This is a genomic window from Nonomuraea sp. GTA35 (assembly GCF_041950525.1).
In the GTDB taxonomy this organism is placed as follows: Bacteria; Actinomycetota; Actinomycetes; order Streptosporangiales; family Streptosporangiaceae; genus Nonomuraea.
Genome location: NZ_JBGNUV010000006.1, coordinates 111,396 through 164,963 on the forward strand (window position 1 = coordinate 111,396; position 53,568 = coordinate 164,963).

Genomic DNA, 53,568 nt, shown 5'->3' on the forward strand with positions numbered 1-53,568 from the left:
CCCCCCGTTCGCGCCGCACCCCGCTCGCCCGCCTGTCCCTGCTCGCCCGGCTGCCCGTGCCCGCCCGGCTGCGCCGGAAGGTGTTCACCGCCGTCCTGGCCACGTCCGTGGTGGTGCCTCTGGCGGGCTCCGAGGTCCCCGCTCCCGCGCCGAACCGGCCGCCAGGGGGGCTGACCGAGGCCCGGTACGCCGCCGTCCGCCAGGGCATCCTGGCGGCCGAGCGGATGGCCGCCGGGCGCGGCCAGTCGCGCCGGGCCGCGGCGCTGCGCGCGATGGCGGAGCCGGGGCAGCGGTTCCTGTTCTTCGACGGGCGTGCCGGGGGGCGCTCCGCGGAGGTCTTCGGCGACCTGGCCGGGGCCGCGCGGGTGGCCGTGCTGGTGCCCGGCTCGGACACCGGCCTCGACACCTACGGGCGCGCTCCCGTCTGGGCCGCCCGCGGCACCCGGGACTGGATCGCGAACGTACCTCACGTGCAGCTCCGGCTGCCGTTCCTCACCCTGGGGCTCGGCCTGGACCCCGTCTCCCCGTCGTCCGGCGCGCGCGTCTTCGCGGCGGGCGACGGCGGTCACAGCGACTACCTGCGGCCCGGCTCCCTGTTCCTGCGCAACGCCGCCGCGATCGTGTCGGGGGTGGCTCCGGATGCGTGACCTGCTCGAACGCGTCGAGACGGCGACCCCGGCGGATCGCGATCGCGGGCTGGACGGGCTGCGCGCGCTGGCCATCCTCGGGGTGGTGCTCGGGCACTGGCTGGTGACGGCCCTGGTGACCGACAGCGGCACCGTGCGCGCCGCCAGCCCGCTGCGGGAGCTGCCCCAGCTCGCGCCCGTCTCCTGGCTGTTCCAGACGCTGGCGGTGTTCTTCCTGGTGGCCGGGATGGTGGCGGCCCGCGGCGGTGCCGTTCCCGGCTACCGGGTGTGGCTCGGGCGGCGGCTGGCGCGCCTGTTCCGGCCGGTGGCCGCCGTGGTGCTGGTGTGGGTGGTGATCGCGGTCGCGATGCTCGCCTGCGGTGTCGCGCTGGGGAGCGTGACCTCGCTGGCCAAGCTGGTGTGGTCGCCGCTGTGGTTCCTGCTGGTCCTCGCCGTGCTGACGGCCGCGACCCCGCTGGCCGCCAGGCTGCATCCGGCCTGGCCGCTCGCCGTCGTCACGCTGGTGGACCTCGTCCGGTACGGCCTGGACGGCCCCGCCTGGCTCGGCGGGGTGAACGTGGTGGCGGGCTGGGCGGTGCCTTACTGCCTGGGCTTGTCCTGGGGACAGGGCGGCGGCGCGCTGGGACGGGTCGGGGGCGGTCCAGGCGGCGCGCTGGGACGGGTCAAGGGCGGTACCGGCGGTCTGCCGGGGCGCGGGACCGGATGGGCGCTGCTGCTCGGCGGGACAGGCGCCACCGCCGGGCTCGTCCTGGGGGCGGGTTACCCGGCGGCCATGGTGGGCGTGCCGGGCGCGGAGATCTCCAACCTCGACCCGCCCACCCTCGCGGCCGTCACCTTCGGCCTGGCCCAGTGCGGAGCGGCCCTGCTGCTGCTCGGCCCCCTGCGCCGGATCCTGCGGCGGCCGGTGGCCTGGGCCGCCGTCGCGCCGGCGAACCTCTCCGCGATCACGATCTTCCTCTGGCACCAGACCGCCATGATCGCCGTCACCGCCCTCGGCCTGCTCGTCGGCCAGGCCCTGCCCGGCCTGCACACCGCCCCGGCCTCGGCCGGCTGGGTGGTGGCCAGGCTGGCCTGGTTGCCGGTGTTCGCCGTGGCGCTGGCGGCGTGCTGGGCGGCCTTCCGCGGCCACGAGCGCCCGCGCCGCGGCTCGCGGACCGACACGCCCCCGCCCCCCGGCTCACGGACTCACGCGCCGCCGCGCCCCGACCACTTGATCTCGTAGGGCCGCAACGTGACCTGCCGCCCGTCAACGGTGGCGGAGACCTCCTGGTCGGAGGTGTTCACCATCACGACCTGGCTGGCCTGGCCCATCGCCTTCACCTTGGGGTCGGAGGTCTGCACCTCCTGCACCTCCACCCCGGCGGGGAACCACTTGGTGAACCCGCTGAGCAGCCCCGCCATGGGCAGCTCGCCACCCACCTTGGGCCCCCAGAGGCACCCGGCGCACTCGCCCTCCCCCTTCATCTGCGGGTTCCAGTAGAGGGCGGTGGTGACCCCGCTCTTGGCGAACTCCATGAGCGCGGCCGCCTGGACGGCGGTGCGCTTGTCCTCGCTCCACTGCGAGTTCTCCGGCTCGACGTACCACTCGGCCCACCACACCGGCAGGTCGCCGCTCTCCTGCCGCAACCACGTGGTGATGGCGCTGAACTTGGCCTGGGCGGCGAAGTCGTTCGGCACGTTGCCCTTGTCGTTGGTCATCGAGGCGCCGTCCACGACGATGAAGTCGGCGCCCTTCTTGTGCTCGATCCAGTACTTGACGGCGTCCAGCGCCCGCTGGTCCACCGTGCCCCAGGGGCCGCTCAGCTCGGACGGGCCCTGGGCGCGCGCGGTGCTGCCGATCGGCACGTAGGGGCCGCCGACCTGGATCTCCTTGTTCACCTTCTTCAGCGCCGTGTAGACCTTGTTGTACAGCTCGGTGTACGCCTCGGCGTCCCACCGGTTGGTGGCCGGGTCCCAGAAGCCCTTGAACTCGTTCCACACCAGGTAGTGCTTGACCGTCGGGTACTGCTTGGCCACCCGCACCGCGAGCCTGGCGAAGTCGTCGAAGTGCTCCCTCTCGGGGGCGACCGTGTGGTTCTTGCTCCAGTCCGTACGCCCGGCCTGCCCGCCCTTCATCCAGTCGGGCGCGCAGCAGAGCGTGATCACCGGGACGCCCCGCGAGGACGAGATGAACGTCATCCGCCGGTCGAGGTCGACGAAGTTGAACTGCCCGGGGCTGGGCTCCGGGTTGCCGACGCCCCAGCCCATGATGTGCTGGTTCTGCAGCATGGGGACCCGGCCGAGCACGCCTCTGGCCTCGTCCGCGACGGCCTGCGGCTCGTTGTCGGCGCTGTACTGCGTGTGGGTGACGCCCCAGCGCGGCCAGTTCTCCAGCGGCGGAGGCTCGGAGAGCTGGGGCGCGGGCTCCGTGGGCACCTTCGTGGCCACCTCGCTGCCCTTGAACACGCTCCGCTCCTGCGTCCGCATCGCGGCGTACACCATGATGCCCGCCACCAGTACGACCGCGAGAATGCCGGCTCCAAGTGCGATCGGCCATGGCGATCGTCGGCGCGCGTGTCGGCCGTCGGTCGGAATCACTGAACGCTCCTCATCCTCGCGAGACGTTGGGGGAACCACGAACCTACAAGGTCCGCGAACGTACAAGGGCTGGACACAAGTCCAGCCCTCTTTACGCTAATCGTCCCGCTTGCAAGCCGCTTGCCGTCAATCTTCGCGTGGCGGCCGCTGCCCTCCCGCCGGGCCGGGTACGCCGGCGTAGCGGTACGGGACAGGCTGCCGGCCCGGCTGCACGATGAGGAGCGTGCCGGGAGTCTCGGCGTAGAAGGCGGATTCGACGGCGGCGGCCACGTCCTCGGCGTTGAGCAGCGGGAAGCCGGCGTTGACGAACATCTCCCGCGCCTCGGCCACCAGCGGCGTGTCGGTGAAGCCGGGGCAGACCGCGCCGATGCGTACGTTCTGCGCGGCCAGCGGCTCGGCCAGCGCCCTGACCAGGCCGACGACGGCGTGCTTGGTCATCGTGTAGATCGGGTCGCCGGAGAAGGCGGTGAGCCCGGCCAGCGACGAGGTGACGACGATCGCGCCGCCGCCGGAGCGCAGCAGCAGCGGCATGGTGGCCCGTACGCCGAAGACGACGCCGTCCATGTTCACCCCGACGACCTGGCGGTAGCGGGCGAGGTCGAAGTCGGCCAGGTCCACCCGCCCGGAGATGCCGGCGTTGAGGTGGACGAGGTCGAGCCGCCCGTACCGCTGCTCGGCCAGCGCGACGGCCTCCAGCGAGGCCTCCTCGGTGCTGACGTCGGCGGCCAGCCACGCGCCGTCCAGCTCCTTGGCCAGCCGCTCGACCCCCTCGCCGTCCATGTCGACGAGGACGCACCTGACGCCGCCCGTCGACAGGCGCCGGGCCACGGCGGCGCCGATGCCGCTCGCGGCTCCGGTGATCAGTGCAACAGTGCTCATGACGCTCCTTGCGGGGGATGGAGGGGCGAGGTGGTCAGTGCTGGTCGAGCATCCGGTGCGCGCGGGCGATCAGAGTGGGCACGGCCGCGCCGATGCGGTCGAACCCCTCTCCCACGGTCTTACCCTGCCGGAAGCGGGCGTGGATACCCTCCACGATGACGGCGAGCTTGAAGTTGCCGAAGGCCACGTAGAACCCGAGGTCCGCGATGTCGCGGCCGGACACCTTGGTGTAGTGGGCGGCGAACTCCGCGGCGTTCATGAACCCGGGCGCCACCGTCACGTCCCCCGCCACCGGGATGCTCGCCCGCTCCTCGTCGCCGCGATCGTGCCAGTACGTCAGCGTCAGCCCCAGGTCGGCCAGCGGATCGCCGAGCGTGGACATCTCCCAGTCCACCACGGCCGCGATCTCCAGGTCCCCGAGCCGCAGCAGCGTGTTGTCCAGCCGGTAGTCGCCGTGCACCAGCGTGCCCGCCGCCTCGGCGGGCAGCCGCTCCCGCAGCCGCGTCACGAGGTGGTCGTAGTCGGGCAGGTCGGCCGTCTTCGACCGCTCCCACTGCTGGCACCACCGGTCGAGCTGCCTGGCCATGTACCCCTCCGGCCGCCCGAAGTCGCCGAGCCCCACCTCGCGGTAGTCCACGGCGTGGATGCCGGCCAGCACCTCGGCCAGCCGTTCCGACAGCCGCCGCGTCTGCTCGGGCGTCCGGTCGCCGAGCTGCTCCCGGCTCCGTACGGCCTCCCCCTCGACGTGCCCCATGAGGTAGAACGGCGCGCCGATCACGTCCTCGTCGCCGCAGAACGCGACGGGCTCCGGCACCGGCACGGGAGTCGGCGCGAGCGCCGAGATGACCCGCCACTCGCGGCGCATGTCGTGGGCGGTCGGCAGCACGTGGCCCAGGGGCGGGCGGCGCAGCACCAGCCGGCGTTCCCTGGCCTCGACCAGATAGGTCAGGTTCGACCGGCCGCCGGAGATCAGCGAGACGGACAGGGGCTCGCCGGCGTCGGGCACGTTCCGGCCCATCCAGGCGACCAGCTGGGGGTGGTCGATGCCAGGTACGGTCATGGTCACACATTAGAACGTCACTCGGTCCTGAAGACATACTGGGAGTTATGTAACGTTCCGGAGCTGCGGCTATGGCATCGCGTGAGATCCTTTAATGTGGCAGTACACCCTGGCCCTCAGCTTGCCCGGAGAGTGTGCTGACAGTAGGAGCCCATGCACGTCACCCTTGCCCTACCCCGTGAGCTGGGCGAATCCGAAGTGTGCCGCTGGCGTGCCCTGCAAGAAGCGGACAACGCCTTCGACAACCCCTTCCTGTCCCCAGAATTCACCCTTACGGTGGGCGAACTCCGAGATGTCGTACGTGTCGCCGTCATCCACGACGGCCCCGAGATCGTGGGATTCTTCCCCTTCGAGCGACATCCTCTCGGCATCGGCAAGCCGGTCGCGGCCGGGCTCACGGACGCACAGGGCCTCGTGCACGTCAAGGACGTGCGGATCCACCCGCTGTGGCTGCTGAAGCAGTGCGGGCTGTCGGTGTACGAGTTCGACCACCTGGTCTCCGGGCAGCCGCTGCTGAACGCGCGCCACGAACGATTCCCGTCCCCGATCATCGATCTTCGCGACGGCTGGGACAACTACACACAGTCACTTCGCAAGCACTCCGGCAAGACGTACAAGACCACCCTGGCCAAGTCGCGCAAGCTGCAGCGCGAGGCGGGCCCGCTGCGCCACGACTACGCGACCACCGACGTGGAGCCCCTGCGCACGCTGCTGGGCTGGAAGACCGACCAGTACCGCCGCACCGGCCGCGCCGACCGGTTCGCCCACCCGTGGATCGTGGAGCTGGTCGAGCGGCTGCTGGCCACCCAGTCCGACAGCTTCGCCGGGGTGCTCGACATGGTGTACGTGGACGGCCGCCCGATGGCGGGGCATTTCGGGCTGCGTACGCGTACGACGCTGGCCGGCTGGTTCCCCGCCTACGACACCCATTTCGCGAAGTACTCCCCCGGCCTCATCCACCACCTGGCCATGGCCGAGCGCGCCTGCCAGGCCGGCATCGAGATCATCGACATGGGGCGGGGCGAGAAGGAGTACAAGGACAAGCTCAAGAACGGCGAGCTGGAGGTGGCCGAGGGCCGGGTGGCCAGGATCGGCCCGGCGGCGGGCGTGCACTGGGTGATGCGGGTGCCGGTACGCAAGACGCGTGCCACGGTCATGGCCAACCCGATACTGCTCAAAACGGCGGACAAAACCTTGAAAACGTATGGAAGACTGCGTACCGTCCTACAACGGTGAAGTACATCGCAGAGCGAACGGGCCGTCACTGCCTGTCGCTGCCGTCCAACCGTCTGGGGCTCTACCTGGCACTACGCCACTGGTGCCTGCCCGGGCAGCGGCTGCTGATGTCCCCGATCTCCGCCGACGAGATCCTCTTCCTCGTGCTGGCCGCCGGGCTGATCCCGGTGATCGCGCCGCTGTCCCCGCGTGACGGCAACATCGACGTCGCCCGGGTGGACCTCGACACCGTGGACGCGGTCCTGACCACCAACCTGTACGGCCTGCCCGACGACGCCCCCGCCTTCGCCGGGAAGATCCTCGTCGAGGACGTGGCGCACGCCATGGAGAGCGACCTCGGCGGCCGCCCGCTGGGCGCGTTCGGGCACGCCTCGGTCTTCAGCCTGTCCAAGCACCCGGGCGCGGGCTCCGGCGGGGTGCTCACCGTCGAGGCCGAGTCCGACCTGCGGGCCCTGACCCGCGCCCGCGACGAGCTGCTGACCCGCGGCTCCCTGCGCGCCGACCTGTGGAGCGTGGCCACCTCCACGGCCCGCCAGGCGGCGCTCAAGCTCGACCTCGTCCGGCCCGCGCTCAAGCTCATGCGCCGCCTCGGCATGCAGGAGCCCCGCGAGGGCTACCGCATCCCGGTGCGCGCCGAGGAGCTGGAGCTGGCGCTCAAGCAGGCCCCCTCGCTGCCGCCCTTCGACCCCTGGGTACGCGCCGACCTGCACCACTACCGCGCCCGCCGCGGCCCGCTGGTCCGCTGGTACCAGGAGCGGCGCCTGGCCCGGGTGCCCCGCGACCGGGCGCGCCGGCTGGCAGGCGTGCAACGCCTGGCCGAGCTGCCCACGGTCGCGCCCGCCGTGCTCGACGACCTGTCCCGGCCGCTGTTCCGGGTGCCGCTGCTGGTCCGCGACAGGGACGCGGCGATCGAGGAGCTGGAACGGCACGGCGTGTCCACGGGCTACCTGTACGACCCCGCCTACGACGACTACGCCCCCGGCTACACCGAGCACTCCCACGACCCCGCCCCGGCCCGCTGGTGGGCCCGGCACGTGCTGCCGGTGGATCCGATGTACACCGCCCGCTCGCTGCCTGTCCTGCGCCGCCTGCGACCGCCCACGACTGGGCCGGCTGGGCCTACGACCGGGCCTCGCGGATGAGCTCGGCGACGATCTCGCAGCCCCTGCGCACGTCGGCCAGCGAGGCGGAGCCGTACCCGATCACCAGGCCGTGCAGCCGGGTGCGCCCGTGGTGGTGGTGCTCGGTGGAGTCGAGCATGACACCGCGCTGCCCGGCCCGCTCGACCACGTCCGGAACCAGCGCCGCGGGCAGCTCGGCCAGGACGTGCAGCCCGGCCGTGTCGCCGCGCAGGCGGCAGGCTGGGCCGAGGATCTCGACGACGGCGGCGCGGCGGCGCGCGTACTCCAGGCGCATCCTGCGCAGGTGCCGGTCGATGTCGCCGCGCTCCAGGAGGGTGGCCACGGCCTGCTGGACGGGGCCGCTGGTGCGGTCGGCCACCGCCCAGCGCAGGGCGGCGATCCTGCTCACCAGCTCCGGCTCGCCCACCAGCCAGCCCACGCCCACGTCCGGGGCGAGGATCTTGGACAGCGTGCCGAGCAGCACCACCCGCGAGGGGTCGAGGCCGTAGAGCGCGGGCAGCGGGGCGACGTCGTAGCGGAACTCGGCGTCGTAGTCGTCCTCCACGATCGTCGCGCCCGTGCTCCCCGCCCAGGCCAGCAGCCGCTCCCTGCGCGGGATCGGCAGCCGGCCGCCCAGCGGGAACTGGTGGGCGGGCGTGGTGTAGAGCACGCGCAGATCCCCCGGCAGGCCGTCCACGATCACGCCGTCCTCGTCCACCGGGCAGGGCACCACCTCGGCGCCCCTGGCGGCGAACACCGTGCGCGCCACCCGGTAGCCAGGGTCCTCCACCCCGGCCCTGGCACCCGGGCCGAGCAGGGCCATCGCGCAGAGGTCGAGCCCGTTGCCGGTGCCGCGGGTGACCAGGATGTTCTCGGGGCCGACGGCCATGCCCCTGGCGCGCCTGAGGTGGTCGGCGAGCAGCTCGCGCAGGCGCGGCAGGCCGTGCATGTCGGGCGAGTCGCCGGGTGGCAGGTCGGCGGCCCTGCGCCAGGCGCGCTTCCACGCCGCCCGGTCGTAGTCGCGCACCCAGGGGGCGCCGGAGGTGAGGTTGATCAGGCCCTTCGGCGGCTGCCTGGCCGGCACGTACGCGCCCCCGGCGGGCGGCCTGGGCGCCCGCTCCATGCCGGCCTCGCTGCCCGTCTCGACGCCGATCTTGATGTCGGCCACGAACGTGCCGGATCCGTGCCGCCCGTCCAGCCAGCCCTCGGCGTAGAGCTGCTGGTACGCCTCCGTCACCACGGTCCTGCTCACCCCGAGCTGGGCGGCCAGGGCCCGCGTGGACGGCAGCCGCTCTCCGGACGCGAGCGTGCCGTCCAGCATGGCGCCGCGCAGCCAGGTGACGAGCTGCGCGGTGAGAGGTTCGGCCGAGTCGCGCGAGAGGGAGACCGGCAGGTCAACATGGGTACGCATGGAAGTGGTCTCTTGAAAGGGGCTGGTAGTGGCCCTACAGGATAGGTCCACTTCGTCGTTACCGTCGAATCATGCTCTCCACCACACCACGCACCACGCTGGGCCGCTCGAAGGAACGCGGCAGCACCGACAGGGACAACCTGTACGAGGTGCTCGACACGGGCCTGATCTGCCACCTGGGCGTGGTCGTGAACGGCCACCCCATGGTCGTGCCCACCGGCTACGGGCGCATCGGCGACACCCTCTACCTGCACGGCTCCACCGGCGCTGCCTCCCTGCGCGCCGGCGAGGGCACCGACGTCTGCGTCACGGTCACCCACCTGGACGGCATCGTGCTGGCCCGCTCGATCTTCCACCACTCCGTCAACTACCGCTCGGCCATGATCTACGGCACGGCCCGCCTGGTGACCGACCCCGACGAGCGCATGGCGGGGCTGCGTGCCCTGGCCGAGCAGCTCGCGCCCGGCCAGTGGGACTACGTGCGCCGGCCGTCGCGCAAGGAGCTGGCCGCCACGGCCGTGCTGGCGCTGTCGCTGGAGGAGGCGTCGGTCAAGATCAGGCGCGGCGCGCCGAAGGACGAGGAGGAGGACTACGACCTGCCGGTGTGGGCCGGGGTGCTGCCCCTGGTCACGAGCTGGGGCGCACCCGAGCCGGATTCGGTGCTCCCAGAAGGTATCGAGGTACCGGTTCACATCCTCCATCGGGAGTAGTTCCATAAATCCGGAACCACCTGGAAAACCTGACTCCTTGATCGTACGTCTCATCAGGTGGGCCGGCTCCTGATGGGAGAGGCAAATGGAGTGGAGCGCTCCCGGTTATACCGAGATCAACCAGCTAGGGGCAGGCGCGAGCGGGCGCGTGGTGCTCGCCGTGCACGACGAGACCGGCGTCAAGGTCGCGATCAAGTACCTGTCCCAGGAGCTGCTGCGGGATCCCTCCGCCCTGGCCAGGTTCCAGTCGGAGGCCCGGCTGCTCACCACGCTGCGCGATCCGAACATCGCCACGATGTGGGAGTACATCCAGGACGACGGCGGCGCGGCCATCGTGATGGAGCTGGTCAACGGCGTCTCGCTGCGCGCCCTGTTACGCGAGAGCGGGACGACCGAGCCCGAGGCCGCGCTCGTCGTGCTGAAGGGCTCGCTGCTGGGCCTGGCCAGGGCGCACTCCATGGGGCTCGTGCACCGGGACTACAAGCCCGAGAACGTGCTCGTCCGGGACGACGGGGCCAGCAAGCTCGTCGACTTCGGCATCGCGGTACGCCAGGGCACCGCCGTCCACCCGGAGGGCACTCCCCCGTACATGGCGCCGGAGCTGTGGGAGGGCGGGACGGCCTCCCCCGCGACCGACGTGTACGCGGCCACGGCCGTCTTCTTCGAGTGCCTGACCGGGCACCGGCCGTACCGGTCCACCGAGCCCAGCGTCCTGGGGTACCAGCACGTCCACGCGCCTGTGCCCTTCCACGACGCGCCGGAGCCCGTACGCGACCTGATCCGGCGCGGGCTGGCCAAGGACCCGGCGCGGCGGCCCGACGGGGCGCTGACGTTCGTGACGGAGCTGGAGGCCGTGGCCGCGGCGGCGTACGGGGAGGACTGGGAGGAGCGGGGGAAGCGGCGGCTGGCCGCGCTCGTGGCCCTGCTCGCCCTGCTGCTGCCCACGCCCCAGCCGGCCCCGCCCGAGACCGCCACGTCGCTGGCCAGGACCGTGTTCGACCGCGTGCGCGGGAGGCTCGGCGAGAGCGCGCGGCGCATGGCGCGCACGAACACCCGGCGGCTGGCCATGGGCGGCGCGGTGAGCGCGGTGGCGGCCGTGGCGGTGGTGATCGTCCTGGTCAACAGGCAGCCGCCCGAGCAGCCGGTCGGAGCGGCGGTGGCCGTGCCGCCGAGCCGGATCGCGACCGCGCCGGTCGCCGGGACGCCGAGCACGGAGGAGCCCGACCCGCCCGGATCCTCGCCTCCCGGATCCTCGCCTCCCGGATCCACGGATCCCGAGTCCTCGCTCCCGGAGCCCGGCCTCACGCCCCAGGTCGTACCGCAGACCTCGCCGGAAGCGGACCCGCCCGATCAGGACCGGGAGACCTCCCGGCCGCGGCCTCCGGACGGCACCACCCGCCCTGCGACGAACCGGCCCACCACCAGCGCGCCCACCACCCCTCCCACCACCCCTCCCACCACACCTCCCACCACCCCCTCCACCACACCCCCCACGACGCCGTCCACCACGCCGCCCACGACACCCTCCACGACGCCGCCCACGACACCTCCGACCACGCCGCCCACCACTCCGCCCACCACGCCCACCACCGAGGAGCCGCCGCCGGTCACCTCTGTGCTGGCCGTGACCGTGGGCGAGCTCACGATCGGCGAGAACGGCGTGGCCGCCGGCACCATCGGCCTGCGCACCAGCGGCACCGGCGCCGTCACCGCCATCGCGACCTGGACGGCGACCGGCGAGGCCGGCCGCACCGAGCGCGTACGCCTCAGCGGCGCCGGCGCCTACAGCCAGCGGCTGACCTGGCCGTTGGGCGAGCGCCCGTGCGGCAAGACGGTCACGCTGACCGTCACCACCTCCCCCGCGCCCGCCGGCGGCCCCCGCTCGGCCTCCCTGACCCTGCCGGCCTGCCCGACCAGGGTGACCGCGCTGAACGTCACGCTCAACCTGCCCGCCGCCCCCGCCCGCACCGCCACCGCGCGGGTCCGGGTCACGGCGAGCGGCACCGGCGAGATCCCGGTCAGCGCCCGATTCTCGGTCGACGGCGACCCGGTCTCCGCCCGGTCCGCGACGTTGTCGGGGCGCGCTTCGTACGACGAGACGTTCAGGCATGCCTTCAGGGCCCGCCCCTGCGGCTCGACGCTGTCGGTGCAGGTGAGCGCGGGCGACAGGACCGACACCGCGCGCGTCTCCGTGCCCTGCCCGCCGCAGGTGCGGCGGGTCGCCATCGGCGAGGTCGGCACCAGGGGCGGGCTCAGCGCGCCGGTCAGCGTCACCACGGGCAACACCCAGCCGGTACGGCTCACCGTCCGGTTCAGGGCCGGCGAGTCCACGAGCACCCGGACGGTCACCCTGTCGGGCGAGACCTCCTACACCCGGACCCTCGGCCACGAGGCGCGGCTGCCCTGCGGCACGAGCTGGTCCGTGACGGCCTCCACCGCTCCCGCGGCGGCCAACGGCACCGCCACCCGCAGCGGCACCACGCCGAAGTGCCCGGAGGAGGAACCCACCAAGGAACCCACCAAGGAGCCCACCAAGGAGCCCACGAAGGAGCCGACGAAGGAGCCGGACCCTGACTCCCCAGGCACTGTTGAGTGACATTTCTCCAGTTGTCGTATATCGGTAGCGGGAAAACGGTTCCCTCTGGTTAAGCTACGGACCGTTTGATGAGGGTGGGGGCCCACTGAACTCCAGAGGAGTCCGTTATGCACGGGAATGGGCCATGGGGGGTCCCCGGCTACACCGAGGTGCGCGAGCTCGGCTCGGGCGCGGCCGGTCGGGTGGTCCTCGCCAGGCGTGACCACGACGGCGCGGAAGTCGCCATCAAGTACCTCAGCGACGAGCTGAGAGCCGACGTCGGGTTCGTCGCGCGGTTCCGGCACGAGGCCCGCTTGTTGGCCACGCTGCAGAGCCAGTACCACGCCCGGCTGATCGACTACGTCGAGGCCGGGCAGGGCGCCGCCATCATCATGGAGCTGATCAACGGCGTGTCGCTGCGCGAGCTCCTCAGGTCCGAGGGCCCCACCGGGCCCGAGGCGGCGCTGACCGTGCTCAAGGGCTCGCTGCTCGGCCTGGCCTCGGCGCACGCGATCGGGGTCGTGCACCGCGACTTCAAGCCCGAGAACGTCATGGTGCGCGGCGACGGCACCAGCAAGCTCGTGGACTTCGGCATCGCCGTCCGGGTCGGGGAGGACGCCAACGCCGCGGGCACGCCGCCGTACATGGCGCCCGAGCAGTGGTCGGGCTCTCCACCGAGGCCCGCGACCGACGTGTACGCGGCCACCGTCGTGTTCTTCGAGTGCCTGACCGGCATGCGCCCCTTCCGCGCGCCCAACATGGCGGCGCTGGCCCGCCAGCACCAGAGCGCGCCGGTGCCGGTCGACGAGGTTCCCGGGCCGCTGCAGGGGCTGGTCGAGCGCGGCCTGGCCAAGGACCCGGCCGAGCGGCCACCCTCGGCCGAGGCGTTCCTGACCGAGCTGGAGGCCGTCGCGACCGAGGCGTACGGCCCCGACTGGGAGGAGCGCGGACGGCGCCGGCTGGCGGCCCTGGCGGGCCTGCTCGTGCTGCTCTTCCCCAGCGCGCTGGAGGAGCCGGCCGAGACGCAGACCTCGCTCGCCGAGACCCGCTTCGCCGAGCCGACGCGGCTGCTGAGCAAGCTCCCCGCCAAGCTCGCCCTGGCAGGAGTCGGCGTCGGCGTGCTGGTCGCGGCGATCGTGGTCATCCTCACCGCGGGATCGGCCGAGCCGGTGCTGCAGGCGGGGACCAGCACGGTCACGCCGGCCACCACGGAGGCGTTCACGCCCGAGCCCGAACCTGACGAGACGGTGCCCGAGGAGACCGCCGAGCCCACCCTCGACCAGACCACTCCCGATCCCACCCCGACGGACTCGGCCACCGCCGCGCCGCCGGTCGCCCAGCCGACGACCGCCACGCCCACCAGGACGGCCACCCCCACCCCGGTGAAGACGCCGCCCAGGACGAGGAAGCCCACCCCGAGCCGCACGCCCACGCCCACGCCCACGCAGACCTCCGAGCCGGAGGCGAGCGGCGAGGTGGAGGACCGTACGCCCTCCACCAGGCCGACCACTCCGCGCGCGACCCGGACCCCGGTCCCGGTGCCCCCGACCCCGACCCCGACGCGCACCACGTCCTCACCCACGCAGACCCCCACGAGCGGGGGGACCGAGGAGCCGGGCGGCGGTCAGGAGCCCACGCTCACGCCCGAGCAGCCGCGACTGGCGGCCGCCGGCGCGCTGCTCGCCCTGGGCCTGGTGACGACGGGCGCGCTACCGGTCACACTTGCGGTGAGGCGCCGCATGGCGGGACGCCACAGAAGGAAGCGCTAGACGCGGCCGGGGGGCAACGGCGATGGACAACCCTGGAAACGGTATCGCCGGATTCCGGCTCACCGAGCACACCTGGATGACCGAGCTCGGCAACTGGATCGACGCCATCTCGCCCGACGGCCGCAGGGCGGGCGCCCTGCTGTTCGACCCCAAGGTCATCGGCCTGCCCGGCGTGCGCGACCGCGTCGTGCAGGCGGTCATGACCGATCAGCGGCTCGTGCTGGCCGGGCTGACCGGGCTGATCCCCGTGGCCGACGTGGTCGCGGCCGGCGACCAGGTGTGGCTGCTCACCGCGCAGGCGGTCAGCCCCACCCTGGCCGACCTGATGGCCGCCGCGCCCATCGACCCGAACGGGGCGGCGTCCCTGCTGGTGGAGACCGCCCAGACGTTGCTCGCGCTGCACGCGGCCGGGGTCACGCACGGCTCGGTGCACCCGGGCACGGTGGTGATCACCGCGGAAGGCGTCTCGCTGCTGTCGGAGCGCGGCCTGTCCGACGCCATCCACGCCCGGGTCTCGCCACGCGAGCGGGACGCGGCGGGCTGGGCCTCGCTGGCCCGCGGCCTGGCCGCCTCCTTCGGGCGCGGCGCGCCCGAGCCGGCCGAGCTGTTCGAACGCGTCGCGGCCACCGCCCAGACCCTGGGCCTGGGCACCGCCCGCGACCTGCTGGTCAACGAGCGGGGGCGGCTGCCCGGCGGCAGGATCAGCAGGGACGGCCTGGCCAGGGCGGCACGCGGGCGGTCGGCGTTCGCGCAGGCGCCGTCGTACGCGCGGGCCCCGGTCCCGACGCCGCGGGACGAGGGCGACATCGTCACGCTCCTGCGCGTGCCCGGCCAGTCGGCGGGGCCGCTCCGGTCGGGGGCCGGCGTCGGCACGCAACCGCAGGGGCCGCCGGCGGGGCCGCTCCAGTTCGGGCCCGGCGTCGGCACGCAGCCGCAGGAGCCGGAGACGCCGGCCCAGCGGATCTGGCGGGAGGGGCGCGGCGAGGTCTCCACCGTGCACCGCCCTGGCGGGCGCCCGGCCAAGGCGTCGCGGGCGCGGCGGCGGCGGACGATCCTGGCCACGGCCGTCTTCGCCGTGATCATGGCGGGTGCGATCCTGGCCTGGTTCAGGCTGGGCAGCGCGCCGGACCTGGCGGTGAAGTCGATCAACGTGGTGGCGCCGAAGAAGACGCAGGGCTGCGGCAGCGCGGTCGTGATCACCGGCACCGTCGTCACGAACGGGGCGCCCGGGGAGATCACCTATGAATGGCGCAAGAACCTGGACAAGGAAGTCGTCAAGGGAACGCTGCGCACGAAGGCCGGCCAGACGTCGTACGCCGTGCCGCTGAGGTGGACGTTGCAGGGCAGGAGCAGCGTCAAGGCCACCGCGACGCTGCGGATCATCACGCCGGGACCGGTGATCACCGACAAGGCGAGCTTCACGTACAAGTGTTGATCGCGGCTTCCGCCCATGCACCTCAAAGCGATTTCTTACTAATCTGGCGAACATGACCACGCAGACCCCCGCGGGCTGGTACCCGGACCCCTACGGCGAGCCCCAGCTCCGCTGGTGGGACGGCAACCAGTGGACGGACGCGACCCATGCGCAGGAGCAGGGTGCCGCCCAGCCCCAGCCGTCCTCCGGGCCCCAGCCCCCGTCGCAGCAGCAGCAGCTCCAGCCCCAGTCCGGCCCCGGCTGGGCGGCGACACCGGCGAACCCCACGGCCCAGTTCGGCCAGCCGACGTACGGGCAGGGAGCCTACGGCGCGCCCACCGCGCCCACCCAGCAGCAGCAACAGCCGCCGCAGTGGGGCGGCGCGCCGCTGCCTGGCCCCGGCTACGGGCCGCCGCCCAAGCAGAGCAACCCGCTGCCCTGGGTGTTCGGCGGGCTGGCGGCGCTGCTCGTGCTCGCGTTGATCGTGGTCGCCGGGATCTTCTTCCTCAACAGCGGCGACTCCGGCAACACGGCGCAGCCGAGGCGGTCCGACACGTTCGAGCCGCAGCCGCCCCCCACGAACGAGCCCTCGCCGCAGCAGCCCCTGCCCAGCCAGGGCGGCGAGTTCCCCCAGCCGGCCGACGGCACCGTCACCGACCCGCGCGCCGGCGTCTCCTTCCAGGTGCCGGACGACTGGAGCGTCGCCGTCCCCGCCGAGGTCAACAGCGGCAGCGCCACCGACCAGCAGTGGACCGCCGGGGTGAAGGCCGTCTCCCACGACAACTACCAGGGCGAGAGCGACTGGATCGGCAACGTCTACACGGGCGTGCTGAACGAGCTCTACCCCTACAGCGGCGTCGCGGGCATGGGCGACACGGCCAAGGCCGTCTTCGTGCACTTCTCCACGCAGTACTACCAGCTCGCGCACGAGAGCAAGGTCGTCGCCGACAAGGCCATGAAGATCGGCGACCGGGACGCGTGGGTGCTGCAGTTCGAGCTCGACTTCACCAAGATCTCGGAGGAGAACGACTTCAAGTGGAAGAAGGAGAACGGGGCGATCGTGCTGATGGATCGCGGCGAGGGCCAGAGCCCGGCGATCATCTACGTGAGCGTTCCTGACAATCTCGGCACGGACGTGGTCGGCAAGGTTCTCAGCTCGCTCAAGCCCGCCTGACCGGTGGCACTAGGCTGGTGGGGTAACAAGCGGGCGGATTGCTCCGAGCCGCTGGGCGAGGAGATCGTATGAGTGACTTGCTGGTCTGGATCGACTGTGAGATGACCGGGCTCGACCTGAGCCGCGACGCGCTCGTCGAGGTGGCGTGCGTGATCACCGACAGCGAGCTCAATCAGCTTGACGAGGGCGTCGACGTGGTCATCAAGCCGCCGCCGGAGTCGCTGGAGCAGATGTCGCAGGTCGTACGCGAGATGCACACCGCCTCGGGCCTGCTGCCCGAGCTGGCGGGCGGCGTGACGCTGTCCGAGGCGGAGTCGCTCGTGCTCGACTACATCCGCCGCCACGTGCCCGAGCCGAAGAAGGCGCCGCTGTGCGGCAACTCGATCGGCACGGATCGCACGTTCATCGCGCGCGACATGCCCGGGGTGGATGCGTATTTGCACTATCGGATGATCGACGTCTCGTCGATCAAGGAGTTGGTACGCCGCTGGTACCCGCGGGTCTACTTCGCCGCGCCCGAAAAGCAGGGCGGACACCGGGCTCTGGCCGACATCACGGAGAGCATCAGGGAGCTGCGTTACTACCGCGCGGCCATCTTCGTCGGGCAGCCCGGACCCGATTCGACCACGGCCAGAGCCCTGGCTGAGCGTGTCAGCGGTTAATCGGGTGGCGTAAAGACTCCCGAATCCCGCTACACTTTTCCTGTGCCACCACACAGCGGGTGGCCATGGTGGGTGTAGCTCAGTTGGCAGAGCGCCAGGTTGTGGTCCTGGATGTCGAGGGTTCAAGTCCCTTCACTCACCCCAGGGCGAACGGCCGGTCCTTCAGGACCGGCCGTTCGCGTTTTCTCCCGGGCAACGGCCCCAAATCATGACAATGCGGGTTATGCTCGCTGTCTAACGCTAACGCCGGCAGCACGGGGGCCATCGGCGATCTGACAGTCTGCGCGCCCCCGGAGGCCGGATGAGAGTCGACGACGCAGCTTTCGATAGCGTGTTCACGTCCCTGAGCAAGCGCGAGGCCGAGGTCATGGACCTGATCGCCACCGGTCAGTCCAACGGGCAGATCGCGCAGCGGCTGTTTCTCAGCGAGAAAACGGTCAAGAACCACGTCAACCGGATCTACGCCAAGCTCGGCGTGGACTCCAGGGTCACGGCCATCGGGCTCTGGCGGTCGCGGCGGCAGTAGCGATCGGTGACGGCGTTCACCGTTCCTCGGGCGCGTGGCCGGCCGCGAGGCCACCCCACCACGCCCCACCACCTGCCCGCCCGCCGGGCTCGCCACGGTCGCCGGGCACACTGCGGTCGCCGGGCACACTGCGGTCGCCGGGCACACTGCGCGCTGCCGTGCGGGCCGCCTTGCGTCTTGCGCCGGGCTGCGCCGCACGCCGTCCCGCCGACGCGGCGCCAGAAGCCGACCCCGCCAGGGCGGCAAGCCGCGCAGGGAGCGCACGGAGACCGCAGCGCACGCGCTTCTCCGCCCCGTACGGGACCGGACGTTCCGGGCGCTTTCCGGCCCGCGCGTGTTTAAGAGAAGCTGGCGGTGCCATTGACATCCATGAGCCCGTTGAGGGGGAAGGAGAGATCATGGTGCACAGAGCGCGGGTCGTCGTGGTGGGGGCGGGTTTCGCCGGGCTGGCCGCGACGAAGGAGCTGGCCAGGAGCGGGGCGCTGGTGACGCTGGTCGACCGCAACCCGTACGCCACCTTCCAGCCCCTCCTCTACCAGGTGGCCACGGCCGGGATGGGCACGGCGGACGTGTCCTATCCGATCAGGACGTTCGCCGCGAAGTGGCCGAACGTGCGGGCGCGCCGGGCCGCGTTGAGCAGGATCCTGCCGGACAAGCGGCGGGTGGAGTTCGACGACGGTGGCGCGCTCGACTACGACTACCTCGTGCTCGCCACGGGCGTCACCACCAACTGGCTGAAGGTGCCCGGCGCGCCGGAGAACGCGCTGCCGATCTACTCACTGGGCGACGCGGCCGTCCTGCGCCGGCGGTTGCAGCACTACCTGGAGGACACCGCGGCGGGGCGGCGCGAGAGCACGCACGTCGTGGTCGTCGGGGCGGGCGCGACCGGCGTCGAGACGGCGGGCACGCTGGCCGAGCTGCGGCGCAACACGCTGCCGCTGACCCACCCCGAGGTGCGGCCGGACCAGACGAGCGTGACGCTGGTGGAGCGCTTCGAGTACGTGCTGGCGCCGTACAAGCCGCGGCTGCGGGACTCGGCGGCCAGGGCGCTGCGCAAGCGGGGCGTGGACCTGCGGCTGGGCGCCACCGTCGCCGGCGTGGAGCCGGACGCGGTGCTGCTGGAGGACGGCACGCGGCTGCAGAGCGACGTGACCGTGTGGGCGCTGGGCGTCACCGCGCCGCCCGAGGTGAGCTCGTGGGGGCTGGAGCAGGGCAAGGGCGGCCGGATCACGGTGACGGAGACGCTGAACGTGCCGGGGCGCCCGGAGATCTTCGTGGTGGGCGACCTGGCCGGCGCGCCCCACGCGCTGCCGCAGCTCGCGCAGCCGGCGATCCAGATGGGCAAGCACGTGGGCAGGCAGATCGCCGCGATGGCCAAGGGCGGGCAGCCGCGGCCGTTCTCGTACCGGGATCCGGGGATCATGGCGACGGTCGGGAAGGCCGAGGCGGTGCTGCAGCTGGAGAACGGGCTGACGATGCGCGGCCTGCCCGCCTGGCTGGTGTGGATCTTCATCCACGTGGCGTACCTGCTGGGCGGGCGGAACCGGGTCAGCGTGCTGCTCAACTTCTTCTGGCGCTACGCCGGCCCGCACCGCAGCAGGGCCAGCGTCACCCAGTAGCGGGCCTACAGCGCCGCCGACAGCGCGGCCAGGCCGTGGTCGAGGTCGGGCTCGGGGATGTTCAGCGCGGGGCGCAGGCGTACGGATCTGGGGCCGCAGGGCAGCACCAGCACGCCGTGCTCCTCCCGCAGCCGGGTCACCAGGGCGTCGCGGGCGGCCTGGTCCGGCAGGTCGAAGGCGCACATCATGCCGCGGCCGCGCACGTTCGACATCGACCGCGGGTGCTCGGCCTCCAGCTTGGACAGGCCTTCGAGCAGCGCGTCGCCCGAGGTGGCGGCGCGGGCGATCAGCCCGTCACGCTCGATGATCTCCAGGATGCCCCGGCTGCGCACCATGTCCACCAGGCCGCCGCCCCACGTGGAGTTGATCCGGCCGCTCTGCTGGAACACGTTGCCGGGCACCTCGTCCACCCTGCGCCCCGCCATGATCCCGCCGACCTGCACCTTCTTCGCGAACGCCACCACGTCGGGCTCCAGCCCGAGCTGCTGGTAGGCCCACGCGGTCCCGGTCGTGCCGCCGCCGGTCTGCACCTCGTCGAGGATGAACAGCGCGTCGTGCTGGTGGCACAGGCGCTGCATGGCCTGCAGGAACTGGGGCCGCATGTGGTTGTCGCCGCCCTCGCCCTGGATGGGCTCGGCGATGAAGCAGGCGATGTCGTGCGGGTGGCGCTCGAACGCCTCACGCGCCTGCGCCAGCGCCCGCTCCTCGGCGGCCTCGACGTCGCCGAAGTGGATGGCGGGCACGTCGATCCGCGGCCAGTCGAACTTGGGGAAGCGGTCGGTCTTGCCCGGCTCGGTGTTGGTCAGGCTCAGCGTGTAGCCGCTGCGGCCGTGGAAGGCCTTCGTCAGGTGCATGACCTTGGTGCCCAGGTCGCGCGACCGGCCCGCGGCCTCGTTGCGGCGGCTCTTCCAGTCGAAGGCGGTCTTCAGCGCGTTCTCGACGGCCAGGGCGCCGCCCTCGACGAAGAACAGGTGTGGCAGGGCGGGGTCGCCGAGCACGCGGACGAAGGTGTCGACGAAGTCCGCCAGGTGCTCGGTGTAGATGTCGGGGTTGGCCGGTTTGTTGCGGGCCACCTGGCCGAGCAGCCGGACGTGGTCGGGGTCGAAGGGCGGGTTCACGCCGAGCGGGGCCGAGGCGAAGAAGGTGTAGAAGTCCAGGTAGCGGCGGCCGTTCCGGGCGTCGACCAGCCAGGAGCCGCGGCTGAGCTCCAGGTCGAGCACGAGTCGGTAACCGTCGACGAGCAGGTGGCGGGCAAGGCGGGTGTGTACGTCCATGGCACCTCCACGATGGGCGGAAGCCTGGCATTCCTCTTGAGGAACACGGCTATATATACAAAATTTACGGCACACCAGCCCTCGGCGTGAAGTTCTTCACGCGAAGGGACAACGCAATCATGGCGATGCCGTACAGGATCGCGAAGACGCCGATGAGCCAGGCGAGGCTGAGCAGGCCCGCGCCCGGCCAGACGAGCAGCAGCACACCGAAGATCACCGACAGCGCGCCGCCGACGATGAACATCCACTCGTTGTCGATGAGCTTGCGCAGGTGGATGCCGGCCACGATCTCGGAGACACCGGTGAAGATCGCCCAGAAGGCCACGACGTAGAGCAGGGCCAGGGAGGTGATGCCGGGCCAGACGAGGGCCACGATGCCGGCGAGGATGCCGACGACGCCGGAGACGATGAGCCAGGCCCGCGACCGGGCGCCGTGCCGGAATCCGGCGAACAGCTCGGAGAGGCCGCTGACGAGGGCGTACGCGCCGAAGAAGATCACCAGGACGAGCAGCGTGAGTCCCGGCCAGATGAGGGCCAGGACGCCGAAGACGACGGCGGCCAGCCCTCTGACGAGCAGCAGCCACCACGATTGAGAGATTTCCCCCATGCTGGTCTACTTTCCGGCTCCTGCCCGGAAAGAGACCAGCAGCGGGTCAAATGTCGGTGATCAGGACCCCTTCACCAGAGCGAAGGCGCCACGGGTCACCGCGAGCTGCTCCAGCCCCACGTGGGCGGCGATCGGCGCCCCCGGGTCGATCGCCATCGTGGTCACGACGTACGCCTTGCCCTGCGCCGTACGTGCCATGAAGCTCGTGTCCGAGACCCCCGGCTCCGACCCGCCCTTGAACCACACGGCCGGCCACTGGGCCCTGTCCAGCCCGAGCCCCCCGTCACTGATCGACATGATCTCGCCGATCCGCCGGTCGCCCGCCTTCACCAGTCCCGCGTACGCCCGGCACACCTCGTTCGGCGAGGCGTACCACTCCAGGGAGTCCAGCTCGCGCGGCGCTGTCCACATCTCGAACTTCGACAGCGGCGCCTTGGCCACGACCTTCTCCAGGTAGGCCCGCTGCTTGGCATCGTTCAGCGACAGGAACCGCTTGGCGTGGCGCGGGTAGTCCACGCCCTTGAGCACGAACAGGTCGCGCGTGGTCATGAACGGCACGTTGCGCTTGTCGTGCACGCCCCAGGCCCGCATCGTGCGCTCGACCGCCTTGCGGCCGACCTTGTGGATCAGCAGGTCGGTGGCCGTGTTGTCGCTGATGGAGATCATCAGCTTGGCGGCCTCCAGCACGGTGACCTTGCTGCCGTCGGGCCGGTTCTGCAGCTCGCCCGTCGGCAGGCTCTTCAGCTCAGGGGTGATCGTGAGCCGGGTGCCCCAGCCGAACGCGCCACTCTTGATCCGCTCGGCCACCGCGCCCAGCACGTACAGCTTGAGCATGGACCCCAGCGGCTTGCGCTCACCGGCGGCGACGCCGTGCACGGGACGGCACCGGCCGTCCGGGGTCAGCTCGGCGGCCAGGAAGCCGGTCCGCGGGGAGAGCCCGCGGAGCCGCTCGTCCGCCTCGGCCCAGGTCCGCGGGTCCGGCGCCATGAACCGCAGGCCGTTCATCAGGCCGGCGGCGTCCACGCTGAGCGCGACGTCGAACGCCGAGGCGCCCATCAGGACCCGGGCCAGCAGTTGCCGGTCCTGCGACACCTCGACCCGCTCCAGCTTCAGGTCCTTGAAGGTCGTCAGCACCTGGTTGAGCTGCGCGGGCGGCACGCTCTTGAGGAAGTCGGCGGTGAAGTGCCCGGCCAGCTCGTCCTCCGCGATCGGCGCGCGGGTGGACGCGTCGAGCAGCCAGCCGAGCTGCCGGCCTGCCGGGGTGTCGGGGACCTCGGGCGCGGTGGCGATCGCCGTGTCCGTGGCCTGGGCCGGAACCGGCTGGCTGACGCAGGCCGTCATGGCGATCGCCGCCGCGGCCGCCGCGAGCACCCGGACAGGCGTGGACGGAGTGTGCATGAGAGGGCTCCATTCGCAGAGATCGGCTTCGTCCTCCCAAGCGAACTCCGGCGGGCGGGCTCGCGGCCACCGTGCGAGCCGCCGTTCCGGCAGGTGCGGATGGCCGCAGGAAATATGCGGATAACCTCATGGACGTCTCTCCCGAACGCTTGTCACGATGGGGCCCCATGAGTTCCAGGCTGGTGGCCGGGCCACTGGCGTTGATCGCCGCCGGCGGGGTGGTGGCAGGCCCGCTGCTGGAGAGCGGCCTGCCCGCCCCGCCCCAGCAGTGGGTGTTCATCGTGTTCACCCTGCCGCTGCCCGCGCTGGGCTGGCTGCTGGCCGTCAGGCGCCCCGAGCTGCGCTACGGCTGGTTGCTGCTGGCCGCCGCCCTGACGCTCGGGCTCGCCCTGCTCGGCGTCGGCCTGTCGGCCCGTGGCGACGGGCACCCGGTCCTCACCGCCCTCGGCTCGCTGAGCGCGGTGTTCTACGGCCTCACCTGGATCTTCGTGCCGCTGCTGTTCCCCGACGGGCGGCTGCCCTCACGCCGGTGGCGGGCCGTGGCGTGGATCTCGGGCGCCGCGATCGCCCTGCACACCGGGGGGAACCTGGCGTACGGCCACGACCCGTACCACCCGCGCGGCGGGCCGCTGTCGGCCACGCAGTGGGCCGGCGTGTTCGCCTCGTCGGCCGGGCAGCTCACCACGTGGATCATGGCGGTGATCGTGTTCTGCGGCCTGATCATCCGGTGGCGGCGCAGCGGGCAGGCTGAGCGCGGGCAGTACGCCTGGATGGTCGGCGGCATGGCGGCGACCGCGGCGGGTGCGGTGCTGCTGTCGCTGTTCCACTTCGGCGGGCCCCAGTACGGGGTCGTCGGGCTGGTCGGGCTCATGGCCGTGGTGGGATCGTTGCCGGCCGCGATCGCCGTGTCGGTGGTGCGGCACCGGCTGCTCGACGTCCGCGTCGGGCTCCGCGGCTCGCGCCTGCACCTGGTCTTCGACCTGCGTCCGACGGTGGACGAGGTGCTCTCCGACCTCGGCACGGCGCTGGAGGAGACGCCCGAGCCGGTGGAGCAGCTCGCGCGGCTGGCGGCGGCCGTGCGCACCGGGCTGGACCTGCGGTGGGCGGCGGTGACGCTGGCGGACGGCACGCGCGTGGTCTCCGGCGAGCAGGAGGGACGGGCGGTGCTGGAGCTGCCGGTACGCGGCGGGCGCATCGCGTGCGGGCCCCGCGACACCGGCCCGCTGACCCGCGTGGACAGGAGGCTCCTGGAGGCGCTGGCCGTGCCCGCCGGGCTGGCCATCCAGAGCGCCGGCCTGGTCACCAGGCTGGTCAACGCCCAGGAGGCCGAGCGCCGCCGCATCGAGCGCAACATCCACGACGGCGTGCAGCAGCAGCTCGTCGCCCTCATCGCCGGCCTGGAGCTGGCCAGGGCGACCGGCGCGGGCCCCGACATGCTCGCCGGCCTGCGCGAGCAGGCCCGCCAGACCCTCGCCGACCTGCGGGAGCTGGCCGCCGGCATCCACCCGTCCGCGCTCAGCCAGGGCGGCCTGGTGGAGGCCGTGGAGGAGCGCTGCTCGCGCCTGCCCGTGCGGACGACGGTGACCTCTCCCCCGTCGCTGCGGGCCAGGCGCTTCGCCGACGAGGTCGAGGGCGCGATGTACTTCACGGTGAGCGAGGCCGTGGCGAACGCGCTCAAGCACGCCGCCGCGGCCACCATAGAGGTACGTCTGGCGCAGGACGGCAACCGCCTGTGTGCCGGCGTGACCGACGACGGCAGGGGCTTCGACCCGCGTACGCAGGCGCGCAGGGGGCTGGCCACGCTCGCGGACCGGCTCGACGCGCTCGGCGGGAGCCTGACGGTCGACAGCGAGCCGGGAAAGGGGACACGGGTGAACGCGTGGGTGCCGGTCGATGGGTGAGCTGATCCGTACGGTGGTGGCCGACGACCACTACCTGGTGCGCGAGGGCACCCGGCAGTTGCTGGAGATGTCGGGCGAGGTGGCGGTCGTGGGCGCGGTGGGCGACGCCGACGAGCTGCTCGACGCCGTGCGCAGGCTCGGCCCGGACGTGGTGATCACCGACATCCGGATGCCCGGAGGGCAGTGGCGGCAGGGTTTCGAGGGCATCGACGCCGCCCACCGCATCCGCTCCGCGCATCCGGGGGTGGGGGTGGTGGTGCTGTCGCAGTTCTCGGACGCGCTGTTCGCGTTCGAGCTGTTCAAGCACGGCACCGAGGGGTACGCGTACCTGCTCAAGGACCGGGTCGGCGACCTCGACGAGCTGCTCGGGGCGATCAGGGCGGTCGCCTCCGGCGGCTCGGTCATCGACCCGAAGGTGGTCGAGGGCCTGCTGGCCAGGCGCGACGTGCGGGGCCAGCAGGAGGCCCTGACCGCCCGCGAGCGGGACGTGCTGCGCGAGATGGCCCACGGCCGGACGAACTCCGCCATCGCCCGCGCCCTGCACCTGTCGATCTCCTCGGTGGAGAAGCACGTGAACTCCATCTTCGCCAAGCTCGGCCTGGAGAACAGCGGCGACGTGCACCGGCGGGTGGCGGCGGTCCTGGCCTACCTGGGGCCTGAGCCGTCGTGAGTCAGCGGTAGGCCAGCCGGCGCAGCAGCAGCTCGGCCGGGCCCCGGTGGCCGGCGCGGCGCATGAGGTCGGCGAGCAGCAGCGAGAGCAGCCACGTGCCCGCCGCCACGAGCGTGGCACCGGCCAGGCCGAGGTCGTCCTGCAGGCCCAGCCCGTACGGGTGGAAGATCGCGACGAACGCGATCGACTGGAAGAGGTACAGGCTCATCGAGCGCCGGCCGAGCGCCTCGACCATGGTGGTGAGCCGGTTGCGGCGCCGCCCGGCGCGGATCGCGACGAGGGCGACCAGGCCCGCCATGCCGATGCCGCCCGCGTACGCGGTGAGGGGTTGGGCCACCGCGGCCGCCCACACCGCCGCCGGTGACGGCTCGGCCCACACGCCGGCCTGGATGAGGGCGGCGGGCAGGGAGCCGGCGACGGACAGGACGGTGGTGATCACGGTGGCGCGGACGAGGAAGGGGCGGTGCCGTTCGGGCTCCTCCAGGTAGCGGCGGCGCGCCGCCCACATGCCCAGCACGATGCCGGGGACGACCGCGAGACCGCCCACGACCAGGCCGAAGGGCCAGACGGAGAACCGCTCGACGAGCATGGCCAGGAAGCCCTGGCCGTCCGCGGCGACGCTGCCCTTGGTCAAGGTGGAGATGCCCTGCGACATCGGGAACCACATGCCGATCCCGACGAGGGCGGTGGCGGGGACGAACGTGAGGCCGGCGGTCCACAGCAGGGCCCGGTCCCCGCGCCGCAGCAGGCCGGTCAGCAGGACGGCGGCCAGGCCGTAGGTGGCGAGGATGTCGATGGGGACCAGCAGCGCCACGTGCGCGAGCCCGATGGCCACCAGCCACCACCCGCGGCGGCGCAGCAGCTTGCGGGCGCTCACCCAGTCGCCGCCCGAACGGTCGAGCTGCTGGTTGAGCAGTTGCACCAGCGCGTACCCGAACAGGAAGGCGAACATCGGCCGCGCGTGGTTGTTGACGAAGAGGAAGTGGAAGATGTCGATGACCGCGTTGAGCACCGCGGGGCCGCGATGGACGTCGGTCACGAACAGCGGCGCGTGCGCGAACGCGATGGCCAGCAGCATCGCGCCGCGTGCCAGGTCGGGGGCGAGTGCTCGCCCGGCGGTGGCGCGCGGCCGGGCCGGCGCCTCGATCGGCATCGTCATGTGTCGCCCTCCTGGTAATGGCATGTGTGTCAACCTCCCCCGTCGGCCCCCGACTGCCTGGTCGCCTCCACGGCCTTGCGCAGCGCGGTGGCGATGGGCTCGACGGGCACCGAGAGTTGTCCGATCCGGTTCCGGTACCGGCGCGCCTCGCCCCGGCCCAGAACCCCCTTCATGTCGGCCGCGACGGCCAGCGCCGCCAGGACGCGGACGTCCCGCTCCATCCGCCCGACCGGCTGGCCCCCGCGGATGGCCCGCCCGACGCGCTCGGCGAGCCTGCGTGACAGGTACGCCTTGCGCGGGACGATCCGCTCCACCGGGATGAACAGCACCCGGTGCCGCTCCACCCGGATCAGCCGGTCGGCGGCGAGCTCGTCGCGCACCACGCGGACCGCCTTCGCGCAGTCCTTACGGATCCAGCGCCGCCACGTACGCGGCGGCGAGCCGGAGATCTGCTCCCAGACGACCGCACGCAGCGAGCCCGCGCCCGCGCCCGCGGGCTTCGCCAGGGCCCGCGCCTTGCCCGACTCGTCGGTCAGGCTCCCCTCCAGCAGCAGCTCGGCCATGGCGGCGGCGCGCAGCAGGTAACCCAGCTCGCTCCGGTTCGCCAGCCGCTCCTTGCGCAGGTCGAAGGCCAGCAGGAAGGCCGAGTGCGTCAGCGTCTCACCCTGCTTCACCGGCGTCTCCATCCGCTTGCTCCTCTTCTTCTCCGTCCGGGTCCTTGCGCGGCCGGCCGCGCGGGCGCATCCGCCCCACCCCCTCGGGCAGCCGCCCCGCCTCTGTCAGCGCCCTGCGCAGCAGGAACTCGATCTGGGAGTTCGTGCTGCGCAGCTCGTCGGACGCCCATCTGGCCAGCGCGTCGTGGACCACCGGGTCGAGCCGCAGCAGAAGCTTCTTCCGCTCGGCCATCACTGGTAGAGCGTGCCCGTGTTGACCACGGGCTGAGTGTCGCGATCACCCACCAGCACCACGAGCAGGTTGCTGACCATGGCCGCCTTGCGCTCCTCGTCCAGCTCCACCACGTCGTGCTCGGCGAGCCTGGCCAGCGCCATCTCCACCATGCCGACGGCGCCCTCGACGATCCGCTGCCGGGCCGCCACGACCGCGCCGGCCTGCTGGCGGCGGAGCATCGCGTGGGCGATCTCCGGCGCGTACGCCAGGTGGATGATGCGCGACTCGATGACCTTCACCCCGGCCGAGGCGACCCTGGCCGCGATCTCGGTGGAGAGCTGGTCGTTGATCTCGTCGGCGTTGTCGCGCAGCGACAGCCTCGGCTCGCCGTGGGCGTCGTACGGGTAGCTGCCGGCGATGTGCCGCACCGCCGTCTCGGCCTGGATGGCCACGAACTCCACGAAGTCGTCCACCTCGAACACCGCCTGCGCGGTGTCCTCCACCTGCCAGACCACCACGGTCGCGATCTGGATGGGGTTGCCGTCCGCGTCGTTGACCTTGGTGACGTCCGTCTCGTGGTTGCGGATCCTCGTGGAGACCCGGCGGCGCACGGTGATCGGGTTGACCCACTGGAAGCCGGGGGTGCGCAGGGTGCCGACGTACCGGCCGAGGAGCTGCACCACCCTGGCCTCGCCCGGGGCCACCGCGGTGAGCCCGAACAGCATGACGAACCCGATCACGATCGCCAGGGCGCCCACGACGAGCGCCGTGAGCCCGGCCGCCGCCGACCCCGAGACCAGCAGGGCGATGCCCAGGACGAGCAGCGCGATGCCGGCCAGCATGAGCACCGTGGCCACGCTCGCCATCACGAACCCGTTGGCGGCCCTGACCTGGCGTTCGTAGGTGTGGGGCGCGGGCATGTCGATCACGCCGCCTTCGGGCGCGCCCCCACTCGATGTCTCCACCATCGCCTTCCCTCCCGCTGAGTGTGACTTCATCTTGCTAGCAAAGTGATATCACTTTTCCGGCGGCGAGGGAAGGGGCGGTAGGGCTGGCCCTACCGGGCATCAGGGTGGCGGCGGCAGTGCCGCGCCTCCGCCCGCCCCCTAGGGTTTCTGCCATGAGGAGAACGGCGTTGATCGCGGGCCTGCTCGGGCTCGCCACGGTGCTGACCGGCTGCGGCGTCGGCGAGCACAGCGAGGACACCGTGTCGTACGACGTCACGGACAAGGTGGCGGCCCTGCACGTCGAGACCGACTCCGGCACCATCGAGGTCGTCGAGTCGGACCGCGGCGGCATCCACGTGAGCGAGCGGCTGGTCTGGCGCAAGGAGAAGCCCAAGAGCACGCACGAGGTACGGGGCGACACGCTGGAGCTGGCGTTCACCTGCCCCACCAGCTGGGGGTTCGGCGCCGTGGGGGTGTCCTGCGACGTGAGCTACCGGGTCGAGGTGCCCAAGGGGCTGCGCGTCAAGGTGGGCAGCGACTCGGGGGACCTCACGCTGAAGGACCTGTCGGGCGAGCTGGAGGCCAGGAGCGACTCGGGCGCGATCGAGGCCGGCGGGCTGACGGGCAGGCAGGTCGTCGCGCGGACGGACTCGGGCGACATGACGCTGACCTTCACCGGCCAGCCCGACAAGGTCACGACCTCCACCGACTCGGGGCGGACCGAGATCCACGTCCCGAAGGGGCCGTACGACATCGTGGCGAAGACCGACTCGGGCGCGAAGGAGATCACCGCCGACAGCGACCCTTCGGCCACGCGCTCCATCCAGGTGACCAGCGACTCGGGCGACCTGGCGGTCTCGACGCCCTGACGGCGGATCAGCCGTGGGAGTAGACCACGATCGACACCGCGATGTACTGCACCAGGTAGGCGGCGATCGTGAACGCGTGGAAGACCTCGTGGAAACCGAACCAGCGGGGTGACGGGTCGGGGCGGCGCAGGCCGTACACGACGGCGCCGGCCGAGTAGAACACGCCGCCCACCGCCACCAGCACGACGGCCGTCACCCCCGCGCCCTCGATCAGCTGCGGCATCACGAAGATCGCGGCCCAGCCCAGTGCCAGGTAGAGGACCGTGTAGAGCCAGCGCGGGGCCTTCATCCACAACACCCGGAACAGCACCCCGGCCAGCGCCCCGCCCCAGATCACGGACAGCACCGCCACCCGGGGCACACCGTCCAGCGCCAGCAGGGCGAACGGGGTGTAGGTGCCCGCGATGATCAGATAGATGTTCGCATGGTCGATCCTGCGCAGGAACTCCGCCAGCCGCGGGCCCAGCGTGCTGCGGTGATAGGTGGCGGAGATGCCGAACAACAAGGCCGACGTGATGGCGTAGATCGACGAGGCCAGACGAGCCTGCAAGGTGGGGCCGAGCGCGACGAGCACGAAGCCGGCGATCAGGGTCACAGGCAGCGCTCCGGCGTGCAACCAGCCTCGCAGCCGGGGCTTGACGGTGATGGTCGTCATGAAACCTACGGTACCGTAGGTTAGAGCCCTTTGAAGAAACGGGCGGCAATGGGGACAGCGGCGGACCTACCGGACCCGCCGTGCCGTACGAAGACGCAGAAGGCCAGGTCATCGCGGTAACCGATGAACCAGGCGTGCGACGTCTCACCCTCCACCTCGGCCGTCCCCGTCTTGCCCGCGACGCCCTCGGGAAGCCCCGCGCCGCTGGCCGTTCCGTAGGCGACGACGGCCGTCATCATGTCCCTGAGCGCGGCCACGACGCCCTCGTCCATCCGGACGTCCCCGTGCGGGGTGCCGTCGATGCGGCGTACCTGCTCCGCCGACAGCAGCCGCGGCGAGCGCCAGGTGCCGCTCTGGACGGCGGCGGCGAGCGCGGCCATGCAGAGCGGGGTGGCGACGACCTCGCCCTGACCGATGGCGTCGGCGGCGAGCATGTCGAGATCATCCGTCCTGGGCACGGTGCCGCAGGTGCCGCTGATCCCGGTCGCGATCGGCCGGCCGAACCCCCACTCGTCCGCCGTCCTGCTCAGCTCCTCCCCCGTCAGCCGGGTGGTCGCCTGCTCGACGAAGGTGGTGTTGCAGGAGTGGGCGAAGGCGTCGGTGAACGTGACGACGCCGCGGTCCACCTCGCCGTCGTTGCTCATGGCCCCGTGGAACGGGATCTGGTACGTGCCGGGGCAGCCGACCTGGGCCGCCGGGTCGAGCCCGCCCTTGAGCAGCGCCGCCGCGGTGATCGTCTTGAAGGTGGAGCCGGGCGGGAACACGTCGCGCACGGCGCTGTAGTTGTCCCCCAGGCGGTCGGCCAGCGCGAGGATCTCGCCGGTGCTCGGCCGGATGACGATGATCGTGGAGTCCTCCACGCCGTCCAGCGCCCGCGCCGCCGCCGCCTGGACGGCCCGCGAGAGCGTGGTGCGCTCGACGTTCGCCTTGGGCTCGCGGCGCAGCAGCGTCCTGTCCGGCCGGCCGGGCATCCTCGACACCAGCGCCCAGCCGTAGTTGACCTCCTCGAACTCGGGTTTGAGCGGGTTCAGGTACGCCTCGGCGTAGCTGTCGTTCGGGATCTTGTCGCCCTCGCTGGTGACCAGCTCCGCCGCCGACGTCTCCACCTCCTCCAGCGCGAGCGTGCCACCGTCCTTGAGCAGCGGGTGCAACGTCTCAGGAGCCCATAACACCTTCCACGAACGCTCCCGCACGGCCAGCCGCAGCGTGCCGTCGAACGGCCAGTCCCCCAGTTCGGTGAGCCTGCGCACCCCCGAGAACGGCACCTCGGCCGCCTCCTCGCCCGTGCTGCGCACCTGGCCGGGGGTGAGCTGGAGGGACTCGACGTGCAGCTCGTCGCTCAGCTTCCGGTGCCGTACGGAGAAGTCGGACGGAGCCTGGTACACCAGCCGCTCCATCGCCGTCACGTTCCCCCGGCGCCAGGCGTCGAAGTACGCCTCGGCCGTCTGGGCGGCGCTGCCCTTGACCCGGTTCGACGCCACGATGGCGAAAGCGCCCGCTCCGACTACCGCGACAAGCGCGATAACGAGCACAATCAGCCTTCGCCGTGCCATACGGTACTCCCAGGGAGGGGATCAGACGTGGCTCGTGGACAGCGTGAACCGATGCCTGGCCTGTACCCGGTGACGTTCGGCGAGGTCGAGCTGCTCCGGGATCTGGACAGGCAGGACGGCTGGGTGCTGTCCAAGGATGGCGTACCTCAGTCGTACGTAGATCTACAAGACCCGACATTTCTGGAATTCGAGTATGTACGACTCATGGCGGATGTGATCGACCTTTTGTCAGATGGGCCGCTGAGCTGCGTACACGTGGGCGGCGGCGCCTGCACGATCCCCCGCTACGTCTCCGCCACCCGCGCGGGCTCCAGGCACATCGTCATCGAGCCCGACGCCCTGCTGGTCAACCTGGTGCGCGAGCAGCTCGACCTGCGCTCGGTGCCCCGCCTGAAGGTCATCGTCGCAGGCGGCAGGGAGGGCACGGCCAAGATCTGGGACGAGACGGCCGACCTGGTGGTGCTCGACGCGTTCACGGGCGCGACGATGCCGGTGGAGCTGGCGACGGCCGAGTACATGGGCGACATCGCCAGGATCCTCCGCCCCGGCGGCACCCTCCTGATCAACATGGCCGACGGCAAGGGCCTGGCCTTCGCCAGGCGGCTGCTGGCCACGGTGACGGGCACGTTCGGGCACGTGGCCCTGATGGCCGAGCCCGGCATCATGCGGGGCCGCCGCTTCGGCAACCTCATCGTGGCCGCGTCGAGGACAGAGCTCCCCGTGGAGCTGCTGACCAGAAGGGCGGCGGGCGGCCTCACGCAGGCACGGTGCGTGCACGGGGAGGCGCTGACCAACTTCATCGCCGGAGCCGCGCCCATCAGGGACGGCGACGCGGTCATCGCGCCCGTCCCGCCCCCCGCCGTCTTCGGCTGAGCATCACGGCCGCGCTCGAACCGCATCCCGCAGCACCGGAATAGTTGAATTCTAAACTTGGTTGAGCCGGGCAGACTCGCTGGAAGGAGCGCGACATGCCCGCCGTGACCGTAGAGAACCCGCTGACCCTCCCCCGCCTGCCCGAGCCGCAGGCCGGGACGCCGGGGCGCAAGGTGCTCGCCGTCGAGACCGCACCCAGCGGGTTCGAGGGCGAAGGCTTCCCCGTACGCAGGGCGCTGGCGGCGATCAAGCCGGAGTACCTGGACCCGTTCGTGATGATGGATCAGATGGGCGAGGTCGACTACGCGGCGGGCGAGCCCAAGGGCACGCCGTGGCACCCGCACCGGGGCTTCGAGACCGTCACGTACATGATCGACGGCGTGATGGAGCACCTCGACTCCAACGGCGGCGGCGGCACCATCACCAACGGCGACACGCAGTGGATGACCGCCGGAGCCGGGATCCTGCACAAGGAGGCGCCGCCGGAGTGGCTCGTGCAGCAGGGCGGGCTGTTCCACGGGATCCAGCTCTGGGTGAACCTGCCGGGCGCCAAGAAGATGATCGCGCCCCAGTACCAGGACATCGGCGGCTCCAGCGTCGTGCTGCTGAGCAGCCACGACGGCGGGGCGCTGGTGCGGCTCATCGCCGGGGACCTGGCCGGGCACGTGGGGCCGGGCAGCACGCAGACACCGATCACGCTGCTGCACGCCACCGTCTCGCCGGGGGCGCGGCTGGTCATGCCGTGGCGCAAGGACTTCAACGCCCTGGCGTACGTGCTGTCCGGGCGCGGCACCGCGGGCGCGGAGCGGCGGCCGCTGAGCGGCGGGCAGCTCGCCGTGTTCGAGGGGTTCGGGAACCGGCCCGGGCTGGCGACGCAGGCCGAAAGCATCACGATCTCGGCGGCCAGGGAGCCGCTGGAGGTGATCGTGCTCGGCGGGCAGCCCATCGGGGAGCCCGTGGCGCACTACGGGCCGTTCGTCATGAACACCAAGGCCGAGCTGGTGCAGGCGTTCGAGGACTTCAAGGCGGGACGGCTCGGGAGCATCCCCGCTCAGCACGCCTGACCGCACCTCTGGGCGCGGGCTCAGCTCGGGGGCGACGGACCTGCTGTTGCGGCTCAGCTCGGCCGGGGACGGCGGGGCGGGCGCCGGCGCCCCGGCGACCGCCCCGTGGCAGGCGGCCGCGGTCGCGCCTGCGGCGCCATCGCCTGATCAAGCCCCTACTTGAGGGTCAGGCAGGCGACCCTGGAGCCGGCCTGACCGACCTCGGGGCCCGAAGTGGTGGTCGGCTTGGAGTGGATGACGAGGGAGCCGGGCAGCTTGGCACGTTCCAGCACCCAGTCGTTGCGGGCGCTGGAACGGCCCGCGCCCTCGTCGTCGGTGGTGAAGTCGAGCCAGACCTCGCTGGCCGCGTCGATCTGGCCGGGGTGGTGCTGGTAGTGCGGGCCGGAGTCGTCCGGCCGCTTGCCGCACGGCTTGGTGTGCAGGTGGGCGCCGTAGCGGCGGTCGGGCAGCAGGCCCTCGACGACGAGCGAGGTGCGGGTCTGGCCGCCGCCGGACTCGACGGTGACGCTGGCCTGGGCGCCCTCGGGGGCGAGCTTGCGGTCGTAGGCGATGGCGCCGGTGCCGTCGGTGCCGAACTCGCCGGCGGCGTTGAGGTTGACCGTCTCGTCCGGCGCGGTCTTGGCGTTCTGGACCGGGGCCGGCGGCCCCGCGCACGCCCCGGCCAGCGCGGTCGTCGCGGTCATGAGGGCGAGCAGGAATGCGGGCACGCGCATGGGACCTCCCACGGGTCGAGCCCCTCCGGTGACGAGGGCTCCGAGAGAGCACCACTCTAACGAGTGATCGGCCCGCTACGTACCGTCATCCGGCTTCGGCGCCATGTTTTGCCGCGATGTCATCGATCGCGGCGGCCAGCGTGAAGTCGAGGTCGGTCAGGCCGCCCTGGTCATGGGTGGTGAGCGTCAGGTGCAGGTCACGCCACCGGATGTCGATGTCGGGATGGTGGTTGAGCTCCTCCGCCCTGACCGCGATCTCGTCGACGATGCGGATGGCCGTGGGGAAGTCGGGCGCGGTGACCGTGCGCTTGATCTCCTCGCCCTCGCGCCGCCATCGGGGCAGGTCGTTGAGCTTGCTCTCGACGTCCATGCCTCCCACGTTACTTCAGGGCTCCCGAGCTGAGCCCGGACTGGATCTGCCGCTGGAAGACGATGTACACGATCATGACCGGAAGGATGGTGATGGACAGGGCGGCGAACAGGCCCGGCCAGTCCGCCTCGTAGCCGGCCAGCGTGGAGATGCGGGCGATGCCCTGGGTGAGCACCCACTTGTCGGGCGCGCCCGCGAGCAGGACGAGGGGCAGCAGGTACTGGTTCCACTGGCCGAGGACGTTGAAGATGGTGATGCTGATCAGGCCAGGTCTGGCCATCGGCACCATGATCTGGAAGAACGTGCGGGTGTGGGAGGCCCCGTCGATCAGCGCGGCCTCGGCGACCGCCTCCGGCAGCGTGCGGAAGAACGCCGCCAGGAAGAACACCGTGAACGGCAGCGAGTAGGCGATGTAGACCAGCACGAGCCCGACGTGGCTGTTGAGCAGCCCCACCTGCTTGACCACGAAGAACAGCGGCCCGAGCGCCAGGAAGACCGGGAAGGCCAGCCCGGCCACGAAGTAGTAGTAGATCAGCCTGCTGCCGGCGAACCGGTAGCGCGCCAGCACGTACGCCGCCATCGACCCGAACACCATCGTGCCCGCCGTGCCGAGGACGACCACGACGACGGTGTTCAGCATGTACTGCCCGATGTGCGCCTTGTCCCAGGCCCTGCCCCACGCGTCCAGCCGCAGCGCGCCGGGCAGTTGCAGCGGGTCGCCGAAGATCTCGGTGTTGCTCTTGAACGAGGCCAGGAACGTCCACAGCAGCGGCGCGATGATCAGCAGGGCCCAGACGGCCAGCGCCACGTGGGAGAGCCCGCCGAGCAGGCCGGGGCCCTTTTCCTTACGCGAGGCCATCTCTACAGCTCAACCCTCTCACGCCTGGTCGTCCGCAAGGTCAGCACCGCGAACGTCACGGTGAGGAAGAACAGCGCCACACCCATCGCGGACGCGTACCCGACCTTCTGGTAGGAGAAGGCGGTGTTGTAGATCGTGATCGGCAGGATGGTCGTGGCCCCGTCGGGCTCGCCCTTGTCGCCCGCCAGCACCTGGATGAGCGCGAACCCGTCGAAGGCCGCGATGCCCAGATAGATCCAGCCGACCTGCACGGTGTCGCGCAGCAGCGGCAGCGTGATCGAGAAGAACAGCCGGACGCGGCCCGCCCCGTCCAGCGCGGCCGCCTCGAAGTAGTCCTTGGGGATGGCGGCCATGCCCGCCGAGAACAGCACCACGTAGAAGCCGACCGCCTGCCAGACCATCACCGCGATGATCGACCACAGGGCCAGGTCCGGCTCGATGAGCCAGCCGACGGGCTCGATGCCGAGCCGGGCCAGCACGCCGTTGATGACGCCGTCCGCGTCGGGCCGGTACACGGCCTGGAACAGCACGCCGACCACGGCCACGGCCAGGACCTGGGGGAAGAAGAACACCACGCGGTAGAACCCCGACCCCCGGACGCCCTTCATGCCGGAGCCGCGCGTGCCGCCGCCGAGATTGAGCAGGAAGGCGAACAGCAGCGCGATGACGATGGTCGCGAGCGGCAGCACCAGCAGCAGGATCCCGTGATTGCGCAGGGCCCGCCAGAAGACCTCGTCGTCGAACAACCGGCCGAAGTTGTCCAGCCCCACGTAGCGGACGATCGAGCTGTATCCGTTCCAGCTCGTCAGCGAGAGCTGGAACGCCTGCACGTAGGGGCTGATGACGAAGACCGTGTAGAGCGCGAGGGGGACGGCGAGGAACCCGGCGACGAAACCGTACGTGCGCAACCGCTCCATCTGTCACTGGCTCCGCGTCTGCTTGGTGACCGACTCGTCCTTCTTGACGGCGTCGGCCTTCTTCTGCAGGTTGGCGCAGAACTCCTCGGGGGTGATCCGGCCGGCCATGACCACGTTGATCTGCTCGGTGCCGTAGTCGAAGAGCTCCTTGTACCAGCCCTCGAAGCGGGCCTCGGTGATGATGTTCTGCCCGGCCCTGTCCTGGGCGCGGGCGGCGCTCAGGAGGCCGGCGGGCAGGTCGACGCCCTCGGCGGCGCCGTTCACGACGGTGACGTTCTTGGTCTTCTCCGTGAAGCTGCGCGCGCCCTCCTTGGAGAGCATGATGCGCAGGTACTCCAGGCCGCCCTGCGGGTTCTTGCCCTTGGCGGCGACCACGAAGTTCTCCCCGACGCCGACCTGGATGGCGCCGTACGGCATCCTGTCGGAGCCGGTGACCTCGGGGATGGGGGCGATGGCGTACTCGAAGTCCTGCGGCTTGTCCTTGGCCATCTCGTTCTCGATCCAGGAGCCGACCGGGTAGAACAGCACCTTGTTCTGGAGCTGCTTGATCTGGGTCTGCGTGTGGTCGAGGCCGAAGTACGCCTTGTCGCCGTATCTCGCCTGGATGTCCGCCCAGACGGTGACCGCCCGCCTCATCGGCTCGGCGTTCCAGGCGTTGTCGACGAGGTTGTCGAGGTCGAGGATGACCTGGTTCCCGCCGATCTTCGCGGCGGTGTAGAGGACGTTCCAGAGCTGGTAGTACGGGCCCTTCTGTCCCGGGTACGCGAACAGCAGGATGCCCTCCCGCTTGGCCGTCTCACCGAGCGCGGTGAACTCCTCCCAGGTCGTCGGCACCGTCCAGCCCTTGTCCGCGAAGAGCGCGGCATTGTACCAGAGCGCGCGGTGCGACACGGTGTAGTTCAGCACCAGGTCCTTGCCGGTCACGTTGGCGTTGACGAGCACGGCGGGGGTGATCGTGTCGCGCACCTTCTTGGCGGGGTCGTCGATCGAGGGGGCGTCGAACAGCGGGGTCAGGTCGGCCAGGTGCCCCTCGGCGGCCAGCGCGGCCAGGTCCATCGACTTGGGACCGGAGTTGTTGATCACGTCAGGGGGGTCGCCGGCGACCAGGCGCGGGCGGAGCTGGGTGCCGATCTCCTGGGTGGCCGTGTGGGTGATCGTGACGCCGGGGAACGCCTTCCTGTAGAGCTCCTCGTGCACGTCCTTGGCGTAGGAGTCGCCGTACGCGCCGCTGAAGATGGCCACCTCCAGCGGCTTCCCGGCGTCCACGCCGAACGGGTTCCCAGGGTTCGCGGAGGCCGGGAGCGAGGTGGCGGGGGCGGCGGAGGGCTCGCCGCCGCCGGCGGTGGCGCAGGCAGTGACCAGGCCCGCGCCTGGGCCGGCGACGAACGCGGTCATGCCGATCCGGCGGATGAGCTGGCGCCTGGTGATCTCGCCCGGGTGGGTCATGGCGACTCCTGAATTAGGAAAGTTTCCTAAACGATTCCCCGCAACGTACGAACGCGCTCCGACGGCCGTCAAGGGGGTGCGATCGAGACGTGACCTTGCCGTGACGCTTGCTTAGAACGACTTTCTAGAAGCAGAGTGGGTCGCATGATCGAGGAGTACGCCGACCGGGTGTGGCAGGGCGAGGCGGACGACAGCATCGTCGACGCGGGCATGACGGGGAAGGGCGTCCTGACCGTCACCGAGGGGGTGGGCTGGTGGCCGGGGTTCGGGAACGTCATCGCCTTCGAGACCGGGGGCGAGCTGGTGCTGTTCGACACCAGCAGCCCGTTCTCGGCGGCACGGCTGCACGAGGACGTGCGCAGGTGGACGCGGGCGCCGCTGACCACCGCCTTCTACTCGCACGGGCACATCGACCACGTCTTCGGAACTGCGCCGTTCGAGGAAGAGGGCCATCGGGCCACCGTTTACGCGCACAAAGCCGTAACTGACCGCTTCGAGCGATATTTGCTGACCAATGGCTACAATTCGGTGATCAATCAGCGGCAGTTCCAGGCCCCGAATCTGCGCTGGCCCGACTCCTACCGCCATCCCGACGTGACCTACACCGACACGCTGTCCGTGCGGCGCGGCGGCCTGACGTTCGACCTGACGCACGCCAAGGGCGAGACCGACGACGCGACCATCGGCTACGTGCCCGAGCACCGGCTGCTGCTGCCCGGCGACCTGTTCATCTGGGTGACGCCCAACTGCGGCAACCCGCAGAAGGTGCAGCGCTATCCCCGGGAATGGGTGCACGCGTTGCGGCTGATGGCGGCCATGGACGCCGAGGTCATGCTGCCCAGCCACGGCGCTCCGGTCCTCGGCCGCGACCGCATCAGGCAGGCGCTGCTGGAGACGGCGCAATGGCTGGACTCGCTCGTCACGCAGACCCTGGAACTGCTCAACGCCGGGGCCCGGCTCGACGAGATCGTGCATTCCGTACGGCCACCTGATCACCTTTCCGGCCGGCCCTATCTGCGCGCCCGTTACGACGAGCCGGAATTCGTCGTACGCAATCTGTGGCGCCTCTACGGCGGCTGGTACGACGGAAATCCGGCCCATCTCAAACCCGCTCCCGAGGCCGTTCTGGCGAAAACCGTGGCGGAACTCGCGGGCGGCCCTGCCGCGCTCGCGGACGCCGCGCTGCGCGCCCTTTCCGAGGGGGACGAGCGGCTCGCGGGACATCTCGCGGAGATGGCCGCCCTGGCGGCTCCGGACGACGCGGGCGTGCACCGCGTACGCGCGGAGGTCTTCTCCGCCAGGGCGGCGGGCGAGCTCTCGCTCATGGCCAAGGGCGTCTTCACCTGGGCGGCGGAGGAGTCGAAACGGCGCTCCTAGCCCTTCCACCAGGCGGACGGTCGCGGCCCGTCGATCTTGGGGAGTGAGTCCTTCGGCACGCCGGCGGGGGCGGCGACGTGGACCGCGACGGCGTCGGACGCGATCCGCATCGCGCTGTCGACCAGCCAGTCGTCCTTGACGTGCGCGGCGTCGACGTCGTAGCCGCTGCCGCTGCCGTCCGGATTGAGCCACATCACCACGTAGGAGATCCTCTTGATCCCGGCCCGCTCGTAGGTGTCCCTGACCTGCGCGACCGGCTTGCCACGAGGCTTGTAACCCTCGACCACTCCCCCGTCGGCGTAGAAGTCGGCCTGCACCGGCGTCGCCCAGAGCTCTCCGGGTGCGGCGGGCCGGCCGATCCCGAAGACGACCTTCCCGGTGAGGCCGACGGGCATGGAGACCCTGCCGCACCAGGCCGAGCGGCAGCCCTCCTGCTCCGTGTGGATGGTGATGCCCGTGCCCGGCGGGAAGTCGCCCTCGGTGCGCGGACCGACCAGCTTGCCCACGTCCTGCGGGGCGACAGGGGCCCTGCGCACCTCCGCGTCCAGCCCGACGGCGCGGAACGCCTCGGTGAACTTCGCGGCGTCGGCCTCCGGGTCGTTGATCTCGACCTCGATGAAGTCGTCACCGGTCCTGAGCGAGACGGCGGCGTTGGCGTACTCGGTGGCGGGCCCGCCGAGCGGCGTCCAGATCACGAGCGCGGCGGCCAGCCCGGCCGCCACCACCCCGAGCCCGGCGCCGCGCCGCACCGTGACCCGCCGGCGCCTGGCGGGCTCGCGCCCGGTCGCCATGATCGACTCCATCAGCGCCCGCGCCCCAGCGCCTGACGCCTGCCCCACGGGCTCCCCGGCCAGGTCCTCGTCCCGTACGCGGGCGAGATCGGCGATGTTCACAGCTTGCTCCCTTCGAACGCGACGGCGCGCGAGTGGTGGATGCCCGCCTCGGTCAGCCTCCGGGCGAACCGCCTGCGGGCGCGATAGAGCCTGACCCGTACGACGTTCGCCGAGGTGCCGAGCACCTTGGCGATCTCGCCGGGGCTCAGTCGCTCCCAGGCGACCAGCGCGAGCAACTCCCTGTCCCCCTCGGGCAAGGCCCTGAACACCTGCCCGAGCCGGGAGAGCTCCTCGCCGGGCAGCTCGGTGGCGAGCGGCGAGGCGGCGAGCGGCGAGGCGGCGAGCTGGGCGCGCAGGGCGGCGGTGCGCTGCTCGTGGCGGCGCTCGCCGCGCCGGTGGTTGGCCAGCACCTTCCTGGCCACGCCGAAGAGCCACAGCCTGGCCTCGTCCCCTCGGGGGACCGCCTCGATGCGCCGCCAGGCGACCATGAACGTCTCGGCCACGACGTCCGCCGCGTCGTCCGGGTCCGGACAGCGGCGCAACGCGTACCCGAGCAGGGGGCGGTACGAGGACTCGTAGAGCTCCTCGAAGCGCCTCTCGGGATCTGCTCCCACTTAGGCTCCTCAGTCGGGGGCGTTCAACACTCACCCCATGTCCGGGATATCTGGAGCATTACGCGTTGGAAGGAGATTTTGTGCGATGAGCGTTGATCGCGTTATTGGGGTGGGGGTGGTGCTCATCGCGCCTGATGGACGGGTTCTGCTGGGTGAGCGGGTCAAGGCCGGGGAGCCGCCGTCGTGGTGCCTGCCCGGCGGGGCCGTGGAGCCTGGAGAGAGCTTCGAGGAGGCGGCCGTGCGGGAGCTCGGGGAGGAGACCGGCATCCACGACGCGGGAACGCCCCGGGTGACCGCCGTGGTGCTGGACCATCCGGAGGGCGGGGTGCGGGTGACGGCCGGGGTGAGCATGGCGGCGGGGGCCGGGGCGCCGGTGGTGACCGAGCCGCACGTCTTCCGGTCGTGGCGGTGGTTCCCGCTGGACGGGCTCCCGGAGCCGCTGTTCGAGGCCAGTGCCCGGCTGCTCGGCACGGTGGGAGCCGGGGGCCGCTATCGGGTCGCCCACGACTAGCCGGACTCGAGGTCGAGGACGGCCGCGAGACCGTCGCCGCCGCCCGGCGCCGCCCCCTCGTCCACGGAGGGGCGCGCCGGGCGGGGGCGGCGCGGGTCAGCCGAAGTGGGCCCGGGTCTCGGCGAAGGCCTGGTCGGTGCCTTCCAGGGCGGCTGCCACGTCGGCCTCGGTGTGGGCCGCCGACATGAACCAGTTGTGCCAGGGGTGGATGTAGACCCCGTGGCGCAGGCAGGCGTCGCTCCAGTGCATGGCCACCGACAGGTCCGCGTCGCCGTCGAAGCTGAGCCACGGGATCGTCACCGGGCCCGTCTGGTTCACCACGAAGCCATGGGCCTTGGCCTGGGCGTACAGGCCCTCGCGCAGCTGCGAGCCCGCCCGTTCCATGGCGCCGATGCCGTCCTCGTCCCTGAGGGTCTCGATGGTGGCCTTGGCCGCGGCCATGGCGACCGCGGAGAACCAGAACGAGCCGGTCGAGTACAGCGTCTGGGCGGGGCCCCGGAGGGCGTCGGTGCCGGTGACGGCGGCGATCGGGTAGCCGTTGGCCATGGCCTTGGACCAGGCCGTCAGGTCGGGGCGCACGCCGTACGGCTCCCAGGAGCCGCGCAGGTCGACGCGGAAGCCGGCCCGCACGTCGTCGATCACCAGCGCCGCCCCGAGGCGGTCGGCCAGCGCGCGGGCGCCGCGTGCGAAGGCGGGCTCCACCAGCTCCTGGTCCTCGAACGAGTCGTGCTTGAACGGGGTGACGATGATCGCGGCCACGTCGCCCTCCACGGTCGCCGCCGCGGACTCCAGGGACTCCAGGGAGTTGTAGGTGAACTCCACCAGGTCGGCCCGCTCGTTCGGCGTCGTCCCCGCCGGGGACGGCGTGCACCACGGGTCCGCCCCGTGGTACGCCCCGTGCGCCATCAGCACCTTCGTGCGGCCCGTGGCGGCCCTGGCGACCATGAGGGCCTGTGTGGTGGCGTCCGTGCCGTTCTTGGAGAACATCGCCCAGTCGGCGCTCGGCACGGTGTCCACCAGCAGCTCGGCCAGCTCCACCATGATCGCGCCGGGGCCGTTGAGGCAGTCGCCGAGCGCGGCCTGGCGGGCGGCGGCCTCCTCGACGCGCGGGTGCCGGTGGCCGAGCACGACCGGGCCCCAGCTGCACATGAAGTCGATGTAGGAGCGGCCGTTGACGTCCCACTGCCGGCAGCCCTCGCCGCGCTCGAAGAACTGGGGGTAGCCGGGGGCGAAGATGGCGGCGTTGAGGTGGCCGTACATGCCGCCGGGGACGACTTTCGCGGCGCGCTGGCGGAGGTCGGCGTCTGTGGTCATGAAGCTGGGTCCTAAGTGAGGAGGTCGAGGGTGGAGGGCAGGTCGGTGAGGCCGGCGTCGGAGCCGAGGCCGGTGGCGACGCGGGCGGCGGCGGCCGTGCCCCAGCGGGCGGCCGTCAGCACGTCCTGGTCGTGCAGGAGGCCGGTGAGGAAGCCCGCGCAGTACGCGTCGCCGCAGCCCGTGGTGTCGGAGACGTCCGTCTTGAGCGCCGGCACGTGCCGCGCGTCGGCCTCGGTGACCACCAGGCTGCCCGCGGCGCCGAGTGTGACCAGCACGCCGCGCGGGCCGTCGGCCAGGAGGGTGCGGGCGGCGGTCTCGACGTCCGCGGCGCCGGTCATGAGCAGGGCCTGGGACTCGTTCGGCAGGACGTAGTCCACGTGCGGGAGGAACGCGCGGGCCATGCCCAGCAGGTCGGGCATCTCCGACAGGAGGTCCATCGTGATGACGGCGCCGGACGACCGGGCCTCGTCCAGGAGGGCGAAGAAGGCCGGGTCGCCGAGGCCGAACGTGACGTCCATCCCGCCCAGGTGGATGGCGCGGGCCGAGCGGAGCAGGCCCGGGTCGAGGTCGGCGGGCGTCACGCCGAGGTTCGCGCCGGGCACGTGGAAGCTGGGGCGGCCGCCGTCGGGCCGGATGGGCAGGATCGAGGCCGCCGTCTGCTCGCCCGCCCTGCGTACCAGGCGGGAGGTGTCCACGCCGCGCTTGGCCAGGATCATCAGCAGGAAGTCGCCGAGCTCGTCGTCGCCGATCGCGCCCATGGTGACCACCTCGTTGCCCAGCTTGACCAGGTCGACCGCGGTCCCCGCGGCGGCGCCGGCCGCGGTGAGGCGGATCTGGTCGACCAGCACCGTGTCCTGGCCCTGGGGGATGTGGTCGACGGGTCTGGCGAGGATGTCGACGATGTGGACGCCGACTGTGACGACGGTCATGGTCTTAAATAGACAGACGTCCGAATAAAACGTCAAGAGGTGTCCCTATGCCGAAGATCGTTGATCACGATGAGCGCAGGCGTGAGGTGCTGTCGGCGGCCAGCCGGGTGATCGTCAGGGACGGCATCGACGCCGCCACCACCCGGGCCATCGCCAAGGAGGCCGGCTACTCGAACGGCGTGCTCGCGCACTACTTCGCCGACAAGGACGAGATCCTGCTGTCGGCGTTGCGGCAGTCGCACCGGCGCATCCGGGGCCGGATCACGGGCAAGGTGGCGGGCATGACGGGGCTGGCGGCGCTGCGCGAGGTGCTGCTGGACAACCTGCCGCTGGATGACGAGCGCGCCGAGGAGACGCGGCTGGAGGTGAGCTTCTGGAGCCGGAGCCTGGCCGCCGAGCGGCTGGCGGAGGTGCAGCGGGCTGAGGCGGGCGAGCTGCGGGCCGCCGTACGGGAGCTGCTGGAGCAGGCGCGGGAGGCCGGGGAGCTGACGGCGGACGACGACCTGGACGACGTGGCCGAGCGGCTGCTCGCCCTGGTCGACGGGCTCAGCCTGCACCTGCTGCTGTATCCCGGCCGGCTGCGCGGCCAGGACGTCGAGCGGCTGATGCTCCAGACCCTGGAGCGGTTGTAGCGGCCGGTTGGCTTCCGCTGGGATGAACCACTACATTCCAGGCGCATGAGCCTTCGCGAGCAGTTGTGCGAGTACGGCCGGCGGGCCGTCGAGCTCGGCCTGGTCATCGGCACCTCGGGCAACCTCAGCGTGCGCGAGGGCGACCTGGTGACGGTGACGCCGTCGGGCGTCGCGCTGGACCGGCTGACGCCCGAGATGTGCCCGGTCGTGGACCTGACCACAGGCAGGCGGGTGGAGGGGGAGCTGCGGCCGTCCAGCGAGACGCCCATGCACCTGGCGATCTACCGGACCACCGACGCGCGGGCGATCGTGCACACGCACTCCGTGTTCGGCACGGTGGTGGCCACGACGATGACCGAGCTGCCACCCGTGCACTACAACGCGCTGATGCTCGGCGGGGTGGTGAAGGTGGCCGAGTACGCGACCTACGGCACGCCCGAGCTGGCCGCGAACGTGCGCGCGGCGCTGGAGGGCAAGCGGGCCGCCCTGATGGCCAACCACGGCGGCGTCACCATCGGGGCGACGCTGGAGGAGGCGTTCGAGGGCACCCGCCTGCTGGAGTGGCTGTGCGAGGTGTACGTGCGGGGGCTGAGCGTCGGCAAGCCGAACATCCTGACGGAGGAGCAGCTCGCCGCCGTGGTCGAGCGGACGCTCAACCCCCCGCCCCTATGAGAGCGCGGCCTGCTCGGCCAGGCCGAGCGGGAGCCCGCCCGACCCGGCGATCCGGTCGTGGAACTCCTTGAGCGAGCCCTGGAACGACTCCCGGACGCGGTCGATCTCGATCGCGCCCGTCAGGTAGGACGGCGCCTGCGTGGGCCAGGCGCAGTAGCGGTTCACCTCGCCCTGCGCCGTGCCGGGCGACAGCGACGCCTTGGTGGCCATGAACGTCTCGGCCTGCTCTATCGTCATGTCCTCGCAGTGCAGGGCGGTGTCCACGACGATGCGGGCGGCGCGGAAGACGCGGCAGTCGAGGTGGGCCAGCTCGGTGGCCGGGGTGTCGAAGTAGCCCTGCTCGTGCAGCATCTTCTCCACGTACAGGGCCCAGCCCTCGGTGAAGTACGGCGTCCTGAAGACCTTCCTGACCGTACGCGGGCTGCCCGCCATGTACGACAAGTGCCAGTGGTGCCCGGGGTAGGCCTCGTGCACGGCGATCGAGGGCATCTGGGCCCGCGAGTTCGTGCGCAGCCGCTGGCGTACCTGCTCGGGGGTGAAGTCGTCCGGCGTGTACGGCACGAAGAAGATGCCCGTCCGCGACGCGCTGAGCGGCGGCGGCGCCAGGTAGTGGGCCACGGACAGGACCGGGCGGGTGTACTCGGCCGACGGCAGCACGTGGCACTCCTCGCCGTCGGCGAACGTCACCAGGTCCCGCTCCCTGACGAACTCGCGCGCCCGCAGCGTCTCGGCCTCGTACTCGGCGCGCATGTCGGCCAGCGTCGGCGGGTGGTCGTCCATGAGCTGCTCCATGGCGGCCCGCCAGTCCTGGGTGCCGTTGACCTGGAGCGCCACCTCGCGCATGCGCGCGTCCAGCTCCGCCCAGGCGGCCTTGCCCTTCTCGTGCAGTTCGGCGGCGCCGTACCCGAGCAGCTCGCGCTCGCGCAGCAGCGTGGAGTAGAGCCGCTCCCCCATCCGCCAGGTGCCGCCGCACTCGAAGCCGTCGAGGAGGGTGACGAGCTCGTCGAACGCCCGCGCGGCGGGCTCGGCGGCCGCGGCCAGGTCGGCGCGCAGGCTCTCGTCCTCGACCATGGACGGGATGGTGCGGGTCAGGAAGTTGCGGCCGGTACGCGCCTGGCCGAGCCCCCGCTGGACCAGCAGCGGGGCGGCCAGGTCGGGGTCCAGGTTCGCGCGGCAGGCGGCCAGCACGCCGGGCACCTCGGCCAGGCGGAGCAGCGCGGAGGCGACCAGCTCGGGCTCGGGCTTGAGCCGGCGCTGGAACGGCGCGTACATGGAGGTGAAGATCGCTCCGAGGTAGACGCTCGGGTCGCGCCGCCACTCGGGCCAGGACGCGAGCGCGATGGAGCCTCTGAGCTGCGACAGGACGAGATCTCTGTCGATCGCGTCGTCCAGGGTGGGCGCCTCGGCGGCGGACAGGCGTTCGAGCCAGAGCACCTGCTCGCGCTCGCGGGCCTGCCAGGCGGAGGCGGTGAAGTCGCCGAGGGTGTGATCGTAACCGTCGGCCCCGAGCGAGGCGGCGACGACCGGACGGTCGGAAAAGTACCACTTGAGAAACTCGTCCACCGATGCACCATATCCTGAGCAAATGCCCCTGCAGATCACTGGCGCGCTAGGCGACCCTGACCTGATCCGCCTCCCTTGGGAGACCCCTCTCGAAGACTGGCCGCAACACCATCTGGTCGATCTGCCGCGCGGCATCTCGCGGCACGTGGTGCGCTTCGCCCGGCTGTCCGGCAAGGTGTACGCGATCAAGGAGATCAGCGAGCGCTACGCCAAGCGGGAGTACCAGCTCCTGTGGGACCTGGCCAGGCTGGACGCCCCCGCCGTGGAGCCGGTCGCGTACGTCACCGGCCGCGAGAACGGGCTGGACGCGGCCCTGATCACCCGGCACCTGCAGTTCTCGCTGCCCTACCGCGCGGTCATGTCGGGCACCCTGCGCCCCGACACGCTCACCCGCCTGCTGGACGCGCTGGCCGTGCTGCTGGTGCGGCTGCACCTGAACGGGTTCTACTGGGGCGACTGCTCGCTGTCCAACACGCTGTTCCGGCGCGACGCGGGGGCGTTCGCGGCCTACCTGGTGGACGCCGAGACCGGCGAGATGCACCCGATGATCAGCGAGGGGCAGCGGCTGACCGACATCGACAACGCGCACACGAACATCTTCGGCGAGATGCTCGACCTGGAGGCCGGCGGGCTGCTGCACCCGTCGATCGACCCCATGGAGACCGCCGAGGACATCGTCGCCCGCTACCACCGCCTGTGGAACGAGATCAACGAGAGCGAGATCATCGAGGAGGTGGACTGGCACCGCGTCGAGCAGCGCATCAGGCGCCTGAACCTGCTGGGCTTCGACGTGGCCGAGATGATGGTGCGGCGCAAGGTCGGCACGGGCCGCCTGATCGTCCGCCCCAAGGTCGTGGACGCCGGCCACCACCAGCGCCGCCTGCTCCGCCTGACCGGCCTCGACGTCGAGGAGAACCAGGCGCGGCGGCTGCTCAACGACCTCGACGGCTTCCGGGTGGCCAAGGGGCTGCGGCACGAGGACGAGGCGATCGTGGCCCACCGGTGGCTGGCCGAGGTGTTCCAGCCGACCGTGGACGCCATCCCCGCCGGGCTGCGCGGGAAGCTGGAGCCCGCCCAGCTCTTCCACGAGCTCCTCGACCACCGCTGGTTCCTGTCGGAGCAGGAGGGGGCCGACGTCGGGCTGGCCGCGGCGGTGAAGTCGTACGTGGACAACGTGCTGGTGCACAAGCCCGACGAGCGGGCGCTGCTGCCCGAGGAGGCCGATCAGTAGGCCACGCAGATGCGCTGCCGGGGGTGGGCGTTCCTGTCCACCTCGTCGGCGATCGCGACGGCGAAGTCCTCGGCGGTGATGAAGCTGCGGCCCTCGGAGTCGGTCATCAGCATGTCGCCGCCGAGCCGGAAGACCCCGGTACGCTCCCCCGGCGCGATCTCCGCGGCCGGGGAGACGAACGTCCAGTCGAGGTCCTCGACCTCCCGGTACAGGCGCAGGAGCGCCCGGCCGGCCAGCGCCTCCTTCTTGTAGACGTCCGGGAAGCCGGGCGTGTCGACCAGGTCCTGCCCCGGGGCCACCTGGAGGCTGCCCGCGCCGCCCACGACGATCAGCCGCCGCACCCCTGATGCCCGCGCGCCGTCGATGAGCGCGCGGTTGGCCGCCAGGAAGGGCGGCTCCGGCTCGGTGCCGTCGCGCGGCGGGGCGATCGCCGAGACGATCACGTCGTGGCCCTCGGCCAGCGCGGCGGTGTCGTGGACGTCGCCCTTGTCGGGGCCCTTGCGGCTGAGGCCGGTGACCTCGTGGCCGCGGTCGCGGAGCTCGGCGGCGATGCGGCTGCCGAGCATGCCGGTCGCGCCGAAGAGAAGGATCTTCATGCCGCCAAGAGTATCCATCGGATACTGGTTACTTCATCGTGCTATAAGTACCTTATGGATACCGGTGATGTCTTCGACCCCAATTGCCCGACCAGGGTGGTCCTGGATCGGATCGGCGATAAGTGGTCGGCGCTGGTGCTGCTCTGCCTGGACGGCGGGCCCATGCGCTTCACCCAGCTCAGAACGCGGATCGGCGGGGTCACGCCCAAGGTGCTGACGCAGACCTTGCGCGCCATGGAGCAGGACGGGCTGGTGACGCGGGAGGTGTTCGCGGAGGTGCCGCCGCGGGTGGAGTACACGCTGACGGAGCTCGGGCGCTCGCTGCACGGGCCGATCTCCGTGGTGGCCGACTGGGCCGAGCGGAATGTCGCCGAGATCATGCGCTGCCGCGAGAAATTCTCATAAATCATACGTTTTTCCGTACCAGTGGTGCTTTTCTACTCCGCAGCCGTATAAAACCTCCACACCCGTGACCGGCCGTCACGCGGGCCCGTCCCCTTCGCCCTACGCTGTCTGCGTTCCACCACGGTGAGGGAGGTCACGTGCTGGGAATCGACGGCTGCCTGGCAGAGGTCATGTCCATACCGGGCGCGCTGGACGCCATGCTGGTGGACCACACGAGCGGCATGCCGGTGGCCTTCAGCACGGCTGTGGGCGTGGACGCCGACCGGTCGGCCGCCGCGCTGACCGAGGCCCTGCGCGCCACCACCGACGGCCTGGCCCGCACCTGCCCGGGCGACGTCATCCGCATCGACGACATGCTCGTCACCACGGACAAGGGTCACCATCTGCTGCGGCTGCTGGAGACCGTGTTCGAGGGGCCGCTGGTCATCTACGTACGCCTTGACCTGGAACGATCCAACCTCGCCCTGGCCAGGTACCGCCTGCGCACCATCTCCAGCCGGCTTGCGACGTGACCCATGGCCAAGCTCGACACACTCCTGGCCGGGCTCGCCCGCGAGCGCTCCACCGGCGCGCTCCAGGTCGGCAGGAACGGCACGATCTTCCTCTCGGACGGACGCGTGACGTACATGGAGTGCGCCCAGGCCCCCAGCGTGGAACGGCTGCTCGCGGCCAGGGGGCTGATGAGCGAGGCGGCACTGCGCCGGCTGCAGGCCGACGGCGGCTGCGAGCGGCTGCTCGCCGAGGGGCCGCTCACGCAGGGCGAGCTGCAGTACGCGGTGCTCGGCGGGGTCCTGGACGCGGCCTTCTTCCTGCTGCCGGTCAGCGGGACACGGCCCAAGTTCCGCCCCGGGGAGCGGCACTGGCTGGGCGGGCAGTGGTTCTTCGACGTGCCGGGGCTGGTGCGGGAGTGCGCGCGGCGGCGGGCGCAGCTCGCCCAGATCTGGCCCTCCGCCGACGTGGACACCCTCCCGGTACGGCCGCTGCCCCGGCTGCCCGGGCACGGGGTGACGCTGAGCCGCGTCCAGTGGGAGGTCATCGTCAGGGCCGACCAGAAGGCGACCCCGCTGGAGCTGGCCAAGCAGATCGGCCGGCCGGCGTACCCGGTGCTGCTGGCGGTGCGCCGGCTGGCCGCCTCGGGGCTGCTGGCCGCGCCCGACCTGCCCCTACGGCGGAAGCCCGGCGAGCATCCGCCGCACGACCCGCAGGCGCGGGCCCAGCCGCTGGGCCCGCCCGTGACGGGCGACCCGACCGATCTGGCGCTGCTGATGCGGCTGAAGAAGGCGCTCGAGGAGCTGTCGTGAGGTTCCCCTCACTCAGGAGGAGGCCACCGGTGGAGCTACGGCAAGAGGTTCTGGAGGAGATGGCGCTGCTGCGCGAGCGCACCCCGGACGTCCAGGGGAGCGTCGCCTGCACCGTGGACGGCCTGCAGCTCGCCTGCGACCTTCCAGGGGAGTCGGGCGAGCAGGCGGCGGCGCTGTCGGCGGCGCTGCTCGCGATGAGCAGGCGGATGCTCCTCATCACCGGCCAGGGGACGCTCGAGGAGACGCTCATCTCCGGCACCGCCGGTTTCACGGCCTTCTACGCCGCCGGCCCCACCATCGTCCTCACGGTCCTGGCCGGACCCGGCGCGAACGTCGGGCTGCTGCGACTGGAGGGCAGGAAGACGGCTGCCGCCGTGGCCGCCGTCTCAGCTCGCAAACAGTGACTCGCGAACAAACAGTGACTCGCGAACAGTGAGAGGAGAAGACATGGCCGGCATGGACGTGTCGCTCAAGGAGATGATGAGCATCGACGGCTCCATCGGGGCCGCGATCGTCGACCACGGCAGCGGCATGGCACTGGGGGCCCTCGGCGGCTCCAAGGACCTGGACCTGCAGATCGCCGCGGCCGGCAACACGGAGGTCGTCAAGGCCAAGCTGCGCACGATGGACTCGCTGGGCCTCAAGGACGCCATCGAGGACATCCTGATCACGCTGAGCGGCCAGTACCACATCATCCGCCCGATCACCGGGCGCGGCGGCAAGGGCCTGTTCCTGTACCTGGCGCTCGACCGCAACCGCGCCAACCTGGCGCTGGCCCGCCACCAGCTCCGGGGCATCGAGGAGAAGCTGGAGGTCTGAACGCCCGATCCGGTGGCCCGGCCCCGCGGGGGCGGGCCACCGGCGTCGTCAGGGCGAGGTCAGCTTGGTGATCTCGGCGACGAAGCTCGGCCAGAGCTCGCGCGGCAGGTCGTGCCCCATCCCCGGGTACGTCACCAGCCGCGCCCCGGGGACGGCCGCGGCCGTGGCCCGGCCGCCCGCCACCGGGACCAGCGGGTCAGCCTCCCCGTGCAGCACGAGCGTGGGCACCTCGACCCGGGCGAGCAGCTCCGTACGGTCGCCCGACGCCATGATCGCGGCCAGTTGCCTGGCCGTGCCCGCCGGGTCGAAGCAGCGGTCGTAGGCCAGCCCGGCCGTCGCCCTGATCTTCTCCCGGTCCAGCTCGTAGCCCGGCGAGCCGATGGTCGACCAGGTCCGCACCGCCTGCTCCAGCACCGCCTCGCGGCCCTCGGCCGGCCTGCCCATCAGGACGGCGGCGGCGGCCTCCGTGGGCGGGGCCACGGAGGGGCCCGGCGTGGACATGACGGAGGTCAGGGTCAGCACCCGGCCGGGGTGCCGGATGGCCAGCGTCTGGGCGATCATGCCGCCCATCGAGGCGCCCACGACGTGGGCCGCCGGCCAGCCGAGCGCGTCCATGAGGGCCGCGGTGTCATCTGCCAGGTCGTCCAGCAGGTACGGCGGCGCGGCTCCCATCGCGGGCAGGCCGTGCTCGTGGAGGTGCGTGGACAGGCCCGCGTCGCGGTTGTCGAACCGTACGACGTGGTGTCCCTGCTCCGCCAGGAGCTCGCAGAACCCCTCGTCCCATTGGATGAGCTGGGCGCCGAGCCCCATGATGAGGAGCAGCGGGCGCCCGGTGGGTGAGCCGAAGCTCTCGTAGGCGATGTCGATGCCGTTCGCGGCTGCGCGGATGGTCACGACGACCAGAATGACATTCTGGTCGTCGTCACGTAAAGGTCATCCGCTCCGATTGATGCGGGAGCTCAGCGCTTCATGAACGCGGCCCGCAGGCGCTCCCCGCCGAGCAGCGCGCCACCGCCCGCCACGGACAGCACGCCGGCCATCAGCGCGGTGCCGACCAGGCCGGACTCCTTCTCCGGCTCGTCCGCGGGAGCGTCGGGGAGGCTGCCACCCGCGGCGGAGGTGTCCTCGGCCTGCGGCGGGGTCGCCGGGTTGGTGTCGCGCTCGGCCCAGGCGCCGGTCGAGAACGGCACCGGGTAGTTCTTCTTGCCCACGCCGTCGCCCCACTTGGTGATGACGTAGTCGACCTCGATGTGGCCCTGGCCGCCGATGCCGTCCACGCCCAGCGTGCTGGAGTTGAACTCGCCGCCGGTCAGCTCGGCGAACGTCTTGGCGTCGAGGTCCAGCATGATGCCGCGGTTGGAGGGCGCGCCCGGCCCGCGGTCGCCCACGAAGAAGGGCATCTTCTTGCCCTTGTAGACCACGTAACCCTCGGTCAGCAGCGGCCAGCTCGGGCTGGCGGCCAGCCCCTTCTGCATCGGCTTGCCGCTGGCCGGCAGGCCCGTGTCACCGGCGCGGCCGGAGGCGTCGTCCCAGAAGTACGAGGCAGTGGTCGAGCCCTTGAGCAAGATCTTTTCACCGGTGTCGGTGTCGGCGTGGGCGGCCGTGCCGGCGATGCTCATCGCGCAGGCGGCGGAGGCGGTCAGCACGGCGAGGGAACGCAGGCCAAAACGGGCATACATGAAGCAGCAAAACCCTTCACTGGGGGACAGGGAGGTTGCACTCAGGGGATGAGGGCGCAGCGGGGCAGAGCGCCGCGAGGTCGCTACGCGGAGCGCAAGATACGAGCCTTTGAGGAAGGGGGCCGCTCAGCAGGCGGCCGTCAAGACGCGGTCCGGGGGTACGACGCGCTGATGCATGGGGTAAGTTGTCCTCTCCATCACGCCTACCGGGTTAGCTGACGGGTTCGGGCGGTGGAGTTGCCCTACCGGCACGGAGCCGGATTCACCCCAACGGAGGTGGTTCCCCGGTTCCCGAAGTTCGGGATTCGGCGCCAACCGGCCGTCCTCCTGGGGTAAGGACTGGGTCACCGGCTGGTAATGGCGATTACAGTAGCCACGGAAACGGACATCTGCAAACGATTCTTCACGAATCGGGCGAAAGATCTACCTGTCCCGGCAAAGGAAAAGGGGGCACGGCACGCCGTACCCCCGCAGAATTCCAGCGTCAGCCGCCGCTCTTGCGCCTGAACGATCTTTTACTCGCAGCCGGACCGTGCGCCCCGTGGATCTTGGATGGGTCGCCGCCCCTGCCACCCGCGCCCGATCCGCCGTGCTGGTTGCGCTTGCGCTCCAGCGCCTCGCGGAACTTGCGCTTCAGCTCGTCCTCGGGAGTTTCGCTGACTTCCGGCTCCGGTGTATCCGCCATGAGGACCTCCATGGTGTTGGGGACAGTTCACAGCTTCGCACGGCACCGCTTATGACGCGAAACCGGGCTCACTGCGCGGTGAAAGACAGCAAGCGGAAGACCGGGCCGGGACCGCCCGAGCGGCCCTGCCCGTGGCCTCGCGGTCTTCGTCGATCACAGCTCCAGGGGTAACAGGTAAAGGGGATCCGTTCCGTTCGTGGTGTTGTGTTGGAACGGATCCGGAAAGTAATCCCGCGATGAGACTCCTCGGTCGTGACCTGGCGATGGATCTGGGAGCGGCGAGCACGCGGATCTACGTCAAACGCAAGGGCATCGTGCTCGACGAGCCCTCGGTCGTCGTGTGCGACGACCGCACGGGCAAGATCGTCGGATACGGCGCGGAGGCCGCCGCCGACTCCGGCGGGCGCACCCACTGGCCCGTCAGCGGCGGGCTGCCTGCCGACGCCGAGCTCGCCCGGCGCATGATCCGGCACTTCCTGCGCAAGGTGCACTGGCACCCGTACGCCAGGCCGCGCCTGGTCATGGCGCTGCCCTGCGACTCCACCCCGATCGACCGCGAGGCGCTGCAGGACATCGCGTACGAGGCGGACGCCAGGACCGTGCACCTGGTCCCGCACGCGCTGGCCGTGGCGCTCGGCTCGGGCATCTCACCCGCCGACCGCACCGGGCACATGGTGATCGACATCGGCCGCGACGCCGCGCGGATCGCCGTGCTGTCCGGCGAGTCCGTGGTGGCGACCGGCTCGGTGCCGTACGGCGGGCAGGCCGTGAACAGGGCCATCGCCCGCTTCGTGGAGCGCGAGCACGGGCTGCAGCTCGACGACCGCGAGGCCGAGTCGGCCAAGCGGCACGCGCACGACGGGC

At 71.5% G+C, this 53,568-nt stretch carries 55 protein-coding genes, 1 tRNA gene and 1 riboswitch (2 of these 57 running past the window's edge); of the genes, 29 read left to right on the forward strand and 27 right to left on the reverse strand.

The features are described 5' to 3' along the window. Both ACBJ32_RS27045 and ACBJ32_RS27050 read left to right on the forward strand, forming a co-directional pair. Positions 1-647 carry the 3' portion of an alpha/beta hydrolase gene (locus ACBJ32_RS27045; protein ID WP_375129089.1) on the forward strand. 4 nt of this gene lie to the left of the window's left edge, so the window shows 647 of its 651 coding nt (coding positions 5-651); its start codon lies beyond the left edge, outside the window; the stop codon is at positions 645-647. Beyond that, positions 640-1,869 carry an acyltransferase gene (locus ACBJ32_RS27050; protein WP_375129090.1) on the forward strand — a complete coding sequence of 410 codons (1,230 nt, stop codon included), beginning with the start codon at positions 640-642 and terminating at the stop codon, positions 1,867-1,869. The genes ACBJ32_RS27045 and ACBJ32_RS27050 overlap by 8 nt, the downstream gene beginning before the upstream one ends. Here ACBJ32_RS27050 and ACBJ32_RS27055 read toward each other — a convergent pair. The 3 genes from ACBJ32_RS27055 to ACBJ32_RS27065 all read right to left on the reverse strand — a co-directional run bounded on the left by ACBJ32_RS27055 (position 1,833) and on the right by ACBJ32_RS27065 (position 5,163). Beyond that, the gene (locus ACBJ32_RS27055) at positions 1,833-3,140 is read right to left on the reverse strand and encodes a xylan 1,4-beta-xylosidase (RefSeq protein ID WP_375129091.1); all 1,308 of its coding nucleotides are present in this window, start codon (positions 3,138-3,140) and stop codon (positions 1,833-1,835) included. The two genes, ACBJ32_RS27050 and ACBJ32_RS27055, sit on opposite strands and share 37 nt — an antisense overlap. A 210-nt stretch (positions 3,141-3,350) precedes the next feature. After that, a complete protein-coding gene (locus ACBJ32_RS27060) occupies positions 3,351-4,103 on the reverse strand; it encodes an SDR family oxidoreductase (RefSeq protein WP_357872837.1) in 753 nt (250 codons plus the stop codon). 34 nt (positions 4,104-4,137) lie between these two features. Further along, positions 4,138-5,163 (reverse strand): phosphotransferase family protein, encoded by a 1,026-nt coding sequence (locus ACBJ32_RS27065; protein WP_375129092.1) that lies wholly within the window; start codon positions 5,161-5,163, stop codon positions 4,138-4,140. Positions 5,164-5,316: 153 nt separating this feature from the next. Between ACBJ32_RS27065 and ACBJ32_RS27070 the strand changes: the two genes are divergently transcribed. After that, a complete protein-coding gene (locus ACBJ32_RS27070) occupies positions 5,317-6,399 on the forward strand; it encodes a GNAT family N-acetyltransferase (RefSeq protein WP_375129093.1) in 1,083 nt (360 codons plus the stop codon). Further along, a complete protein-coding gene (locus tag ACBJ32_RS27075; RefSeq protein ID WP_375129094.1) occupies positions 6,396-7,541 on the forward strand; it encodes a DegT/DnrJ/EryC1/StrS family aminotransferase in 1,146 nt (381 codons plus the stop codon). The genes ACBJ32_RS27070 and ACBJ32_RS27075 overlap by 4 nt, the downstream gene beginning before the upstream one ends. On the opposite strand, the gene ACBJ32_RS27080 is transcribed toward ACBJ32_RS27075, so the two are convergent. After that, positions 7,519-8,931: a PLP-dependent aminotransferase family protein gene (locus ACBJ32_RS27080; protein ID WP_375129095.1), complete on the reverse strand. Its 1,413-nt coding sequence runs from the start codon at positions 8,929-8,931 to the stop codon at positions 7,519-7,521. The genes ACBJ32_RS27075 and ACBJ32_RS27080 overlap by 23 nt on opposite strands. A 71-nt stretch (positions 8,932-9,002) precedes the next feature. Between ACBJ32_RS27080 and ACBJ32_RS27085 the strand changes: the two genes are divergently transcribed. The 9 genes from ACBJ32_RS27085 (at position 9,003) to ACBJ32_RS27125 (ending at position 19,380) form a co-directional block, all read left to right on the forward strand. Then, the gene (locus tag ACBJ32_RS27085; protein ID WP_375129096.1) at positions 9,003-9,641 is read left to right on the forward strand and encodes a pyridoxamine 5'-phosphate oxidase family protein; all 639 of its coding nucleotides are present in this window, start codon (positions 9,003-9,005) and stop codon (positions 9,639-9,641) included. A gap of 85 nt (positions 9,642-9,726) precedes the next feature. After that, positions 9,727-12,237, forward strand: coding sequence for a serine/threonine-protein kinase (locus ACBJ32_RS27090; protein WP_375129097.1), 2,511 nt, complete (start codon positions 9,727-9,729; stop codon positions 12,235-12,237). 107 nt (positions 12,238-12,344) lie between these two features. Then, positions 12,345-13,985 carry a serine/threonine-protein kinase gene (locus ACBJ32_RS27095; protein ID WP_375129098.1) on the forward strand — a complete coding sequence of 547 codons (1,641 nt, stop codon included), beginning with the start codon at positions 12,345-12,347 and terminating at the stop codon, positions 13,983-13,985. 22 nt (positions 13,986-14,007) lie between these two features. Next, complete coding sequence (locus tag ACBJ32_RS27100) at positions 14,008-15,420, forward strand: hypothetical protein (protein WP_375129099.1); 1,413 nt, start codon at positions 14,008-14,010, stop codon at positions 15,418-15,420. 52 nt (positions 15,421-15,472) lie between these two features. After that, complete coding sequence (locus ACBJ32_RS27105) at positions 15,473-16,573, forward strand: DUF2510 domain-containing protein (RefSeq protein ID WP_375129100.1); 1,101 nt, start codon at positions 15,473-15,475, stop codon at positions 16,571-16,573. 68 nt (positions 16,574-16,641) lie between these two features. Further along, a complete protein-coding gene (gene orn, locus ACBJ32_RS27110) occupies positions 16,642-17,235 on the forward strand; it encodes an oligoribonuclease (protein WP_225268826.1) in 594 nt (197 codons plus the stop codon). 68 nt (positions 17,236-17,303) lie between these two features. Next, positions 17,304-17,379, forward strand: a tRNA-His gene (locus ACBJ32_RS27115). A gap of 187 nt (positions 17,380-17,566) precedes the next feature. After that, complete coding sequence (locus ACBJ32_RS27120; RefSeq protein ID WP_253758288.1) at positions 17,567-17,761, forward strand: LuxR C-terminal-related transcriptional regulator; 195 nt, start codon at positions 17,567-17,569, stop codon at positions 17,759-17,761. 398 nt (positions 17,762-18,159) lie between these two features. Then, entirely contained in the window at positions 18,160-19,380 is a 1,221-nt protein-coding gene (locus ACBJ32_RS27125) for an NAD(P)/FAD-dependent oxidoreductase (protein WP_357872813.1), read from the forward strand. A 5-nt stretch (positions 19,381-19,385) separates the two neighbouring features. Here the strand turns inward: ACBJ32_RS27125 and lat are convergent, their stop codons facing one another. The 3 genes from lat to ACBJ32_RS27140 all read right to left on the reverse strand — a co-directional run bounded on the left by lat (position 19,386) and on the right by ACBJ32_RS27140 (position 22,659). Further along, positions 19,386-20,654 carry an L-lysine 6-transaminase gene (gene lat / locus ACBJ32_RS27130; RefSeq protein ID WP_375129101.1) on the reverse strand — a complete coding sequence of 423 codons (1,269 nt, stop codon included), beginning with the start codon at positions 20,652-20,654 and terminating at the stop codon, positions 19,386-19,388. Between the two features lie 64 nt (positions 20,655-20,718). Next, positions 20,719-21,261, reverse strand: coding sequence for an HdeD family acid-resistance protein (locus ACBJ32_RS27135; RefSeq protein WP_375129102.1), 543 nt, complete (start codon positions 21,259-21,261; stop codon positions 20,719-20,721). A 60-nt stretch (positions 21,262-21,321) separates the two neighbouring features. Next, positions 21,322-22,659 carry a serine hydrolase gene (locus tag ACBJ32_RS27140; RefSeq protein ID WP_375129103.1) on the reverse strand — a complete coding sequence of 446 codons (1,338 nt, stop codon included), beginning with the start codon at positions 22,657-22,659 and terminating at the stop codon, positions 21,322-21,324. 167 nt (positions 22,660-22,826) lie between these two features. Between ACBJ32_RS27140 and ACBJ32_RS27145 the strand changes: the two genes are divergently transcribed. Further along, positions 22,827-24,560, forward strand: a complete 1,734-nt coding sequence (locus ACBJ32_RS27145; RefSeq protein WP_375129104.1) for a sensor histidine kinase — start codon at positions 22,827-22,829, stop codon at positions 24,558-24,560. Then, entirely contained in the window at positions 24,553-25,230 is a 678-nt protein-coding gene (locus ACBJ32_RS27150; RefSeq protein ID WP_375129105.1) for a response regulator, read from the forward strand. The genes ACBJ32_RS27145 and ACBJ32_RS27150 overlap by 8 nt, the downstream gene beginning before the upstream one ends. A 1-nt stretch (position 25,231) precedes the next feature. Here ACBJ32_RS27150 and ACBJ32_RS27155 read toward each other — a convergent pair whose 3' ends face one another. From ACBJ32_RS27155 to ACBJ32_RS27170, 4 genes are read right to left on the reverse strand one after another with little or no spacing between them, the layout of a single operon-like run. Continuing rightward, positions 25,232-26,389, reverse strand: coding sequence for a DUF418 domain-containing protein (locus tag ACBJ32_RS27155; RefSeq protein ID WP_375129106.1), 1,158 nt, complete (start codon positions 26,387-26,389; stop codon positions 25,232-25,234). Between the two features lie 29 nt (positions 26,390-26,418). Then, positions 26,419-27,075: a GPP34 family phosphoprotein gene (locus tag ACBJ32_RS27160; RefSeq protein WP_375129107.1), complete on the reverse strand. Its 657-nt coding sequence runs from the start codon at positions 27,073-27,075 to the stop codon at positions 26,419-26,421. Continuing rightward, entirely contained in the window at positions 27,050-27,295 is a 246-nt protein-coding gene (locus tag ACBJ32_RS27165; RefSeq protein ID WP_375129437.1) for a hypothetical protein, read from the reverse strand. Before ACBJ32_RS27165 ends, ACBJ32_RS27160 begins: the two co-directional genes overlap by 26 nt. Beyond that, positions 27,295-28,245 carry an SPFH domain-containing protein gene (locus tag ACBJ32_RS27170; protein WP_375129108.1) on the reverse strand — a complete coding sequence of 317 codons (951 nt, stop codon included), beginning with the start codon at positions 28,243-28,245 and terminating at the stop codon, positions 27,295-27,297. The genes ACBJ32_RS27165 and ACBJ32_RS27170 overlap by 1 nt, the downstream gene beginning before the upstream one ends. 152 nt (positions 28,246-28,397) lie before the next feature. Here ACBJ32_RS27170 and ACBJ32_RS27175 point away from each other — a divergent pair, with 152 nt between their 5' ends. Continuing rightward, positions 28,398-29,093 carry a DUF4097 family beta strand repeat-containing protein gene (locus ACBJ32_RS27175; RefSeq protein WP_375129109.1) on the forward strand — a complete coding sequence of 232 codons (696 nt, stop codon included), beginning with the start codon at positions 28,398-28,400 and terminating at the stop codon, positions 29,091-29,093. A gap of 7 nt (positions 29,094-29,100) precedes the next feature. On the opposite strand, the gene ACBJ32_RS27180 is transcribed toward ACBJ32_RS27175, so the two are convergent. After that, positions 29,101-29,748 (reverse strand): hemolysin III family protein, encoded by a 648-nt coding sequence (locus ACBJ32_RS27180; protein ID WP_357872783.1) that lies wholly within the window; start codon positions 29,746-29,748, stop codon positions 29,101-29,103. A 20-nt stretch (positions 29,749-29,768) separates the two neighbouring features. Next, the gene (locus ACBJ32_RS27185; protein WP_375129110.1) at positions 29,769-31,229 is read right to left on the reverse strand and encodes a penicillin-binding transpeptidase domain-containing protein; all 1,461 of its coding nucleotides are present in this window, start codon (positions 31,227-31,229) and stop codon (positions 29,769-29,771) included. A gap of 123 nt (positions 31,230-31,352) precedes the next feature. Between ACBJ32_RS27185 and ACBJ32_RS27190 the strand changes: the two genes are divergently transcribed. Both ACBJ32_RS27190 and ACBJ32_RS27195 read left to right on the forward strand, forming a co-directional pair. Then, the gene (locus ACBJ32_RS27190) at positions 31,353-32,174 is read left to right on the forward strand and encodes a spermidine synthase (protein ID WP_375129111.1); all 822 of its coding nucleotides are present in this window, start codon (positions 31,353-31,355) and stop codon (positions 32,172-32,174) included. 95 nt (positions 32,175-32,269) lie between these two features. Then, positions 32,270-33,238, forward strand: a complete 969-nt coding sequence (locus ACBJ32_RS27195) for a pirin family protein (RefSeq protein ID WP_375129112.1) — start codon at positions 32,270-32,272, stop codon at positions 33,236-33,238. Between the two features lie 155 nt (positions 33,239-33,393). Here ACBJ32_RS27195 and ACBJ32_RS27200 read toward each other — a convergent pair whose 3' ends face one another. From ACBJ32_RS27200 to ngcE, 5 genes are all read right to left on the reverse strand, one after another. Then, on the reverse strand, positions 33,394-33,951 hold the full coding sequence (locus ACBJ32_RS27200; protein WP_375129113.1) for a hypothetical protein: 558 nt from the start codon (positions 33,949-33,951) through the stop codon (positions 33,394-33,396). An 85-nt stretch (positions 33,952-34,036) separates the two neighbouring features. Further along, positions 34,037-34,321 carry a 4a-hydroxytetrahydrobiopterin dehydratase gene (locus ACBJ32_RS27205; protein WP_375129114.1) on the reverse strand — a complete coding sequence of 95 codons (285 nt, stop codon included), beginning with the start codon at positions 34,319-34,321 and terminating at the stop codon, positions 34,037-34,039. A 10-nt stretch (positions 34,322-34,331) separates the two neighbouring features. Next, positions 34,332-35,180: a carbohydrate ABC transporter permease gene (locus ACBJ32_RS27210; RefSeq protein ID WP_357872763.1), complete on the reverse strand. Its 849-nt coding sequence runs from the start codon at positions 35,178-35,180 to the stop codon at positions 34,332-34,334. 2 nt (positions 35,181-35,182) lie between these two features. Then, positions 35,183-36,097 (reverse strand): sugar ABC transporter permease, encoded by a 915-nt coding sequence (locus tag ACBJ32_RS27215; RefSeq protein WP_357872760.1) that lies wholly within the window; start codon positions 36,095-36,097, stop codon positions 35,183-35,185. Between the two features lie 3 nt (positions 36,098-36,100). Continuing rightward, a complete protein-coding gene (ngcE, locus tag ACBJ32_RS27220; RefSeq protein WP_375129115.1) occupies positions 36,101-37,543 on the reverse strand; it encodes an N-acetylglucosamine/diacetylchitobiose ABC transporter substrate-binding protein in 1,443 nt (480 codons plus the stop codon). Positions 37,544-37,687: 144 nt separating this feature from the next. Here ngcE and ACBJ32_RS27225 point away from each other — a divergent pair, with 144 nt between their 5' ends. Next, a complete protein-coding gene (locus ACBJ32_RS27225; RefSeq protein WP_375129116.1) occupies positions 37,688-38,920 on the forward strand; it encodes an alkyl sulfatase dimerization domain-containing protein in 1,233 nt (410 codons plus the stop codon). Here ACBJ32_RS27225 and ACBJ32_RS27230 read toward each other — a convergent pair. Together ACBJ32_RS27230 and ACBJ32_RS27235 are read right to left on the reverse strand one after the other, a co-directional pair. Continuing rightward, positions 38,917-39,813, reverse strand: a complete 897-nt coding sequence (locus ACBJ32_RS27230; protein ID WP_375129117.1) for a hypothetical protein — start codon at positions 39,811-39,813, stop codon at positions 38,917-38,919. The genes ACBJ32_RS27225 and ACBJ32_RS27230 overlap by 4 nt on opposite strands. Continuing rightward, entirely contained in the window at positions 39,810-40,367 is a 558-nt protein-coding gene (locus ACBJ32_RS27235; RefSeq protein ID WP_375129118.1) for an RNA polymerase sigma factor, read from the reverse strand. The genes ACBJ32_RS27230 and ACBJ32_RS27235 overlap by 4 nt, the downstream gene beginning before the upstream one ends. An 85-nt stretch (positions 40,368-40,452) precedes the next feature. Here ACBJ32_RS27235 and ACBJ32_RS27240 point away from each other — a divergent pair, with 85 nt between their 5' ends. Further along, the gene (locus ACBJ32_RS27240; protein ID WP_357872744.1) at positions 40,453-40,878 is read left to right on the forward strand and encodes an NUDIX domain-containing protein; all 426 of its coding nucleotides are present in this window, start codon (positions 40,453-40,455) and stop codon (positions 40,876-40,878) included. 96 nt (positions 40,879-40,974) lie between these two features. Here ACBJ32_RS27240 and ACBJ32_RS27245 read toward each other — a convergent pair whose 3' ends face one another. Together ACBJ32_RS27245 and ACBJ32_RS27250 are read right to left on the reverse strand one after the other, a co-directional pair. After that, positions 40,975-42,192, reverse strand: coding sequence for an aminotransferase class III-fold pyridoxal phosphate-dependent enzyme (locus ACBJ32_RS27245; RefSeq protein ID WP_375129119.1), 1,218 nt, complete (start codon positions 42,190-42,192; stop codon positions 40,975-40,977). Between the two features lie 11 nt (positions 42,193-42,203). Continuing rightward, positions 42,204-43,121, reverse strand: a complete 918-nt coding sequence (locus ACBJ32_RS27250) for a carbohydrate kinase family protein (protein ID WP_375129121.1) — start codon at positions 43,119-43,121, stop codon at positions 42,204-42,206. Between the two features lie 47 nt (positions 43,122-43,168). On the opposite strand from ACBJ32_RS27250, the gene ACBJ32_RS27255 reads away from it, so the two are divergent. Both ACBJ32_RS27255 and ACBJ32_RS27260 read left to right on the forward strand, forming a co-directional pair. Beyond that, positions 43,169-43,753: a TetR/AcrR family transcriptional regulator gene (locus ACBJ32_RS27255; RefSeq protein WP_375129122.1), complete on the forward strand. Its 585-nt coding sequence runs from the start codon at positions 43,169-43,171 to the stop codon at positions 43,751-43,753. 45 nt (positions 43,754-43,798) lie between these two features. Beyond that, entirely contained in the window at positions 43,799-44,425 is a 627-nt protein-coding gene (locus ACBJ32_RS27260) for a class II aldolase/adducin family protein (protein WP_375129123.1), read from the forward strand. On the opposite strand, the gene ACBJ32_RS27265 is transcribed toward ACBJ32_RS27260, so the two are convergent. Further along, complete coding sequence (locus ACBJ32_RS27265) at positions 44,420-45,988, reverse strand: DUF885 domain-containing protein (protein ID WP_375129124.1); 1,569 nt, start codon at positions 45,986-45,988, stop codon at positions 44,420-44,422. The two genes, ACBJ32_RS27260 and ACBJ32_RS27265, sit on opposite strands and share 6 nt — an antisense overlap. A gap of 22 nt (positions 45,989-46,010) precedes the next feature. On the opposite strand from ACBJ32_RS27265, the gene ACBJ32_RS27270 reads away from it, so the two are divergent. After that, positions 46,011-47,219: a DUF4032 domain-containing protein gene (locus ACBJ32_RS27270; RefSeq protein WP_375129125.1), complete on the forward strand. Its 1,209-nt coding sequence runs from the start codon at positions 46,011-46,013 to the stop codon at positions 47,217-47,219. Here the strand turns inward: ACBJ32_RS27270 and ACBJ32_RS27275 are convergent. Further along, positions 47,213-47,815, reverse strand: coding sequence for an NAD(P)-dependent oxidoreductase (locus tag ACBJ32_RS27275; RefSeq protein ID WP_375129126.1), 603 nt, complete (start codon positions 47,813-47,815; stop codon positions 47,213-47,215). The two genes, ACBJ32_RS27270 and ACBJ32_RS27275, sit on opposite strands and share 7 nt — an antisense overlap. 54 nt (positions 47,816-47,869) lie before the next feature. On the opposite strand from ACBJ32_RS27275, the gene ACBJ32_RS27280 reads away from it, so the two are divergent. From ACBJ32_RS27280 to ACBJ32_RS27300, 5 genes are all read left to right on the forward strand, one after another. Then, positions 47,870-48,220, forward strand: a complete 351-nt coding sequence (locus ACBJ32_RS27280; protein ID WP_253758233.1) for a helix-turn-helix domain-containing protein — start codon at positions 47,870-47,872, stop codon at positions 48,218-48,220. Positions 48,221-48,357: 137 nt separating this feature from the next. Continuing rightward, positions 48,358-48,732 (forward strand): roadblock/LC7 domain-containing protein, encoded by a 375-nt coding sequence (locus ACBJ32_RS27285; protein WP_357872725.1) that lies wholly within the window; start codon positions 48,358-48,360, stop codon positions 48,730-48,732. A 3-nt stretch (positions 48,733-48,735) separates the two neighbouring features. Next, positions 48,736-49,521, forward strand: coding sequence for a hypothetical protein (locus ACBJ32_RS27290; protein ID WP_375129127.1), 786 nt, complete (start codon positions 48,736-48,738; stop codon positions 49,519-49,521). Positions 49,522-49,550: 29 nt separating this feature from the next. Continuing rightward, positions 49,551-49,925: a roadblock/LC7 domain-containing protein gene (locus ACBJ32_RS27295; protein ID WP_357872720.1), complete on the forward strand. Its 375-nt coding sequence runs from the start codon at positions 49,551-49,553 to the stop codon at positions 49,923-49,925. A 43-nt stretch (positions 49,926-49,968) separates the two neighbouring features. Then, the gene (locus tag ACBJ32_RS27300; RefSeq protein WP_375129128.1) at positions 49,969-50,340 is read left to right on the forward strand and encodes a hypothetical protein; all 372 of its coding nucleotides are present in this window, start codon (positions 49,969-49,971) and stop codon (positions 50,338-50,340) included. A 48-nt stretch (positions 50,341-50,388) separates the two neighbouring features. Here ACBJ32_RS27300 and ACBJ32_RS27305 read toward each other — a convergent pair whose 3' ends face one another. The 3 genes from ACBJ32_RS27305 to ACBJ32_RS27315 form a co-directional block, all read right to left on the reverse strand. Beyond that, the gene (locus ACBJ32_RS27305) at positions 50,389-51,234 is read right to left on the reverse strand and encodes an alpha/beta fold hydrolase (RefSeq protein ID WP_375129129.1); all 846 of its coding nucleotides are present in this window, start codon (positions 51,232-51,234) and stop codon (positions 50,389-50,391) included. Between the two features lie 65 nt (positions 51,235-51,299). Then, positions 51,300-52,019 carry a hypothetical protein gene (locus ACBJ32_RS27310; protein ID WP_375129130.1) on the reverse strand — a complete coding sequence of 240 codons (720 nt, stop codon included), beginning with the start codon at positions 52,017-52,019 and terminating at the stop codon, positions 51,300-51,302. Between the two features lie 185 nt (positions 52,020-52,204). Then, a riboswitch (cyclic di-AMP (ydaO/yuaA leader) is annotated at positions 52,205-52,340 on the reverse strand. 163 nt (positions 52,341-52,503) lie between these two features. Continuing rightward, positions 52,504-52,704, reverse strand: coding sequence for a DUF5302 domain-containing protein (locus tag ACBJ32_RS27315; protein ID WP_357872712.1), 201 nt, complete (start codon positions 52,702-52,704; stop codon positions 52,504-52,506). A 236-nt stretch (positions 52,705-52,940) separates the two neighbouring features. Here ACBJ32_RS27315 and ACBJ32_RS27320 point away from each other — a divergent pair, with 236 nt between their 5' ends. Further along, positions 52,941-53,568 carry the 5' portion of a rod shape-determining protein gene (locus ACBJ32_RS27320; RefSeq protein ID WP_375129131.1) on the forward strand. The gene runs 347 nt beyond the window's last position, so the window shows 628 of its 975 coding nt (coding positions 1-628); the start codon lies at positions 52,941-52,943; its stop codon lies beyond the right edge, outside the window.

Coding starts and splice junctions, on each gene's coding strand:
- ACBJ32_RS27050 (WP_375129090.1), top strand. CDS start 640: ATGCGTGACCTGCTCGAACGCGTCGAGACGGCGACCCCGGCGGATCGC.
- ACBJ32_RS27060 (WP_357872837.1), bottom strand. CDS start 4,103: ATGAGCACTGTTGCACTGATCACCGGAGCCGCGAGCGGCATCGGCGCC.
- ACBJ32_RS27065 (WP_375129092.1), bottom strand. CDS start 5,163: ATGACCGTACCTGGCATCGACCACCCCCAGCTGGTCGCCTGGATGGGC.
- ACBJ32_RS27070 (WP_375129093.1), top strand. CDS start 5,317: ATGCACGTCACCCTTGCCCTACCCCGTGAGCTGGGCGAATCCGAAGTG.
- ACBJ32_RS27080 (WP_375129095.1), bottom strand. CDS start 8,931: ATGCGTACCCATGTTGACCTGCCGGTCTCCCTCTCGCGCGACTCGGCC.
- ACBJ32_RS27085 (WP_375129096.1), top strand. CDS start 9,003: ATGCTCTCCACCACACCACGCACCACGCTGGGCCGCTCGAAGGAACGC.
- ACBJ32_RS27090 (WP_375129097.1), top strand. CDS start 9,727: ATGGAGTGGAGCGCTCCCGGTTATACCGAGATCAACCAGCTAGGGGCA.
- ACBJ32_RS27095 (WP_375129098.1), top strand. CDS start 12,345: ATGCACGGGAATGGGCCATGGGGGGTCCCCGGCTACACCGAGGTGCGC.
- ACBJ32_RS27100 (WP_375129099.1), top strand. CDS start 14,008: ATGGACAACCCTGGAAACGGTATCGCCGGATTCCGGCTCACCGAGCAC.
- ACBJ32_RS27105 (WP_375129100.1), top strand. CDS start 15,473: ATGACCACGCAGACCCCCGCGGGCTGGTACCCGGACCCCTACGGCGAG.
- orn (WP_225268826.1), top strand. CDS start 16,642: ATGAGTGACTTGCTGGTCTGGATCGACTGTGAGATGACCGGGCTCGAC.
- ACBJ32_RS27125 (WP_357872813.1), top strand. CDS start 18,160: ATGGTGCACAGAGCGCGGGTCGTCGTGGTGGGGGCGGGTTTCGCCGGG.
- lat (WP_375129101.1), bottom strand. CDS start 20,654: ATGGACGTACACACCCGCCTTGCCCGCCACCTGCTCGTCGACGGTTAC.
- ACBJ32_RS27135 (WP_375129102.1), bottom strand. CDS start 21,261: ATGGGGGAAATCTCTCAATCGTGGTGGCTGCTGCTCGTCAGAGGGCTG.
- ACBJ32_RS27140 (WP_375129103.1), bottom strand. CDS start 22,659: ATGCACACTCCGTCCACGCCTGTCCGGGTGCTCGCGGCGGCCGCGGCG.
- ACBJ32_RS27145 (WP_375129104.1), top strand. CDS start 22,827: ATGAGTTCCAGGCTGGTGGCCGGGCCACTGGCGTTGATCGCCGCCGGC.
- ACBJ32_RS27150 (WP_375129105.1), top strand. CDS start 24,553: ATGGGTGAGCTGATCCGTACGGTGGTGGCCGACGACCACTACCTGGTG.
- ACBJ32_RS27155 (WP_375129106.1), bottom strand. CDS start 26,389: ATGACGATGCCGATCGAGGCGCCGGCCCGGCCGCGCGCCACCGCCGGG.
- ACBJ32_RS27160 (WP_375129107.1), bottom strand. CDS start 27,075: ATGGAGACGCCGGTGAAGCAGGGTGAGACGCTGACGCACTCGGCCTTC.
- ACBJ32_RS27165 (WP_375129437.1), bottom strand. CDS start 27,295: ATGGCCGAGCGGAAGAAGCTTCTGCTGCGGCTCGACCCGGTGGTCCAC.
- ACBJ32_RS27170 (WP_375129108.1), bottom strand. CDS start 28,245: ATGGTGGAGACATCGAGTGGGGGCGCGCCCGAAGGCGGCGTGATCGAC.
- ACBJ32_RS27175 (WP_375129109.1), top strand. CDS start 28,398: ATGAGGAGAACGGCGTTGATCGCGGGCCTGCTCGGGCTCGCCACGGTG.
- ACBJ32_RS27180 (WP_357872783.1), bottom strand. CDS start 29,748: ATGACGACCATCACCGTCAAGCCCCGGCTGCGAGGCTGGTTGCACGCC.
- ACBJ32_RS27190 (WP_375129111.1), top strand. CDS start 31,353: ATGCCTGGCCTGTACCCGGTGACGTTCGGCGAGGTCGAGCTGCTCCGG.
- ACBJ32_RS27195 (WP_375129112.1), top strand. CDS start 32,270: ATGCCCGCCGTGACCGTAGAGAACCCGCTGACCCTCCCCCGCCTGCCC.
- ACBJ32_RS27200 (WP_375129113.1), bottom strand. CDS start 33,951: ATGCGCGTGCCCGCATTCCTGCTCGCCCTCATGACCGCGACGACCGCG.
- ACBJ32_RS27205 (WP_375129114.1), bottom strand. CDS start 34,321: ATGGACGTCGAGAGCAAGCTCAACGACCTGCCCCGATGGCGGCGCGAG.
- ACBJ32_RS27210 (WP_357872763.1), bottom strand. CDS start 35,180: ATGGCCTCGCGTAAGGAAAAGGGCCCCGGCCTGCTCGGCGGGCTCTCC.
- ACBJ32_RS27215 (WP_357872760.1), bottom strand. CDS start 36,097: ATGGAGCGGTTGCGCACGTACGGTTTCGTCGCCGGGTTCCTCGCCGTC.
- ngcE (WP_375129115.1), bottom strand. CDS start 37,543: ATGACCCACCCGGGCGAGATCACCAGGCGCCAGCTCATCCGCCGGATC.
- ACBJ32_RS27225 (WP_375129116.1), top strand. CDS start 37,688: ATGATCGAGGAGTACGCCGACCGGGTGTGGCAGGGCGAGGCGGACGAC.
- ACBJ32_RS27240 (WP_357872744.1), top strand. CDS start 40,453: ATGAGCGTTGATCGCGTTATTGGGGTGGGGGTGGTGCTCATCGCGCCT.
- ACBJ32_RS27245 (WP_375129119.1), bottom strand. CDS start 42,192: ATGACCACAGACGCCGACCTCCGCCAGCGCGCCGCGAAAGTCGTCCCC.
- ACBJ32_RS27250 (WP_375129121.1), bottom strand. CDS start 43,121: ATGACCGTCGTCACAGTCGGCGTCCACATCGTCGACATCCTCGCCAGA.
- ACBJ32_RS27255 (WP_375129122.1), top strand. CDS start 43,169: ATGCCGAAGATCGTTGATCACGATGAGCGCAGGCGTGAGGTGCTGTCG.
- ACBJ32_RS27260 (WP_375129123.1), top strand. CDS start 43,799: ATGAGCCTTCGCGAGCAGTTGTGCGAGTACGGCCGGCGGGCCGTCGAG.
- ACBJ32_RS27270 (WP_375129125.1), top strand. CDS start 46,011: ATGCCCCTGCAGATCACTGGCGCGCTAGGCGACCCTGACCTGATCCGC.
- ACBJ32_RS27275 (WP_375129126.1), bottom strand. CDS start 47,815: ATGAAGATCCTTCTCTTCGGCGCGACCGGCATGCTCGGCAGCCGCATC.
- ACBJ32_RS27280 (WP_253758233.1), top strand. CDS start 47,870: ATGGATACCGGTGATGTCTTCGACCCCAATTGCCCGACCAGGGTGGTC.
- ACBJ32_RS27290 (WP_375129127.1), top strand. CDS start 48,736: ATGGCCAAGCTCGACACACTCCTGGCCGGGCTCGCCCGCGAGCGCTCC.
- ACBJ32_RS27300 (WP_375129128.1), top strand. CDS start 49,969: ATGGCCGGCATGGACGTGTCGCTCAAGGAGATGATGAGCATCGACGGC.
- ACBJ32_RS27310 (WP_375129130.1), bottom strand. CDS start 52,019: ATGTATGCCCGTTTTGGCCTGCGTTCCCTCGCCGTGCTGACCGCCTCC.
- ACBJ32_RS27315 (WP_357872712.1), bottom strand. CDS start 52,704: ATGGCGGATACACCGGAGCCGGAAGTCAGCGAAACTCCCGAGGACGAG.